Source organism: Aeromonas lacus, assembly GCF_000764665.1.
Lineage (GTDB): Bacteria > Pseudomonadota > Gammaproteobacteria > Enterobacterales > Aeromonadaceae > Aeromonas > Aeromonas lacus.
In genome coordinates, this window is the sequence record NZ_JRGM01000038.1 from 1 (window position 1) to 45,929 (window position 45,929).

Here is a 45,929-nt window from a genome sequence, read left to right on the forward strand (position 1 = left end):
CACTGCCAGGCACCCAATTAAACAGCGACGTGCAAAATCATGTCACTGGCTGCGAGGATGACACCTCAGAAGAAGCGGCAAACAATTTAGCGCAAGCTAACCGAATGCGGAGCGGTAGTTCAGTCGGTTAGAATACCGGCCTGTCACGCCGGGGGTCGCGGGTTCGAGTCCCGTCCGCTCCGCCACTAATTTGAAGGCCTTCCCGATTGGGAAGGCCTTTTTGCTATGGGCGATTTGCCTGTTGGCCACAGCGTTGCACACCAGAATAGACACCAAAGCCCGGTCTGATGACCGGGCTTTGGTATTTTCAGCATCGAGAAGCCACTGAACAGTGACTCTTGCCTAAGGGAAGGGCGCTGGCAGGCCCGCGATTCCCTCCTTTTGGTGTGTAATCTCGGTCATTTTTGGATGATTCACAACTATTTATGCTGGATTGCTCGTGGCCATCCCTTCCTGTCACCCTACTCCAGTCCCGCAGGGAAGGGCCATATTGACCACCCCCTCCTCCATCTGGACATCGATGGTGAAGCCGAGGCGCTTGGCGAGGCTCACCATGCTGCGATTGCTGGGCATGGTCATGCCGGATAGCTGGCCAATCCCCTGCTCTTTGGCGTAACGGATGATCTTCTCCATCATCAATTTGCCGAGCCCCACCCCTTTCAAGTCCGATCGCACCAGAATGGCAAACTCGGCATCACTCTGGTCCGGGGTCGAAATGGCGCGTACCACGCCGAGGATCTGATCCTGCAGCTCGCCATCTTGCCCCACCGCTACGAAGGCCATCTCCCGGTCGTAATCGATCTGGGTCATGCGAGCCAGCTCTTCATGGCCCAGCTCGCCCACATCGGCAAAGAAGCGTTTGTACCTGTCTTCATCGGAGACTTGCAGTACGAACTGTTTGTGAGCCGGTTCATCTTCCGGTCGGATCGGGCGTAGCAGGATATGGCGCTGATCTTTAAGCCAGGCTCCCTCTTCCAGCTCGGTCGGGTAGGGTCGGATCGCCAGCCGATTGGTGGGGGGAAGTGCAGGGTCGGCCAGCGTGACGCTGGCATCCAGCACCACCATTTCGGCGCCACAGGCTTGCAGCGGATGAAGATCCAGCTCCTGTATTTGCGGGAAGGCGAGCAGCAGCTCGGATAGCTGGCAGAGCACCTGACCGAGGGCATCGATATCCAGCCGATCCGGCGTGGCATGTTCACGGATCTTGCGACTCTTGAGCGCACCGATGATCTGGTAACGGGCCAGCGCCTGATTGAGCGGCGGTAGCGCTGCAACCATTTCCTGTGGCTCCGCGCCCGATTCCCCCAGCAGAATGACTGGGCCAAATATGGCGTCTTGCTGGATCCGCACCCGCAGCTCCAGACCACCACTGCGCCGCGCCATGCGTTGTACCAGCAACCCTTCAATACGGGCGCCGGGATCGTGTTGTTTCACCCTGTCCAGAATGGCATCGGCAGCCTGTGCCACCTCGGCCGAGGTACGCAGATTGAGCACCACACCGTGCACGGCAGATTTGTGGAGGATATCGGGCGAACGGAGTTTGACTGCCACCGGGTAGCCGATCTGCTCGGCAGTCAGGGTTGCCTCGATGGCATCGGTGACGATCCAGGTGGGCAGGGTGGCGAGCCCGGCTGCCTGCAAGATGGGGTGGGCGAGATGGGTATCCAGCCTCAGCTGTTTGCGCTCCTGCGCCTGACGGATCAGCTGCTGGCACAGCTCGATATTGAGCTGGTTGCCGTGCAGGGAGGCGGGGGTCTCCATCAGCTGCTTCTGGTTGCGGCGGTACTCCACCATATGCATGAAGGCGGCCATGGCGCTTTCGGGTGTACGGTAGGTCGGGATGCCCGCCTCGGTAAAGAGTTTGCGCCCCTCCTGCGCCGAGTACTCGCCCGCCCAGTTGGTGAGAATATTGAAACGGCGCGCTCTGGGGTGCTGTTTCAGGTGGGTGATAAGGTGGCTGGCCAGCGGCGCACTGGGGGCTGTAAGGGAGGGGGCGTGAATGATCAGGATGGCATCGATCCCCTCTTCCCCAAGCAGGTTGTCCAGCGTTTCCTGATAGGTGGTAATGGTGGCATCGCTGCCGATATCGAGCGGCGGGCGGGCCAGTTTGCCGCCCCGCTCCAGCAGCACATCCACCGCCATATTGGCCAGCCCGCGGCCATTGGAGATGATGGCTAGTCGCTCCCCCTTGAGGGTCATGGAGTGGCTCAGTGTTTCCACTGCGGCAAACAGCTCGTGGGTATCCCGCACCCGCAGCATGCCGGCGCGGCGGATGGCGGCGTCATAGACGTTGTCGAGGCCGTGAGCCGGATCGTGGCGTCCGCTTTTCAGCACCAGGATTGGCTTGTTGCGCGAGGCCGCTCGAGCTGCCGAGAGAAAATGGCGGGCATCGTGCAGCTTGTCCATGTAGAGCAGGATGGCGCGGGTCACGCTGTCGCGGGATAGTTGATCCAGCAGCTGGCCGAAGTCGATATCGCAGTGATCGCCAAGAGAGATAAAGGCGGAGAAGCCCAGCTCATGCTGCTTGGCCCAGTCGAGAATGGTGGTGCTGACCGCGGCAGACTGGGAGAGAAAGGCGACTTGCCCGGGCTTGGCGGCAATCGGTGAAAAGCTGGCATTGAGCCCCTGACCGGGCAGCAGCATCCCCATGCTGTTGGGGCCGAGTAGGCGGATGCCATATTGTCGGCAAAGCCGTTTCAGCTCCTGCCGCTCATCTTGTGAAAAATCGGCGGCGAGTATGATGGCGGCGCCCGTTCCCTTCTGGCCGAGCGCCTCCAGCAGGGGGGTGACCCGCTCCCGGCGAGTACAGATGATGGCGAGATCCGGAGCCAGCGGCAAGCTGGCGATATCGGGATAGGCCAGCACGCCAGCCACTGCCTTGCTGCGCGGGGTGACTGGCAGGATGGGCCCTTTGAAGTTGCCCGCCAGCAGGTGGCGAACGATCACGTGGCCCGCTTTGTGCGGATCGGTCGAGGCGCCGATGATGGCGATTGATTGGGGTTTGAACAGCCGATCCAGACCGCTTGCGTTCATGGGCACTCCCGTCGAAAGGGGGAAGATACCAGTCTAATACCTCTTTGTTGCAGGTTCTGTGACCGGCTCCCGATCACCGTTTGTTGAGGGCGTTGGCGCGCAGGTAAAAGCGCAGCTCCCCCTGTACCCGGCGGATGGCACCGAGGTGGCGCTCCTGCAGGTAGATCTCCTGCTCCCTGTCCAGCAAGGTGCTGGGCAGACCCATGCTCTGCAAATACTCCTCAAACAGGGTTGATCCCTTGATCTCGACCAGATGCTGTTTCATGGCGCTCCTCCCTGATGTGGTTCGATGATGGCGAATATTCAGTCTGCGATCCCTTGCCCGGTTTGCCTATTGTCACTTCTGACATGAGGCGGGACCGGAGAAGGTTCACACATCTGGCAGCAAGCGCCGCATCTGGCCCTTGGCTGGCGTTATAGTATGACCAGAAGCATGGCGCTTGGATGGTGCAGGAAATGAAGCGAGTCGGGTGGTGGTGCATGGTGTTGTGGCTGTGGGCGGCGGATGCGTCGGCTGCCGTGCAGTCGATCCGCACCTGGAATCTGCTGCTGGAGCATCCCAACCCGTCAGTGGTGCAGCTGCTGCGGCTCTCTCTCGATCTGACGGTGCCCGAATATGGTCCCTACCAGCTGGTCTCCAGCCCGCCGATGGAACAGGGGCGGACGGTGAAAGAGTTGCACAGCGGCGAGCTGGTTCAGGTCGGAGTGTTTGCCCCCGATGAGGAGCGGGAAAGGGATCTGCTAGCGGTGCATATTCCATTGGCCAAGGGGCTGCTCGGCTGGCGGGTTTGTCTGATTCGGCAGGGGGATGAGGGGCGCTTTGCCGCCATTCACTTCTTGGCCGACTGGCGCCGCTCCGGGCTCATCATCGGCCAGCACAGATCCTGGCCTGACACCCAGCTGCTGAGGGCCAACGGCCTCAATGTGATGGCTGGCAATCTCTATGAAGCGCTGTTCAACATGCTGCGCAAGCAGCGTTTCGACTGCTTTTTGCGATCCGTGATCGAGGTCGAGGATGAGCTCAGGCAACATCCGGATCTCGCTATCGAGCCTCGTCTGGTGTTTCGCTATCCGCTGGCACTGCTCTTCTTTGTCTCGCCAAAATATCCGGAGCTGGCGCAGCGCATCGAGCTCGGTCTGCAGCGGGCGCGGCAAACCGGGGATTTTGACCGGATCTTCGAGGAGGGGTTTGGCAGTACCATCCGCCGTTTGCAGCTCGACCAGCGGCAGCGCCTCGAGCTGAACAACCCTGATCTGCCGTTGTCGAGTCGCAAGATGATGGCCGACCCGACGCTCATCTACCAGCCCGTCTCAGCGCAGTGAGTTCTGGCTTTGCGCCGTATCCCAGAAGGCGCGGATCAGCGGCTCTTCCAGTCGCTTCTTGAGCACCCCGATCCCCACATCAAATGGTTTGAAGGCGGGTTTGAGGTCGATGATCCGCACCTTGTCGCCGAGCGGGCTGTGGTCGATCACCGCCGCCGGTACCAGCCCCACGCCACAACCGAGCGCCACCATGGCGACGATCCCCTCGTTGCCCGCCACCTCGGCGTAGATGTTGGGGGCTATCCCCTTGTTGCGAAACCACTGATCGCTGCGTTTGCGGGCCAGCCCCTGCTCGGAGAGGATAACCGGCAGTTGCTCCCAGTCCGGCTCCCCCTGGCGGAACCACTGGTTCAGCTGGGGGGCGTTGCGCGGCGCGATAAAGACCAGCGGCACCAGCTGCAGGCTGGCGAATTCGAGCTTGGCGGGCAGGGCATCGGGACGGGCGGCGATGGCGAGATCGGCTTCGTCGGCCAGGATCTTGTCCACCGCCAGTGCCGGGTCGCCGGTTTCCAGCTTGATCTCCAGCTGGGGGTAGCGGCGGCGAAAGCGCTCCAGCACTTCAGGCAGCAGAAAGTAGCTGGCGGTGACCGAGCAGAAGACCCGCAGCCGCCCTTGCAGCGGTTCGTCGCTGCGTTTGAGCTCCTGCTTGAGCTGACGCCACTCCTGCAACAGGCCGCCGCCAAACTCCCGCAGCTTCTCGCCGGCGGGGGTGAGCCGCACCGAGCGGTTGTCCCGCTCGAACAGGATGCAGCCGGTCTCCTGCTCCAGCCGCTGGATGGCGCGGCTCAGGGTGGAGGGGCTGACCGCCATGGCATCGGCGCTCTTGCCGAAGTGGAGGGAGTCGGCGAGGTGGAGAAACAGCTCGAGATTGCGAAGGTCCATTGATCACTTCCTGCTGCAGTCAGGGCATAGATTCATGCCGAACCTTTCGGCTCTGGCAACCGCCTCCCCGGATAATTCAGCGGCAATTTTGCTGAAATGGGGAGTCACATGGGGTGAAACTGCCAAGAATCATCTTTCAATTCTTGCAACATACTGTTTCGAATATATCAGTTCAGGCAATAAGTGTCCCGCGCTATAGTGGTTCAGACAACGCCGTTACCCGGCATGGAATCAATCGAACGGAGCAATCACCATGGCTAACTATTTCAACACCTTGAACCTGCGTCAGCAGTTGGCCCAGCTGGGCAAGTGTCGTTTCATGCAGCGCGAAGAGTTCGCGGACGGCTGCAACGTACTGAAGGGCAAGAAGGTGGTGATTGTGGGCTGTGGTGCCCAGGGTCTGAACCAGGGCCTGAACATGCGCGACTCCGGGCTGGATATCTCCTACGCCCTGCGCAAGGCCGCCATCACCGAGAAGCGTGCCTCCTGGCAGAAAGCTACCGACAACGGCTTTGCGGTCGGTACCTATGAAGAGCTGATCCCGACCGCCGATCTGGTGCTGAACCTGACTCCGGACAAGCAGCACTCTGACGTGGTGAAGACCGTGATGCCGCTGATGAAGCAGGGTGCTGCGCTGGGCTACTCCCACGGCTTCAACGTGGTGGAAGAGGGTCAGCAGATCCGCTCCGACATCACCGTCGTGATGGTGGCGCCCAAGTGCCCGGGCACCGAAGTGCGTGAGGAGTACAAGCGCGGTTTCGGCGTGCCGACCCTGATCGCCGTTCACCCGGAGAACGATCCCAAGGGCGAAGGCATGGCCATCGCCAAGGCGTGGGCCTCTGCCACCGGCGGCGACCGGGCCGGCGTGCTGGAATCCTCCTTCGTGGCGGAAGTGAAATCCGACCTGATGGGCGAGCAGACCATCCTCTGCGGCATGCTGCAGGCCGGTTCTCTGCTCTGCTACGACAAGCTGGTTGCCGAAGGCACAGACCCGGCCTACGCCGGCAAGCTGATCCAGTTCGGTTGGGAGACCATCACCGAAGCCCTGAAACAGGGTGGCATCAGCCTGATGATGGATCGCCTTTCCAACCCGGCCAAGCTGCGCGCCTTCGAGCTCTCCGAGCAGCTCAAGACTCTGATGCGCCCGCTGTTCGAGAAGCACATGGACGACATCATCGCCGGTGAGTTCTCCCGCGGCATGATGGCCGACTGGGCCGAAGATGACGTCAAACTGTTCACCTGGCGTGAAGAGACCGGTAAATCCGCCTTCGAAAACGCCCCGGCGTTCGCTGGCAAGATTGCCGAGCAGGAATACTTCGACAATGGCGTGGTGATGGTGGCCATGGTCAAGGCGGGTGTCGAGCTGGCGTTCGAGACCATGGTGGCTTCCGGTATCTACGAGGAGTCCGCCTACTACGAATCCCTGCACGAGTTGCCGCTGATCGCCAACACCGTTGCTCGCAAGCGTCTGTACGAGATGAACGTGGTCATCTCCGACACCGCCGAATACGGTAACTACCTGTTCGCCAACGCCGCCGTGCCCTTGCTGCGCGAGCACTTCATGCCGACCCTGAAAGCGGGCGATCTGGGTGCCAGCAAGGCGGAAGGGCAGAGCGTGGATAACCTGGCGCTGCTGGCGGCCAACGAAGCGACCCGCAACCACCCGATCGAAAAAATCGGCCAGGTACTGCGCGGTTACATGAAGGACATGAAACGCATCGCCGTTGGCGGTTAAGTCAGCATCGGGCTGGAGGATGAAGGGGCGGGGATGACGATCCCCGTCGCCGGTCGGACTGGACACCCGACCGGCCAGCCAGAAAAATCAGCCTGACAGTCATAAAAAAGCCCCGCTCATCGAGCGGGGCTTTTGCATTCAGAAAGGCTGGATAAATCAGGCTTTCCACGCTTTCCAGGTGTTGATCAGACCGTTGGTGGAGCAGTCGTGGCTGGTGACAGCCTCGGCGGTGTTGAGCTCCGGCAGGATCTTGTTGGCCAGCTGTTTGCCCAGCTCCACGCCCCACTGGTCGAAGGAGAAGATGTTCCAGATTGCACCCTGTACGAAGATCTTGTGCTCGTACATGGCGATCAGGGCACCCAGGGTTTTCGGAGTCAGGCTCTTGAACAGGATGGAGTTGGTCGGGCGGTTGCCTTCGAACACCTTGAACGGCACCAGATCCTTGACCTGCTCCAGGGTTTTGCCAGCAGCCAGGAACTCGGCTTCGACCTGTTCTTTGCTCTTGCCGAAGGCCAGCGCCTCGGTCTGGGCGAAGAAGTTGGCCAGCAGTTTCGGGTGGTGGTCACCGATCGGGTTGTGGCTGATGGCTGGCGCCAGGAAGTCACAGGGGATCAGCTTGGTGCCCTGGTGGATCAGCTGGTAGAAGGCGTGCTGGCCGTTGGTGCCCGGCTCACCCCAGATGATGGGGCCAGTCTGGTAGTCAACCGGCTTGCCGTTGCGATCCACGTACTTGCCGTTGGATTCCATGTTGCCCTGCTGGAAGTAGGCAGGGAAGCGGTGCATGTACTGGTCGTACGGCAGAATGGCTTCGGACTCGGCACCGTAGAAGTTGTTGTACCACAGGCCAATCAGCGCCAGCAGCACCGGCACGTTCTGCTCATAGGAGGCAGTGGCGAAGTGCATGTCCATCTCGAAGGCGCCTTGCAGCAGGGCTTCAAAGTTCTTGAAACCGACCGACAGGGCGATGGGCATGCCGATGGCAGACCAGGAGGAGTAGCGGCCGCCAACCCAGTCCCAGAACTCGAACATGTTGTTGGTGTCGATACCGAACTCGGCCACGGCCTTGCCGTTGGTGGAGAGCGCAGCGAAGTGCTTGGCAACGTGGGCCTTGTCACCGGCGCTGTTGATGAACCAGTCGCGGGCGGTCAGGGCGTTGGTCATGGTCTCCTGAGTGGTGAAGGTCTTGGAGGCCACCAGGAACAGGGTGGTTTCCGGATCGATCTTCTTCAGGGTCTCGGCGATGTGGGTGCCATCGACGTTGGAGACGAAGTGCATCTGCAGGTGGTTTTTGTAGGGGCGTAGTGCTTCGGTGATCATCACCGGGCCCAGATCAGAGCCACCGATCCCGATGTTGACCACGTGCTGGATCGCCTTGCCGGTGTAGCCTTTCCACTCGCCGGAGATGATCTTCTGGCAGAAGCCATTCATCTTGGCCAGTACGGCGTTCACTTCTGGCATCACATCCTTGCCGTCGCACTCGACGGGGCGGTCGGAGCGGTTGCGCAGGGCCACGTGCAGTACGGAGCGGCCTTCGGTCATGTTGATCTTCTCGCCATTGAACATGGCATCGATCGCGCTGCGAAGATCGGTCTCTTTGGCCAGATCAACCAGCAACTTGAGGGTATCTTCGGTGATCAGGTTCTTTGAGTAATCAACCAGAATGTCGCCGCCGAAGGTGAGGGAAAACTTGTCAAAGCGCTTCGGGTCCTGCGCGAACAGATCCTTGAGTTGTGTCTCTTTGTTTGCTGCAAAGTGGGCTGCCAGTGCCTGCCAGGCCTGGGTTTGGGTTGGATTGATATTTTTCATAGGATTCCTGAAATGCCAAGTTGTGTTTGAACCTTGCAGGCAAGGTCCCGCCAAACCTTATTATCCGAGCATTATAGCGAGCCGATCGGGCGGCCCGTGTAACAGATTTTTACCGATTGTCTTTTACCGCAATGGGCCACTGTCGGGAGCATACAACCAGAACATTGGGATTATGAGTCACGAAAGCAAGGCGGATCTTGCGCTTGCTCATGATTGGGGCCACCCCGATGGCCTGAAATTGTTTTCATCCGGTTGGCTTGGTTATGCATTGCAACGGCCATGGGCCGGGGCCAGAAACGACAATGCCAGCCCGAAGGCTGGCATTGTGTATTGCAGCAGATCCGCGATCACGCCTGCGGTTTTTGCATGTGCATGACCATCTGCGGGAAGGGGATCTCGACGCCTTCGGCATCAAAGGCCAGTTTCACCTTCTCGTGGAAGTCGAACCAGACACCCCAGTAATCAGCGGTTTTCACCCAGGGGCGTACCACGATATTGACCGAGGAGTCGGCCAGTGCGGCGACGGCGATGGTGGCAGCCGGATCTTTCAGGATGCGCGGCTCTTCATTCACCAGCCGCTCGAGGATCTGCTTGGCCTTGCGCAGGTCTGAGCCGTAGCCGATACCGAAGGTCATATCTACGCGGCGGGTATCCATCCGTGAGTAGTTGACGATGGTGCCGTTCAGAATGGCGGAGTTGGGCACTACCACCATCTTGTTGTCAGCGGAGGTGAGGGTAGTGGTAAAGAGCTGTACGGATTGCACGACCCCGTTGGTGCCCGCCACTTCGATAAACTCACCCGCCTTGATGGGGCGGAAGATGATCAACAGGAAGCCTGCGGCGAAGTTGGAGAGCGAGCCCTGCAGCGCCAGACCGATGGCCAGACCGGCGGCACCGATAATGGCGACGAAGGAGGCGGTCTGCACCCCGACCCGGCCCAGCGCGGCGATCACTACGAACACCAGGATGGCGTACTTGAGGATGCTGCCGACGAAGTGAGTGATGGTGATGTCGAGCTTGCGGGTTTGCATCACTTTGACCACGCCACCGCTGAGCAGGTTGGCGGCGATATAGCCGACCAGCAGGGTCAGCAGGGCGGCGGCGATATTGACGCCGTACTCGATCAGCAGTCCCTGATTATTGACCAGCCAGGTCTGCGCTTCGGTAATGATTTCGGGTTCCATAGGATGTCCTGTCAGGTTCTAAAAGGTTTATGGTGGATAAATCTAACACCGCAGCGCGACAGTCCGGGTCGCATCTGGTACTTCTTTTCTGCCATAAAAAGCTGACACAAAAAAGAAGGGAGACCAAGGCCTCCCTTCTTTTTTGCTGAATGACGCTAAAAAACCATCAGCTCTGCAGCAACTGGCTGCGGATAAATTGCCACTGATCCTCGAAACCGGCGGTCGGCTTGAGCTTGAACTCGGAGCGGACAAACTGACTGATGCGGCCTTCGGTGTAGGCCAGCAGCAGATTGGCCAGCATGGTCTCGTCGAGCTGGAAGCCCTGACCCTCGCGCAGCCGCTTCTCCCGCAGCACCTGTTTGAGCTGGGTTTCCAGCTTGTCGAACAGGATACTGATGCGATCCCGCAGCCGATCGTGCTCACCCAGCAGGGCGTCGCCGTTGAGGATGCGGGTGATGCCGGGATTGCGCTCGGCAAACACCAGCAGCAGCTGAAGGATGTGGTGGCAGCGCGCCATGGTGTCCTTCTCTTCCGCCATGATCAGATTGACCCGTGACAGCAGGGAATCCTCGATAAAGTCGATCAGCCCCTCGAACATCCGCGCCTTGCTGGGAAAATGCCGATAGAGGGCTGCTTCAGATACGCCGACCTCGGCCGCCAGACGGGCCGTGGTGATGCGCTGCCCCGGACTGGTTTCCAGCATATGGGCGAGCGCTTGCAGGATCTGATCGCGCCGACTCTGTTTCTGATTACTGCTTGCCATGGATTCCCCTAAAAAAACAATGGCTTGGTTCTATTATTAGACACCGCCAAAAGGGCTGGTGTGGTCTGTTATTGACGACCAGAAGAACCAAAACCGCCTTCACCCCGTTCGCTCTGATTGAACTCATCGACCAGTTGGAAGCTGGCCTGAACCACCGGCATTATCACCAGCTGGGCGATGCGCTCGCCGGGCTGCATGGTGAACTCATCTTTGCCACGGTTCCATACCGAGACCATCAGCTGGCCCTGATAGTCGGAATCGACCAGACCGACCAGGTTGCCCAGCACGATGCCGTGCTTATGGCCGAGGCCGGAGCGGGGCAGGATGGTGGCACACAGAGCCGGATCCTGAATATGAATGGCCAGACCGGTTGGCACCAGCGTGGTATCACCGGGGGCCAGAGTCAGCGGCGCATCGAGCAGGGCGCGCAGGTCCATACCGGCAGAGCCCGGTGTGGCGTAGGCGGGCAGCGGGTACTCGGTACCGATACGGGCATCCAGAATCTTCAGTTCAATTTGTGTTGTCATGAATCGCTTGTTCAGTTGGATCTTGTGTCGGCGCCCCTCTTGGCACGGCAAGGCGGGGCGTCATGAGTCTTGCGTTATCGGGACGCTCAGCGCTGGTAGTGGCGCGCAATCAGGGCGATCAGGTGACGGGCCAGCGTCAGCTTGTCGGCCAGCGGCAGCGGGGCCTGGCCCCCTTGCCAGAACACGGTCAGGGCGTTGTCATCGGCGTTGAAGCCCTGCCCCTCGCGGGACACATCGTTGGCGGCGATCATGTCCAGCCGCTTACGCTGCAACTTGTCGAGGGCGTATTGTTCCACATCCACGGTTTCGGCGGCAAATCCGACGGTGAAGGGTTTGTCTGCCAGGGCACCGACGGCCGCGATGATGTCGGGGTTCTTCACCAGCTTCACCACCATCTGGTCGTTGTCACCGGTCTTCTTGATCTTCTGACTGGCTACCTGCTCGGGGCGATAGTCGGCCACTGCGGCGCAGCCGATGAAAAGGTCGCACTCGCTGACCCGGCTCATCACCGCCTGATGCATCTGCTCGGCGCTCTCCACATCGACACGGGTAACGCCTGCAGGGGTTGCCAGCGCCACCGGCCCGCTCACCAGTGTCACGTCTGCACCCGCCTCACGGGCGGCACGGGCGATGGCATAGCCCATCTTGCCGGAGCTGTGGTTGCTGATGTAGCGCACCGGATCCAGCGCCTCGCGGGTTGGACCTGCGGTCAACAACAGCTTTACGCCTGCCAGCAACGGCTCGGCGGTCAGCTGCTGACAGCAGCGATCCACCAGATCGAGGGGATCCAGCATCCGGCCGGGGCCGACATCGCCACAGGCTTGGCTGCCGGCATCCGGCCCCCACAGCAGAATTCCGCGGCTGGCCAGGGTCTTGAGGTTGGCCTGGGTCGCGGCGTTGAGATACATCTGCTGGTTCATGGCGGGCGCCAGGGCGACCGGTGCCGGGGTGGCCAGACTGAGGGTGGTGAGCAGTTCGTCGGCCATGCCGGCAGCCATGCGCGCCATCAGGTTGGCGCTGGTGGGGGCGATCAATACCAGGTCGGCCCACTTGGCCAGCTCGATATGGCCCATGCCCGCTTCGGCGGCCGGATCCAGCAGGCTGTCCGCCACCGGATGGCCGGAGACCGCCTGCAGGGTCAGCGGCGTGATGAACTCCTTGGCGGAGCGGGTCATCACCACCCGCACCTCGGCACCCTGATCTTTCAGACGGCGTACCAGCTCGGCACTCTTGTAGGCGGCGATCCCGCCGCTGACACCCAACAGGATGCGTTTATCGGCCAATCTCATCTGCTGTTTCTCTATCCGGCTCACTTTGACTGGTCGGCTAAGATACCACAGGCAGGGGATGACGACAGGGGTTGGCATCAAGGGGTTGTGGCGGGGAACACGCAAATATTTGCTATGTTTTTCCTCAACAGGGAGAGAGGAGAGACAAATGAGCATCAAGGAGTGGCCGGAAGATGAACGCCCCAGAGAGAAGCTGCTGCGACAGGGGCCGACGGTGCTCAGTGATGCCGAGCTGCTAGCCATCTTCCTGCGCACCGGCGTCAATGGCCTGAGTGCGGTCGATCTCTCCCGTAACCTGTTGAATCAGTTCGGATCGCTGCGCAATCTGCTGGGCGCGGATCAGCGTGCTTTCTGCGAGGCCCACGGCCTTGGCCCGGCCAAATATGCCCAGTTGCAGGCGGTGCTGGAGATGGCCAAACGCCATCTGGCGCAGCAGTTGCAACGGGGTGATGCCCTCACCTCGCCCCAGCTGACCCGCGACTATCTGCAGGCCCAGCTGCGGGATCGGCCGCGCGAGGTGTTTGCCCTGCTGCTGCTCGACAATCAGCACAGAGTCATTCAATTTGTTGAGCTTTTTTACGGCACAATCGACTCGGCGAGCGTCTGGCCAAGAGAAATCGTGCAGATCGCGCTCAAACATAATGCAGCCGCGGTGATTCTGGCGCATAATCACCCGTCCGGCGTCGCCGAGCCCAGTAGGGCCGACCGCCAGATCACGGATCGGATCACGGCCGCTTTGGCCCTGATCGATATCAGAGTGCTGGATCACTTGGTGATCGGTGATGGCATCACGGTTTCTTTTGCCGAGCGCGGTTGGCTATAACTGTGCTCTGGCACCGTATTAGTTGATCTTTGATCACGGATGCTGTATAAAATGCCGCCTTCTGTTTGCCCCGCAATCGAAGGCCAGCGGGGCAGATATTTGCTCGAGCAATGAAGTAAGATTTGGAGAGACTGACATGTCTAGAGTATGCCAAGTAACCGGCAAGCGCCCGGCAGTTGGTAACAACCGTTCGCACGCTAACAACGCTACCAAGCGTCGTTTCCTGCCGAACCTGCACACTCACCGTTTCTGGGTTGAGAGTGAAAAACGCTTCGTAAGCCTGCGCGTATCCGCAAAAGGCATGCGTATCATCGACAAGCGTGGCGTTGAAGTGGTTCTGGCTGAACTGCGCGCCAGCGGTGTTAAGGTATAAGGAATTAGATCATGGCTAAAGGTATTCGCGAGAAAATTCGCCTGAACTCCAGCGCCGGTACTGGTCACTTCTATACCACTACCAAAAACAAGCGCACCATGCCCGAAAAAATGGAGATCAAAAAGTTTGATCCCGTTGTTCGTCAGCATGTGATCTACAAGGAAGGCAAAATCAAGTAATTACTTGATGCTGCATTCCCAAAAACCCGGCCTTGTGCCGGGTTTTTTTATGCGTCGAATTCAGTACACTGCCGGTTCAAAGGGAGGCTTGCCATGTTCAAACTGAGCCGCAAAGGCTGGAACAACGTGATCATCGTGGTGGTACTGATCGTGATCACCCTGCTGCACCGGCTGGAACTGGCCCAGCAGGAGAACAGCGCCAAACGCGCGCGTCCGCTGCTGCCGGAGGATGCGGTGGTGCTCACCTGGCAGGGGCCAAGCTGGCAGATTGAGCGGATCGGCCAGGGCTGGCGCAGCGGGCCGGATCTGGGGCTCGACAGCAATCAGCTGGCGGCCCATATCGAGCGCTGGCAGGGCTGGCTGCTGCCACCCGGCGAAGCGGTACGCGGTGCCCCCGTTACCCTCAGGGTGTGGATTGCCGGGCAAAATGACCCGCAGGCAATCGCCCTCTATCAGAACAGTGGCCAGTATGGTGCTCAGCTACCCTCCGGCCTCTGGCTCTCCCTCACTGCCGAGCAGTATCGCGACCTGATGCGTCCTGCCCCCTGATTGTTCACCAGTCGACTCTGTTTGCGAGGAACCAATGCCTGAATTGCCAGAAGTAGAAGTCAGCCGGCAGGGGATCTCTCCCTGGCTTACCGGCATCAAGGTCACCCGAGTGGTGGTGCGCGATGGCCGCCTGCGCTGGCCGGTGCCCGGCGAAATTCAGGAGCTGGTGGATCTGGTGATCCATCGGGTGCGCCGCCGCGCCAAGTATCTGCTGCTGGAGACCGATTTTGGCACCGCCATCCTCCATCTGGGGATGTCCGGCAGCCTGCGGGTGCTGGATATCGGTACCCCGGCCGAGAAGCATGACCACGTGGATATCGAGCTGGAGAATGGCAAGCTGCTGCGCCTCAACGATCCGCGCCGCTTCGGTGCCCTGCTCTGGACTCGCGATCCGGCCGAGGCGCATACCCTGCTGGCCAAGCTGGGGCCGGAGCCGCTCACCGATGCCTTCAATGGCGATTACCTGCGTGAGCGCGCCAAGGGGCGCAGCACTGCCATCAAGCAGTTCCTGATGGACAATCAGGTGGTAGTCGGGGTCGGCAACATCTACGCCAACGAGGCGCTCTTTGCGGCGGGTATCCACCCCAAGCGGGCGGCGGGCAATATCAGTGGCGAGCGGCTGGAGAAGCTGGTGGCCGAGATCAAGCGGGTGCTGGCCGAGGCCATCCGTCAGGGCGGTACCACCCTCAAGGATTTCACCAGTGCCGACGGCAAGCCGGGCTATTTCGTGCAGCAGTTGCAGGTTTACGGCCGTGGCGGCCAGCCCTGTTTCCACTGTCACACCCTGCTGAGTGAAGTGAAAATAGGCCAGAGAACCACGGTATTTTGCGCCCATTGTCAGCGTTAAGGGCACTTTTTCGCCGGATTTGCGGAAAGTTGTAACAGCGTATTTCCCGGCTGTTGAAGATTTGCACAGTTGTCTCTAGTATCTCGATCGTTCAGGCGGTTTGAGAAATAAAAATGACTGTTAAATCAATAGACTGGGAACATTTATCCCGGCTGGAGCGCTATTGCGCAAAATCCATGGCCTGTTACCTCTATCCGGAGGGAAGCGAGCGCCAGACCTTCAATCGCGGCAAGTTCGTGCTGCGCAGCCTGCTTTACCGCGAGCAGCTGACCCGTGTCTTTACTCTGTTTCAGGCCGAGCCGCTCAAGGCGTTGTCGGCCCGTTATCCCGAGCTGCTCGACAAGCCTATGCGTCCCTATCGCTTCGCCAGTGCCAGTGCCCGTGAGCGGGCCGAGATGCTGGAGAACCACTATCAGCTGCAGCTTAGTTGCTATCCAGAGCTGGTCGAGCCGCTCTATCTGGCGGGCGGGATCGAGTTGGGGCGTTATCCCCAGAGCGATTGCCGCATCGTGCTGCGCCATGATGGCACCTTCCGCCGCGAGGCCGAGCTGGCGCTCTCCATCATCGATAGCGAGGGGTTGCGTCTCTACAGCTGTGCATTCTCGCTGGCTGGCAGCGCCGAGCAGCTGCATCTGGTGATCGGCTCCATGCAGGGGCCGGAGCCCGGAGTGGCCAACGCGCAGGATAAGGTGCGCGAGCTGACCAAGGAGGGGCAGGGCCTGCGGCCCAAATCCCTGCTGGTGCAACTGGTACAGCAGCTGGCGCTGGCGATGGGCAGTGGCGAGGTGCTGGCGGTGCGCAAACGGGCTCACGTGTTTCAGGCCAAGCGTTACAGCAGCAAGCAGAAAGCCAACCTGCAAGCCGATTACGACGAGCTGTGGCAGGAATTCGGCGCGCAGGATGTGGACGCCAACTTTGTCGCCCTGCAGTTGCAGCCGCGCAAGCCGCTGGAGGAGATCGCCTCCAAGAAGCGGGCCATGTACCGGCGCCGTTACGAGTGGCTCGATCAGCTGGAGCTGACGATCCGCGAGCAGTTTGCTCGCCGCTAGGCATGCAGTGCGTTGATGCAACAAGGGCTACCCGTGGGTAGCCCTTGTTCGTTTCTGCCAATCAGGAGGGGATTAGCGCTGCTGCTGTTTGGCGGCGATGGCCTGCGCCACCACGGGGTCGACAAACTGGCGGATGTCGCCACCGTGCAGCGCCACCTCTTTCACCAGGGTAGAGGAGATAAAGGAGTTCTCCTCGGCCGGGGTGAGGAATACGCTCTCCAGCTCCGGCATCAGGCGGCGGTTCATGTTGGCCAGCTGGAACTCGTACTCGAAGTCGGAGACGGCGCGCAGGCCGCGGATCAGCACGTTGGCCTGATGCTCTTTGGCAAAATCGACCAGCAGCCCGGAGAAGCCGACCACCTTGACGTTGGGAAGCGTGCTGGTCACTTGCTGGACAAGCTGGACACGTTCCGCCAGATCGAACAGCGTGCGCTTGCTCGGGCTGTTGGCGACGCCGACGATCACCTCGTCAAACAGCTTGGCGGCGCGGCCGATCAGGTCGGCATGGCCATTGGTAACGGGATCAAATGTCCCGGGATAGATCACCCTGGTAGTCATCTTTGTGGTCCTGCAACCTGGAAATTTGGTCGCATTATAAGGTCGTCGCTTGAGAATAGCAGTGCATCAGGCAAGAATACGCCATCGCGCATCAAGCCTCCCTGCATTGGTGACAGGGAGCAAAGGGATTTTTTATGAAACGTATTCTGGTCGTTCGCAATGACAAGATTGGTGACTTCATGCTGGCGTGGCCGAGCTTCGCCATGCTCAAAGGCTCCATGGAGTGTCATGTGACTGCCCTGGTTCCGGCCTACACGGCCCCGCTGGCTCGGCTCTGCCCCTGGATTGACGAGGTGATCATCGATCCGGGCGTGCGTGCCGACAAGGAGCAACAGCGGGCACTGCTGGCCCGGATCAAGGCGGCGGCGTTCGACGCGTCCATCTGCCTCTTCTCCAACTCCCGCAACGCCATGCTGGTGTGGAAGGCTCACATCCCTTACCGGCTGGCGCCGGCGACCAAGCTGGCGCAGGTGCTCTACAACCAGCGTCTGGTGCAGCGCCGCTCCCGCTCCCAGAAGCCGGAGTCCGAGTACAATCTGGAGCTGATCCGTCGCTTCCTGACCGATCATCAGGCCGCCGTGGTGGAGCCCAAGACTCCCTTCCTCAGTTTCGATGAGGCGAGCCTGCAGCAGGTGCGCGAGCAGCTGGCGGCCAAACTCAAGCTCGATGCCAGCCGCCCCTGGCTGATGGTACACGCCGGCAGCGGTGGCTCGGCCAACAACCTCTCCATCGAGCAGTACGCCCGCATCATCATCAAGCTGAACCAAGCCTGCCCCGAGCTGCAGTGCGTGCTCACCGCCGGCCCGGGCGAGGAGAAGATGGCCGAACAGCTGGCGGCCGAGCTGCTGGCCCACGGCGGCAACGGCTGGATCTACCGCTCCAGCGACGGTCTGCCGATGTTCTGTCAGGTGCTGGCCAACGCCGCTTTGTTTATCGCCGGCAGCACCGGCCCGCTCCATATCGCCGGCGCGCTCGATGTGCCGACCATCGGCTTTTTCCCGATGCGCCGCTCCGCTACCCCGCTGCGCTGGAAGCCCCTCAACAGCGAAGGACGCCACCTCGCCTTCAGCCCGCCGGAAGACAGCGACCACCCGGAGGATATGAGCCAGCTCGATCCCAGGGCCATGGTGCCGGAGATGGCCCGCTGGGCGGCGCCCTTCTGGCGCAAGTAACCTATGCAGCAATGCAGACAGGGCCCCGCGGGGCCCTGTTTTGTATGGTGATGATCGCCGCTGACAGACCAGCAGATCGGACATTGCCTCAGCAGCCTTTTTGCGGCCCTGTCAGCACCCCGCTGGCGCGGTTCCTGCCGGTATAAGCTGGAGTTGGGTCATTTAACCAAAATCCATAAATTCAGCTTATAGCGATCGAGGTAACCCCTGCCGCCCCCCGTCATGGCCATTGCTTGCCCTGCAAGGGCTCCGCCCGATCTGCCGCCCCTTGTTCGAGCGGAACAAGGGGCTAATTAACGAACCTGCGGTGGGGTACGCGCTATTCCGGCTGCTGCGGTTGCTGGCGTACCCAGAGATCGGCGTATTTGACGAAGGTGGAGTGGGCGGAGAGGATCGCCAGCAGCAACCCCTGCTTGCCATCGAGGAAGCCTGCCTTGAGCAGGTACATCTTGAGGAAGCAGCCGACGGCGTGCACCAGCCCCTGACTGAGGGAGCCCTTCTTGCCGCGAGCGGTGCGCTGATCGGCCCAGGCGCGGGCATAACCGGCGGATTTGACCAGATAGTGCTCCAGATCCCGATAGGTGAAGTGGTGCAGGTCGCCGTAGAGGTTGACGATCTTCATGTTGGCGCGCACTTCCACCTTCTCGTGCACCAGCGCCTCGTTGTAGCTGGTGAGCGCCTTCGGATAGAGGCGCAGCACCCGATCCGGATACCAGCCGCTGTGGTGGATAAAGCGGCCAAACACCCAGGAGAGGCGCGGCAGCGAGTAGATGGTGTCGCTGGCCGGATTGGCCATCACGTTGGCGATGGCGGTTTTCAGCTCGGGGGTGAGCCGCTCGTCGGCATCCAGCCACAACACCCACTCGGACTGCACATGAGACTGGGCCAGTCGGCGCTGTTTGCCAAAGCCGGGCCACTTGGCGTTGACGAAGAAACAGGCCCCAAATTCGGCGGCGATGGCCGGGGTCTCGTCCTGACTGCCCGAGTCCAGAATGACGATCTCGTCCACCAGTCCGTCGAGGGAGGCGAGGCACTTGCGCAGGTTGTCGGCTTCATTCTTGACGATCAGAACGGCAGCCAGAGTCGGTTTTTTCACGAAATGGGGCTCTCGGTTGTTGCCCGTCTGGCGGGGCGAATGCGTATTGATGGGCCATTCTAACGGAAAAACGGGCCAAAGAGAGAGCCGCCATTGCCCGTTTCTGCCAGCTGTTTGCCTGCCTTGTCTCGTTCAGCAGGAAGATAGGCACCGCTTGAAAAATGAGGCTGCTCGGGCGATTGGCAGGGATCTTCTGTTATTTATCCGACCATTCTTGGGGCATAATCTCGCCCAGTGATGATTAACCGCCGGGCCAGACCCGAGAGAAGACGCGTAATGAAAATATTGGTGATCGGCCCCTCCTGGGTCGGCGACATGGTGATGTCCCAGAGTCTCTACAAGGCGATCAAGGCCAACCATCCGGAGTGCGAACTGCACGTGATGGCCCCCGCCTGGTGCTGTGCCCTGCTGGAGCGGATGCCGGAGGTGGACAAGGCGATCACCATGCCCCTCGGCCACGGTGACTTCAAGCTGGTGGCGCGCCGCCGCCTCGGCAAGCAGCTGGCGGCCGAGAAGTACGATCAGGCCATCGTCCAGCCCAACTCCATGAAGTCGGCGCTGATCCCCTGGTTTGCCCGCATTCCGGTGCGTACCGGCTGGAAGGGGGAGCACCGCTTCGGCCTGCTCAACGATATGCGCAGCAACAAGTCCGCCTTCCCGCTGATGGTGGAGGGCTATCTGGCGCTCGCTTATCCCAAGGAGCAGATGAAGAGCCGGGCCGATATTCCGACCATTCCCCACCCCTCTCTGCACGTCGATCTGGTCAACCAGAGCAAGGCGCTGGAGCGACTGGAGCTGGATCGCGCCCGCCCGGTGCTGGTGCTTTGCCCTGGTGCCGAGTTTGGCCCGGCCAAGCGCTGGCCGGAGGGGCACTACGCCGTGGTGGCACAGCAGCATCTGGACGAGGGGTGGCAGGTGTGGATCTTCGGCTCCAACAAGGATGTGCCGGTGGCCAATACCATCCGGGATCGGGTCAACCTGCTGACCCGCCCCAACTGCCATGTGCTGGCAGGCAAGACCAGCTTGCACGAGGCGATCGATCTGATGGCGCTGGCCAGCCGGGTCATCTCCAACGACTCCGGCCTGATGCACATCGCCGCCGCCCTCAACCGGCCACTGGTGGGCGTCTATGGCTCCACCTCGCCGCTCTACACCCCGCCGCTGGCGGATCGGGTCGAGATCGTTCACACCGACATCGAGTGCCGCCCCTGTTTCAAGCGCACCTGCAAGTTCGGCCATCTCAAGTGCCTGATCGATCTGGCGCCGGAGCAGGTAGTCGATGCCTGCAAGAAGCTGGAGCATAGTCAGTAAGATGCCCTACCGTCTGCTCTACAACCTGCTGATCCATCTGGGATTGCCGCTGGCGCTGCTGGCCCTCTACAAGCCGAAGCGGGGCAAGCCCGGTTTTGGCGAGCGCTGGGCCGAGCATCTCGGGCGGCTGCCCGCCACCGGACAGGATGCGCCACTGTGGATCCATGCGGTGAGCGTGGGGGAGACGCTGGCCATCACGCCGCTCATTCGCGCCCTCAAGGCGGAGCGGCCCGATCTGCCGATCCTGCTCACCACCACTACCCGCACCGGCGCCGATCAGGCGGCCAAGCTGGGGGAGCTGGTGGTGCATCGCTACGCGCCGCTTGATTACCCCTGGGCTATTGCCGCCTTTCTCAACACCTTCAAGCCGCGCGCACTCTGGGTGATGGAGACCGAGTTGTGGCCGAACTGGCTGGCCGCCTGCGAGGCGCGCCACCTGCCGGTGACCATTATCAACGCCCGCCTTTCCGAACGATCCTGCCAGCGTTATGCCCGCTTCCACGGCGCCTTCGACGCCCTGAGCCGGCCGCTGACCCATCTGCTCTGTCAGCATCAGGATGACGCCGACCGCTTCGCCCGCCTCGGCATCGATCGTTCGCGGCTGGCGGTGACCGGCTCCATCAAGTTCGATATCCAGTTTGGTGACGAAGTGCAGGCCAAAGGTCGCGCCCTGCGCCAGCAGCTGGGGGCGGATCGGCCGGTCTGGATCGCCGCCAGTACCCATCTGGGTGAGGACGAGCAGGTGCTGGCCGCCTTCGATCTGCTGCTCAAACGCCATCCCGACGCGCTGCTCATTCTGGTGCCGCGCCACCCCGAGCGGTTTGACCGGGTGGCCGAGCTGTGTGCCCCTTACGGCTGCGTGCGGCGCACTGATGGTGCTGCGGTGAGTGCGGAGGATAAGGTCTATCTCGGCGATACCATGGGCGAGCTGCCGCTGATGCTGGCGGCGGCCGATGTGGCCTTCGTCGGCGGCAGTCTGGTGAAGATCGGCGGTCACAACCTGCTGGAACCGGCGGCCCTCGGCAAGCCTTGCCTGACCGGCCCCGCCTACTTCAACTTCAGCGACATCACCCGCCAGCTGGTGGCTCAGGGGGGCGCCGCCATCGTGGCCGATGCTGCCGAGCTGGGCGAGCAGGTGAGCCAGCTGTTTGCCGACGTGACCGCCCGCCGCGAGATGGGCGAGCAGGCCCGTGCCGTGGTGTTGCGCAATCAGGGGGCGCAGGCCCGCACCCTCTCTCACTGCCTCGCTGCGCTGGAGAACGACTGAGTTTCAGCCTTTCATACAGCCCGGCTATAAAAAAACGGAGCGCGATGCGCTCCGTTTTGTTTTTGGCGGTGGCCGGAATTAGCGAACGACCAGCCCCAGCAGGATGCCGACCACGCCGAAGTCGGAGTCGCTGAAGGTGGTGTTGGCAAAGCCGAGGTTGCCCAGCACCGGCAGCAGGAACACCGGCAGAATGGTGAGCAGCAGCAGGCCGTTGGCGAAGGAGCCCAGAATGGCGCCGCGACGACCACCGGTGGCGTTGCCGAAGACCCCGGCAGCAGCGCCGACGAAGAAGTGCGGTACCACGCCCGGGATGATGACGGTCAGGCCCATGGCGTAGAGCAGCGCCATCCCCACTAGACCGGCGGCAAAGCTCGACAGGAAGCCGATCAGCACGGCGTTGGGGGCGTAGGGGAAGACGATGGGGCAGTCGAGTGCCGGTTTGGCGTTCGGCACCAGCTTGTCGGAGATCCCCTTGAAGGCCGGTACGATCTCGGCAATGACCATCCGCACACCCTGCAGGATGACGTAGACACCGGCGGCGAAGGTGATGGACTGCATCAGGGAGAACATGAACCAGTGCTTGCCCTTGGCGACGCTGGAGACAAACTCGGGGCCGGCGAAGGCGGAGGTCACCAGGAAGATGATGCCCATGGTGAAGGAGATGGCCACCGGGGTATCGCGCAGGAACAGCAGGCTCTTGGGCACCTGCACATCTTCGCAGCTGTGGGCCTTGTTGCCGAACTTGGCGCCGATCAGGGCGGAGAGCACGTAGGAGCAGGTGGAGAAGTGACCCAGCGCCACGTCATCGGAGCCGGTGATCTGCTTCATAAAGGGGTGGGCGATGGCCGGGAAGAAGACCATGGCGACGCCGACCACCAGACTGCCCACCGCGATCAGCGGCACGCCGCTCATGCCGCCGGCAGAGAGGATCACCGCCACCATCATCGACATGAACAGGGTGTGGTGACCGGTCAGGAAGATGAATTTCCACGGCGTCAGACGGGCGATCAGGATGTTCACCAGCATGGCGAAGAACATGATCATCGCCATCTCCTTGCCAAACGAGGTCTGGGCGATGGAGACGATGGCTTCGTTGTTGGGCACAACGCCCTTGATGCCGAAGGCGTGCTGGAAGATGACGGCAAAGTCACCCAGCGAGTTGATCACCAGAGTGGCACCGGCCCCCAGAATGACGAAACCCATGATGGTTTTGACCGTGCCCTTGATGCACTCGGTCACCGGTTTCTTCTGGGCAATCAGGCCAATTAGCGCGATCAGGCCGACCAGCACGGCGGGCTCGGACAGCACGTCAAACATCAGAAAGTTGAAAAATTCCATGGTCAGCTCCTGGCAATGGAAGATGCGGCCCGCAGGCCGCATGGAGGATCCTTAGAGGGCGCCCAGTTCGCGCAGGGCGGTGGCGAGCTTCTCTTTCATCGCGGCCTTGTCGACCATGTTGTCGAGAGCCACCAGACGGCCGTTGACGCCCATGGATTGCAGCTGCTCGGCGATGTCGCGGGTGGCGACAAAGATCTCGGCGGTTTCACTACCGGCGGAGGCCAGATCGCGGTGATCCACCTCGGCGGTGACTGCCAGCTCTTTCAGGATGCTCTTGATGCTCATCTCCATCATCAGGCTGGTGCCCAGACCGTGACCGCATACAACCAGAATTTTCATTGTCTCTTCCTCTGTCAGGTGCGCCGTGGCGCAGATCAGTAGCGCGCCAGAATGCGCAGGATGTCGTCTTTGGTGTCGGCCGTGATGATGGCCGCCACGTCCTCTTCATTCATAAACAGCTCGGCCAGCTGAGCGATGGTCTCCACGTGGGAGTTGCTGTCGCTGGCGGCCAGGGTGATCAGCAGCCGGATCGGGTCGTTGCCCTCGGAATCGAAGTTGACCCCCTGCTTGATGACGGTCAGCCCCAGACCCAGCCGGTTGACGCCGTCTTCAGGACGAGCGTGGGGCATCGCCAGACCGGGGCCCAGTACGTAGTAGGGGCCGAGCTCCTCATGAGAGCGAAACAGCGCCGCCACGTAGGAGGGTTCGATGGTGCCATTGGCCAGCAGGGGCGCCGTGGCCAGCTCGATAGCGTGGCGCCAGTCGCGGGCTGCGGGTTCGATGCGGATGACATCCTCGGTCAGCAGTTGAGTCAGCATGGTGGTGATCCGGCTAGTTAAGATGGCGCCAATCTATCGATCTTGCGGTGGTGAAACTGTGAGGGTGATCGCGAAAGTTAGCGCTATCAGATAGCGCTAACATGAAACTGTGATAGCGCTATCACTTCATCCATTAACGGGAGCCATCCTGCCCCTGCGGTAGGGGAAAGAGAGTAGAATCGGCCCTGAGCAAATAGTCAGTGGCGCTCTTTTGCCTTAAAGTGAGCAGCCGCAAGTCGAGGATGGGATGGATGTCAGAAGCAAAGAAGCGCCGTAGCACGGGTCGGGTGACCCTCAACGATGTGGCCCAGCTGGCTGGTGTGGGGGCCATGACGGTTTCCCGTGCCCTGCGCACGCCGGAGATGGTCTCCGACAGGATGCGTGAGCGCATCGAAGCTGCGGTGGAAGAGCTCGGCTATATCCCCAATCGGGCCGCCGGGGCGCTGGCGTCGGGTACTTCCCATGTGATTCTGGTGATAGTGCCGAGCCTGCTTGATCGCGCCAGTGCTGAACTGATGGCCGGGTTGCAACCCATCTTGATGAAGGCCGGTTATCAGCTGGTACTGGGCGACGCCCAGCATCTGCGTCAGCAGAGCGAACAGCTGGAGCATCTGCTGCAGTACAACCCCGCCGCCGTGATCGTGCTGGGCTGCCTTGAGTCGCCAGATGACAAGGCGCTGTTGCGTAACAGTCGTCTGCCGGTGGTGGAGGTGGGGGCTTTGGTGCCCCATCCCATGGATCTCTGTGTCGGCGGCTCCAATCAGGAGGCCGGTTATCGCCTAACCCGTCACCTCATCGAGCGAGGTTACCGCAATATCGGTTTTCTCTGTGCCCGTCAGGAGCAGTGGATGCTGCAGCAGCGCATGCGCGGTTGGCAGCAGGCGATGCTGGAGAACTATCTCTCACCCGATATGGTGATCAATACCTCGGAGGCGCCCAGCTTCAGCACCGGTGCTGCCATGCTGGGGGAGTTTCTGCTGCGTTGGCCAGAGCTCGATGCACTTATCTGCGTCAACGATGAGCTGGCGGCCGGCGTGCTGTTCGAGTGTCAACGACGGCACCTGAGCGTGCCCGGCAAGCTGGCTATCGCCGGTTTCGATGATTCCGATGTGGCGAAGAGTTGTTATCCTGCCCTCACATCGGTTCAGGTTCCCTATCGCAAAATGGGCAGCATGGCTGCCGAGATGATCCTGCACAAGCTGGCTGGCGACGAGGTGCAAGAGACGACCCGGATCCTCGAGTTCGAATTGCAAAAGCGCCAAAGCAGCTAACCGTTCCGTTTCAATCCCCATCAAAGAGGCAACCATGTTCAAGGCTCTGTTACTGGAAAACCAAGACGGCAAGACCATTCCGACCCTGACCCGACTAACCGAGAGCCAGTTGCCGGAGGGAGAGGTGCGGGTAGCGGTGAGCTACAGCTCCATCAACTACAAGGATGGGCTGGCCATCACCGGCAAGGGCAAGATAGTGCGTCAGTGGCCGCTGGTGCCCGGCATCGACTTCGCCGGTACCGTGCTCGAATCTGCCGACAGCCGCTATCAGCCGGGAGACAAGGTGGTGCTGACCGGTTGGGGCGTGGGCGAAGGGCACTGGGGCGGCATGGCCGAACAGGCGCGGATCAAGGGCGACTGGCTGGTGCCGCTGCCCGCCGGGCTCGATGAGCGGCAGGCCATGTGCATCGGCACCGCTGGCCTTACCGCCATGCTTTGCGTGCTGGCGCTCGAAGAGGCGGGCATTACCCCGGAAAGTGGCGAGGTGCTGGTAACTGGCGCTGCTGGTGGCGTGGGGTCGACGTCGGTCGCCCTGCTGGCTGCCCTTGGCTATCAGGTGGTGGCGCTGACCGGCCGCCCCGAAGAGCAGGGTGCCATGTTGACTGCGCTCGGTGCCAGCCGCATCGTGCCGCGCAGCGAGCTGCTGGAGCCGGCCAAACCGCTGGAGAAACAGCTGTGGGCCGGTGCCATAGATACCGTCGGCAGTCAGGTACTGGCCAAACTGCTGGCCCAGATGAACTACGGCGGCGCCGTGGCAGCCTGCGGGCTGGCAGGGGGCTTCGATCTGCCGACCAGCGTGATGCCTTTCATCCTGCGCAATGTGCGGCTGCAGGGAGTCGATTCGGTGATGTGCCCATTGGAACGTCGTCAACTAGCATGGCAGCGACTGGCATGGGATCTGCCTGCCAGCTTCTTTGCTCAGGCGGTCACCGAGATCGGGCTGGAGCAAGTGGTCGAGGCTGCCGAGGCCATCACGCTGGGTCAAATCGCGGGGCGCACTCTGGTCAAACTTTGAACTCTGACGACTGGCGAGCCCGACATTTCCGGATAGAATTGGATTGCGGGTGAACTATCCAAGGAGAGTGAAGATGGGTGGACACAAGCCGGATTACGACTCGTCAGACGATGATTGGGAGCCGGAATCCTGGGAAGAGGAGCTGGATCAATGGGAAGACGAAAGCTGGCAGGATGATGACCCTTTCGATGACCAGTGAACCACAGCATTGAATGAACAGGCGGGCATTGTGCCCGCCTGATTTTTTTTGCGGCGCTCACAGGGCTGGCGTGTGCCTCTTGTGGTCACTGGGTGGCTGGATAAGAATGAACTGCTCAAACGACACTCAAGGATGACTATGCGACTCACCATCATACTGCTGGCAGCCCTGCTGGGTGGCTGCGCTTCCAACAACGATCCCTGCGAGAAGGTGTGGAGCGATGTCGGGGAGGCCGATGGCAAGCTGGGGTTCACCGCCGATCGGGTCGAGTTCCATCAGGCCCAGTGTGGCAAGAAGGTGGATAGCGAACTGTGGGAGCAGGGACGCCAGAAAGGGCTGGCCTGGTATTGCCGTCCGGAGCACCTCTATCTGGCCGGTCGTTCCGGTGGCGAGTATCGCGGTGTCTGTCCGAACGACATGCAGGCCCGCCGGCTGTTCGAACAGGGACGACAGGGATGGACGGATCAATAACGTCCTGATGGGGAGGCGTTACTACTCCTCTTTCAGCCGCAGCGGCTGGCAGAGGTAGCCTTTCTCGTTAGCGCTGCGGGCACATTTGCCGCAGACGAATTTGGGTTTGCGGATTATCTTGCGCAGCGCTTTGAGATCAGTGGGGATTTCGTGGCGGCGCCACTCACACAGGGTCTTGCTGCCCATAACGATTACCTCTACGACTCGACGGGCGTATTGTAATCAATTTTCATTTCGAATAAACGACAAACCTGCCAGCCGGGGAGAATCCCTGCTGGCGGGTTTGCGAATGAAACGTTACTGGTAGAGGAATTTGGTGAAGATGAGCTCGCGCACCGCTTTCTTGCCGGTCTCTTTCACCAGCAGCTCGTTTGCCTTGGCTTCGCACTCCTTGCGCAGCTCTTCGCGGCTGACCAGGGACTTGATCTGGTCAGCACTCTTGCTGCCCATCAGGCGGATGATGGCGTCGCGGATCAGCGGATCATGCTGCTCCAGCAGCTTGAGGTCGCCCTCGTTGGCCGCCATCAACTCTACCGTCACCCGGACGTAGCCGAGGGTTTTGCCATCGCTCAGGTAGTTGGTGATGATGTCCGGATCGAGCAGGTGGTAGTAGAAGCCGGGTTTGGGGGCGGCGGCCGCTTCTCCCTCTGCGGGCGGCTCCTCTCCTCCGGAGGCATAGACCTGAAGTGCACCGCAGCTCAGCAACAACACCAGCAGAAATTTGAATAGCTTCATATGGATGGCTCATCAGCAAGAGATACCCCATTTTTGATGCTGCCATCGGGGGCGTCAAGCACGGATGTTCTTACATTTCGCGATTGATTTACGGATAATAAACCGGATTTTAACCTGAACACGGAAATCTCTGGATGGTGATGCTGTGAAGTCCGAGTTGACTGTTCCCCTCACGCTCTCGGGTAGCTGGCTGGCTCCGGAAAGCTGCGAATTGCCTGCCTCGCTGCGCCCCTGGTTGCTGGAGCCGGGCTCCATGACCCGGCGGCTGCGCCAGCACAACAGCCACTTCTCGGTCGAGTGGCTTGGCAATCATCAGGTCGCTCTCACTGCCGATGAGCAGTGGCTGGTGGATGCGCCCACCCCGGCCGGGATCTGCCGCGAGGTGATCCTGCACGGCGATCGGGGGCCGGCGGTTCTGGGTTGGACCCTGTTTGCCGATGTGGCGCTGGAGGGAAGCGGGCTGGCCGATCTTGGCGAGCAGCCGCTCGGCGAGCGGATATTCGGCCACAAGCCGGCACGGCGCGATCATCTGCAAGTGGCGCGCTTCGAGATTGCCGCCAACCCCCGCTGTCCGGCAGCCGTTGTCTGGGGGCGTCGCTCCCGCCTGTTTCTGGGGCCGTGGCCACTACTGGTGCATGAGCTGTTTCTGCCTTCTCTCGTTTGTAACAAGGAGCTGGAGTGAATCTGTTGACCAAGGAGCGAGGGCTGGCCTACATGCAGTTGGCTCGCATCGACAAACCCATCGGTACCCTGCTGCTGTTGTGGCCCACCCTCTGGGCGCTCTGGCTGGCGGCAGGTGGTGTCCCCAACCTCTGGAACCTTATCGTCTTTGCCGTGGGCGTCTTTCTGATGCGCTCGGCAGGCTGCGTCATCAACGACTATGCGGATCGTGACTTCGATGGCCACGTCAAACGCACCTCCGGGCGTCCGCTGCCGACCGGCAGGGTCGATCCGCGCGAGGCGCTGGCGCTCTTCTTCGTGCTGGCGCTCATCTCGTTTGCCCTGGTGCTGACCATGAACCCGCTCACCATCAGCCTGTCGTTTATCGCTCTGTTGCTGGCGGTCTGCTACCCCTTCATGAAGCGGCTCATTTCCAACCCGCAGTTTGTGCTCGGGCTGGCCTTCTCCTGGTCGATCCCCATGGCTTATGCGGCGCAGGCCAACGCTCTGCCTCTCGTTGCCTGGCTGCTCTTCCTGGCCAACCTGCTCTGGACCATCGCCTATGACACCCAGTACGCCATGGTGGATCGGGACGATGACCTCAAGCTCGGCCTCAAATCGAGCGCCATCCTGTTTGGCCGCAACGACAAGCGGATCATCGGGGCGCTGCAACTGGGTACCCTGCTGATCATGCTGGTGGTTGGCCAGCTGATGGCGCTGGGGGGCTGGTATTACTGGGGATTGCTGGGGGCTGGCGTGCTCTTCTTCTACCAGCAGCGGCTGATCCGCGAGCGCGAGCGCGAAGCCTGCTTCAAGGCATTTCTCAACAACAACTATGTAGGGGCGCTGATCTTCATCGGCGTGGTGCTCGATTACCTGCTGGCGTGACCTGTTCCCGCACAAATTCCGATAAAAAAGAAGGCCGCATCATGCGGCCTTCTTTGTTTGCGTTGCAGATCAGAGCTGGTTGCCCGCCTGAATGGTGCGGCGGATCTTGTTGCTAAGCAGCGGCACTATGTTGTCGGCAAGAGCCTGGAAGCGGCCGAGATCCGGCTTGCAGTCGGAGGAGAAGTAACCCTCTTTGCGCAGGGTGTGGATCAGGGTGCTGAACAGCTTCTGGTCGAAGAACTCGGGGGCGTTGATGCCGTGCAGGGTGCCGAGGCGCTCTGCCATCATCAGGCCGTCAGCTTCCAGCTGCTCCGCCTCGATATGGGGCTGGGCCAGCACTCGGGTCAGCACGATGGCGTAGCGCTGCAGGGTCTCCTGAATGCTCTCCGCCAGCAGCAGCAGGCGCATCTGGTTGGCCGGGTTGACCCAGTAGCCGCCATCGCGTGCCTCGATCAGTTGCTGACGCTGCAGCTCTGCCAGCAGGGCATCGACCAGCTCCGGCAGCTCTTCCTCTTCATAACGCAGGAACAGCTCGGTCTTGAGCAGCGGATAGATGTCGATGCAGCGGGCCATGATCTCGCTGCGGGAGATCCCCTCGCACCGCTCGATCAACGCCGCCACCAGAGAGGGCATGGCGAACAGGTGGAGGATGTTGTTGCGGTAGTAGGTCAGCAGGATCGCCTGATAGCGGTCCAGACTGATGATCTGCCCCAGCTTGTCCTCGCTTACCTCGAACTTGTTGAGCTCCATCGCCTGATCCAGCAGGGTCTTGGCATCCTCATCCGGAATAGTACTCTGCGGGCTGTAAGGCACAGCCTTGAGCAGATCCAGATAGGTGTTGAGCTGGGCATGCAACTCGTCGCGGGTCAGGGCGTGGCGCTCGGCGGCCAGCAGCGCCAGCGCGCTCAGGGTCAGGCCGTTGACTGCGGCAGCCCCGTTGATGCGGGTCATCAGCAGCTCGGCCAGATCGTTGACGGTGCCCGCCATCCACTCCGGACGCTCCTCTTCCCCGATGTGTTTTTTCCAGTCCGGAATATGTTCGCTCAGGTAGCTGTTGAGGGTCAGCGGTTCGCCGAAGTTGACGAAGCCGCGGCCGTAGTTGCGCAGCTTGCGCAGGATGCCAAGCACCTGCAGGAAGCTCTCCTTCTCCTTGCGGCTCCCCTTGAGCTCGTTGTGGTAGGTGTTCACCTCCATCACGTGCTCGTAACCCAGATAGACCGGCACCAGAGTCACCGGCCTGTCCAGTCCGCGCATCATCGCCTGCAGGGTCATCGCCAGCATGCCGGTCTTGGGTGGCAGCAGGCGGCCGGTACGGGAGCGGCCACCCTCGGTGAAGAACTCTACCGAGTAACCCTTGGCAAACAGCAGGTTGAGATATTCCCGGAATACCGTGCTATAGAGCGGATTGCCCTTGAAGGTGCGGCGAATGAAGAAGGCGCCACCGTGGCGGAAGATGGGGCCCGCCGGCCAGAAGTTGAGGTTGATGCCCGCCGCGATATGGGGCGGCACCATCCCCTGGTGGTAGATGACGTAGGAGAGCAGCAGGTAGTCCATGTGGCTGCGGTGGCAGGGGACGTAGACGATCTCGTGCCCTTCCTGCGCCAACTGGCGTACCTTCTCGGCGCCATTGACCGACAAACCGCGGTAGAGCTTGTTCCACAGCCAGCCGAGGAAGCTCTCGCCCAGGCGGATCAGCCGGTAAGAGAAGTTGGAGGCGATCTCGTCCATGTAACCATGGGCACGCTTTTGCGCCTTCTCGAGGCTGATCCCCTCGCGCTGGGCCTCCTCTTCAATCGCCTGCTGGATCACCGCGGAGTCGAGCAACTGCTTGAACAGCAGGTTGCGGTTCGGCAGTTTCGGGCCGGTGGCAGCGAGTTGCTGGCGGCTGAAATGGGTACGAGCCACCCGCGCCAGTTTGTGGGCGATGGCTTCGTCGGTGCCATGTTTGTCCGCCATATAGCGCAGGGAGAGCGGCGGTGAGAAGCGCACCAGATTCTCGCGACCCTTGAGGATCACGATGAGCGCTTTCTTCAGCCGGTTCGGCGCCAGACTGCTGATGATGTTCCAGCCGGATGCCTCTTCGCCTTCCCGACCCGGAGCGCGGCCCCAGAACAGGGTGACGGGCACCACCTGGATATCGAGTTCGGGATCCTGCTTGTGCAGATCCAGCAGCTGGTGGAACTCCTGCAGGAAGGGGAGCGGCTTGCTGCGTTTGCCAAACAGGGGAGGCGGACGATCCAGACAGACATAGCGCGGCAGCAGCTGGCCGTTAAGCTCCAGCGGGGTGAAGGGACCGGGCAGACCGAGATCCTCACAGCACTGCTGCAGGGTCATCAGGTCGGTGATCGAACTGGTCTTCAGGGCGTAGACGATGGGTCTGGCCGGATCCAGATTGAGTTCAGTGATGGGATTTTCCGGCAGGCTCTTGTGATTGACCAAGCCGCTGACCGGCCATTGCAAGATGGCTCTGGAAATCTTCTGTCCTAGGGACATGTGCGTCTGCTCTCCAAAAAAATGCGGCGTGAGCATAGCAAATCGGCGGCCCCTTGTCGCCGAGAGGTACGATGAGTCAGCTGCGCAGGATCAAAACAGCGATAAATGAGCGGTTTGTCGCGACAAATGTCAGCTCTGCCTTGCCTTGGTCACTGCACTGTATATACTGCCAGTGTGCTGTATAAAAAGACAGGTGCCCATTCTATGAAACCCCTTACTCCCCGCCAGGCCGAAGTGCTGGAGTTGATCAAGGCGAATATGAGCGAAACCGGCATGCCGCCGACTCGCGCCGAGATTGCCCAGAAGCTTGGTTTCAAGTCGGCCAATGCGGCCGAAGAACATCTGAAGGCCCTGGCCAAAAAAGGGGTCATCGAGATCATGCCGGGCACGTCCCGCGGCATCCGCCTGCTGCTCGAAGAGGAGGAAGAGGTGCTGGAAGAGAGCGGCCTGCCCCTGATTGGCAAGGTGGCTGCCGGCGAACCTATCTTGGCGCAGGAGCATATCGAGAGCCACTATCAGGTGGATCCCGCCCTGTTTCATCCGCGAGCAGACTTTCTGCTGCGGGTGCAGGGGATGAGCATGAAGAACATCGGCATTCTGGATGGCGACCTGTTGGCGGTGCACAAGACTCAGGAGGTGCGCAACGGTCAGGTGGTTGTAGCCCGTCTCGATGAGGATGTCACCGTCAAGCGCTTCCAGCGCAAGGGCAGCCAGGTGTGGCTGCTGCCGGAAAACGAAGAGCTCTCCCCCATCGAGGTGGATCTCTCCAGCCAGCACCTTACCATCGAGGGTTTGGCCGTCGGCGTGATCCGCAACGCCGACTGGATGTAATTTCCCCTTTGCCATGAGACGGCCTCCTGCGGGAGGCCGTTTTGTTTTTGCGCTTTTCCTGTTGCCCTTGCCGCTAGCCCATTACGAAGAGACTCGATAGGAGTTCGACGAAGGGAGTGGCTGCCAATCATTCATTTCGGATATATGCTCAAATCAGGGTCTCGCCAATAATAAAGAGACTTCGTGCCATGCGTTGCCGGCCTGTGGCGGGTAATAGGGGCAAAGTCAGAACAAGCATGGGCAACACACCTTCACGGGATATGAAGGGAGAGGGGGCGCCTCAGCCATGGGGCGTCACTCGTGGTATGGCAAGTCGCCGTGCTACCGGTAGTCGGCCGGGCAGGCGCAACAGCATAACTTGTCGGTCAGGGAGGACTGGTTATGGCATCGAGATCTTCATGGGATACAGAGGTGAGGGAACTTGCACCGGTATCCTCCATCACCCGTTTTTTCAGAGGTAGCCGGTTGACTTGGTTTTACGGGCTCTGGCTGCACCACAAGGGGTCGCACTGGACGCTCTGGCTGGGTTGTCCGAAAGAGAAGGTGGTACAGCTGGTGCTGTTGTTCAAGCGCGGCCATGGTGTTGCCAAGTTGCAGGAAAACTGGTTGGCACCAGTGATCCCTATCAGTGCCAGAGCGCTCGGCAAAATGCTGCAGCAGAGGCACATTAACCGCCCGTGAAGGGCATGGATGGCGCCAGAGACCCAGAAAACCGGCTCGCACACGAGCCGGTTTTTGTTTTTGCGGTTGCTGCTTAATTGAACCAAACGGTCTGTTCCTGACAGAGCCGTGTACAAGGGGTCTCCAGTTCATGTCCTGCTGGGGTACAATCCCCCACCTGTCTGGCTATCGATGCTGTGTGTACTGAACCGAAAGGGTCTCTTGTTATGATGAAGCTTCGCTATCCCCTGCTGTTTCTGCTGCTGACAGGCTGCCTGATCCTTGCCTTCTACCTCACCCAGCCAAAACGACCTGAGCATGCTGATTACTATCCAGTCGGGCGGGACATCAACAACTTCGAGCTGATCGATGCCGACAACAAGCCATTCACCCCGGCCAACTTGCTGGGCCACTGGACCTTTCTCTTCGTCGGTTACACCTTTTGTCCCGATATCTGCCCCACCACGCTGGCCGATATACGCTCCGTCTACGATCAGCTGAAGAAGCTGGCTCCGACTACTCAGGTGGTCTTTGTTTCGGCGGATCCCCAGCGCGATGATCCGGCCCGTCTCAAGACCTATACCGCCTTCTTCAACCCCGAGTTCAAGGCTGCGACGGCGCCCCACGACAAGCTGTTCCCGTTCGTGCGCAATCTGGGGCTGGTCTACTCCATCGCCAAGGAGGGGGAGAAGGATTACCTGATCGATCACTCCGCTTCCATCGTCCTCATCAATCCCAAGGGCAAGTTGCAGGGGGTATTCCGGCCCAAGGTGGAACGCGGCCAGGTACCGCTGGTGCAGATGGATAGCATGCTCTCCGACTTCTCCCGCATCCTGAAGCTGACAGGCCACTGAGAGTGACGCACTCTGTTGCTCTCTGGTGGCGAGATCCCTCTCGCCACCGCGCCGTCTTTGCCCTCGCCCTGCCGATGGTATTCTCCAATATCACCACCCCCCTGCTGGGGCTGGTGGATACCTGGGTGATCGGTCATCTCGGGCAGGCCTGGTTTCTCGGGGGCGTCTCGGTCGGTGCGACCCTCATCAATCTCATCTTCTGGCTGCTCGGCTTTCTGCGAATGTCGACCACCGGGCTGACGGCACAGGCTCACGGTGCTGCTGACGGGCGGGCCCAGCTCGATACCCTGCTGCGCGGGTTGGGGCTGGCCGTTGCCCTCGGGCTGGCTCTGCTTCTGCTGCTATTTCCCCTATTGCCCCGGCTGATTGCCCTGAGCGGCGGCTCGCCCGAGGTGCAGCTCTATGCTGGCCAGTACGTGGCGGCGCGGATCTGGAGCGCCCCGGCGGCGCTCTGCAATCTGGTGATCATGGGCTGGCTGCTGGGGATGCAGGATGCCCGCAGCCCCATGGTGATGCTGATCCTCACCAATCTGGTCAACATGGCGCTCGACGCCCTGTTTGTGCTCGGGCTCGGCTGGCAGGTGCGCGGCGTGGCGGCGGCCTCGGTGCTGGCCGATTACTGCGCGCTGGGGGTCGGCATCTGGCTGGTATCTCGTCAGCTGCGGCAATTGGCGCCGACGGTGTGGCAGGATGGCTGGCAGCGCTGGCGCCAGCTTGCTCCCATGGTGCGGTTGCTCGGCCTCAACCGCGATATCTTCCTGCGCTCCCTCTCGCTACAGCTCTGCTTTGCCTTTATGACTTTGCAAGGTGCCCGGCTGGGCGACGTGGCGGTGGCAGCCAATGCAGTGTTGCTCAACTTCCTGATGCTCATCTCCTACGGGCTCGATGGCTTCGCCTATGCCGTCGAGGCGATGGTCGGGCGGGCTATCGGCTTGCGGGATCGGCTCCGGTTGCGGGAGGCCATCCTGCTCAATCTGGGCTGGGCGGCCCTCATTGCCAGCGGTTTTACCCTGGTGTTTGCCCTCTTCGGTAGCCACCTTGTCGGCTATATCACCGATATTCCGGCGGTTGTTGCGGAGGCAACCCGCCACCTGCCCTGGCTGGTGGTGATGCCGCTGCTGGCGGTCTGGTGTTTCCTGCTGGATGGTGTCTTTATCGGGGCGACTCGGGCGAAGGAGATGCGCAACAGCATGCTGCTGGCGGCGTTTGGCGGTTTCTTCCCGATCTGGTGGCTCTGTCAGTCGTGGGGTGTTGCGGCACTGTGGGCTGCGATGGCGGCGCTGATGGTTGGCCGGGGATTGTCGCTCGGGATTAGCTGCTGGCGACTGGAGCGAAGCGGGCGCCTGCTCGACGCCCGCCACTGATCATCGGTGGCGCTTACATGGCGCCGCGATAGCCGAGCTGGCGCCAGCTCTCGTAGACAAAGACCGAGACCGCGTTGGAGAGGTTCATGCTGCGGCTCTGGGGCAGCATGGGGATGCGCACCCGCTGCTCGAATGGCAGGCTCTCGATGATCTCGATGGGCAAGCCGCGGCTCTCCGGCCCGAACAGCAGGGCGTCGCCGAGGGCAAACTGCACGGCCGAGTGCGCGGTGCGTCCCTTGGTGGTGCAGGCAAATATCCGCTTGGGCGCCACGGCTGCCAGAAAGGTTTCATAGCTCGGCCAGCGCTTCACCTCGGCAAACTCGTGATAGTCGAGTCCCGCCCGCTTCACCCGCTTGTCATCCCACTCAAATCCCAGCGGCTCGATCAGATGGAGCCGGTATCCGGTGTTGGCGCAAAGCCGGATGATATTGCCGGTATTGGGCGGAATTTCCGGCTGGTAGAGGACGATATCGAGCATGACGAGCTCCTGCAAAGAGATGTAAAGGCAAGAAGGGGCGCCAGCATACCCAGCGCCCGTGCCGATGAAAAGGGTCAGGCGATCGGTAGTTTGATGGTGACGGTAAGGCCGGTCGGGTGGTTGTTGCTGGCGGCAATGGTGCCGCCGTGGCGCTGGATCGCCTCCGCCGCGATGGCCAGCCCCAGCCCGGTTCCGCCGGTCTTGGCATTGCGGGCATCATCGACCCGGAAGAAGGGCTGGAACAGCAGCGGCTGCTGCTCGTCAGGTACGCCGGGCCCGTCATCCCGAATGGTCATCACCCACTCCTTGCCATCCCGATACCACTCCACCTTGATGAACTCGCGGGCATATTTGAGGGCGTTGCGCAGTGGGTTCTCGATGGCTCGCGAGAGCAGCTCCGGCCACATCTGGATCGACTCGGTCGGCAGTTGCGGTAGCCTGAGCTGTTTGCCGCTCTGGTTCGCTTCAAACATTGCATCTTCGAGCATGGGCTCCAGCAGATCAGCCAGCGGCTGCACGACGGGCGCCTCCACATGCTGCTGTACCCGCGACAGGTCGAGCAGGTCACCGATCAGCTTGTCCAGTCGCCCAATTTCCGATTCGATCCGGGCGAGCTCGGCACTGTCGCCCTGCTTGCGGCGGATCAGCGCCTGTGCCAGCTGCATCCGGGTTAAGGGGCTGCGCAGCTCGTGAGAGATGTCTGATAGCAGCTGTTTCTGCTTCTGGATCATGCTCTTGAGCGTTTCCACCATGCGGCTGACATGGTCGGCCAGCTGGCCGATCTCGTCGCGGCGGCCAAGGTTGGGGATCTGCACCTCAAGGTTGCCGGCTGCCAGCTGGGAGACCGATTTCTGCAATTGCAGGATCGGGCGGGTCAACCGCCAGGCGAGCAGCAGGCAGAGCGGCGTGCTGATCAGCATGGCTACCCCGAGAATGCGGATAGGGTGATCCAGCACCTGAATAAACAGGAACAGGTAGGGGTTTTCGGCATTGAGCCCGAAATAGACGTGGTAGCTGTGGCCGTGATGCTGCATCAGAAAGGGGCCGGCGATCGCCTTGCGGTGCTCGTTGCGCAGCATGGGCTTGCCCGGGTCATCGGCATCCACCATGAAGCGCACCACGAACTTGCGGGGATGGGTGGTGGACTGGATCTGCCCCTTCTCGTCGCGGATATAGACATTGTCCACCGGCAGCATGGCGATGTTGTCCATCGCCTTGGCCAGATCGAAATCCTGATCCGGGTCGGCGGCATTGAGCAGGGCCTGCACATTGTTCTGCATCCGCGCCACCTCGTGGGTGGGCAGCGGGATCTGGTTGCGGGGATCGAGCGTCGGCAGGCTGATCACTGCCGCGAGGATCACCAGCAACATAAACCAGAACCAGAGGAAGATGTGGGTCGAGATCCCGTTGAGGGAGGTGCCCCCCTTTATTCTTGCTCTAGCCACAGATAGCCGCGCCCCCGTACGGTTTTGAAACGGGGCTGGCCATCGGTGCGCTCCGGCAACTTCTTGCGCAGGTTGCTCAGGTGCATGTCGATGGCGCGATCGAAGGGTTCCAGCTTCTTGCCTAGCACCTGCTCGGAGAGGTGGCTCTTGCTGACAATCTGGCCGGGGTTGCGCAGCAGACACTCCAGCAGGCCGAACTCGGTGGCGGTCAGCTCCAGCAGCTGCTCGCCGCAGCGGGCCTGCTGCAGGCCGGGTTGCAGCACTATGTCCATAAAGCTGACTTCGTCGGAGGAGTTGCCGCGCTGGGGCGGGGCGCTCTGGGTGCGGCGCAGGATGGCACGCACCCTGGCCAGCAGCTCCCGATCATCGAAAGGCTTGGCCAGATAGTCGTCGGCCCCCGCCTCAAGACCGTTGACCCGATCCTGGCTGTCGCCACGGGCGGTCAGCATCAGTACCGGTGTTTCATGGGTTTTGCGCAGCTTGGCCAGCATGGCGAAGCCGTTGAGTTTGGGCATCATCACATCGAGCAGCACCAGATTGAAGCTCTGTTCTGCCAGTCGTTGCAGCCCCTCTTCACCATCCTCGGCGACCGTGACCTGAAATCCCTCCAGGGTCAGAATTTCGGTGAGCAACTGGGTCAATTCAAGATCGTCGTCGACCAGGAGTATTCTGTTCATCGGGTGTTATTCCGCAGATTTTCGCGCCAAACTGACGCCGGGGTCAGGGTATAATAAGTTTTTCATCGCCAGAGGAAAGCCGGTTTTGAGCCATCAACAATATTCCCGTTGGGTTACCTTTGCCAGCATGGCGGCCGTTACGACCGCCACCCTGCTCATCATCGGCAAACTGATCGCCTGGCTGATGACAGATTCATCAACCTTGCTGGCATCCCTGACTGACTCCTTCATGGATGTGAGCGCCTCCATCATCAACCTGCTGGCCATCCGTTATGCGCTGGCCCCTGCCGATGACGAGCACCGTTTTGGCCATGGCAAGGCGGAGTCGCTGGCCGGACTCATCCAGTCGGCTTTTATCTCGGGTTCGGCGCTGCTGCTGGTGATGCATGGTATCTCCTCCCTGCTCAATCAGGCGCCTATCCAGCGGCTGGAGGCGGGCCTCTGGGTCAGTGGTGGCTCCATCGTGCTGACCTTGCTGCTGGTCAGTTTCCAGAGCGTTGTCATTCGCAAGACCAACAGCGTCGCCATCAAGGCCGACATGCTGCACTACCGCTCTGATCTGTTGCTCAACGCCGGGGTGTTGCTGGCGCTGGTGCTGGCAGGACAGGGGTGGTACTGGGCCGACGGCCTGTTTGCCATCCTGATCGGTCTGTTCCTGCTGTGGGGGGCGTTGCATATTGGTTACGAATCGGTGCAGGCGCTGCTCGATCGTCAGTTGCCAGCCGAAGAACAAGCGAGAATAATGGCCCTCTGCTGCGCCGTCGAAGGGGTTCATGGCGTCCACGATCTGCGCACCCGCCAGTCGGGGCCGACCCGCTTTGTGCAGCTGCACCTGGAGCTGGATGACCAGATCCCTCTGGTCAAGGCCCACCAAATCGCTGATGAAGCCGAGTTGGCCGTGCGCCAGGCTTTCGAGCGAATGGATGTCATTATCCACATGGACCCCATCTCGGTGCTGACAAAAGAACAACAAAGCCCTCACCCTGAACAACAGTAGGCTGCAACATGGATGATCTGGTTGCCAAAACCTGGCAGAAAATTCAGCAAGAAGCACAGTGCATGGCGGCCCAGGAGCCGATGCTGGCCAGCTTCTTCCACTCCACCATTCTCAATCACAAGAATTTGCGCTCGGCCCTCAGCTTCCAGCTGGCCAACAAGCTCGACAGCGCCACCATGCCCGCCATCGCCCTGCGCGAGGTGATTGAGCTGGCCCTGCGCAGCGAGCCGGAGCTGCTGACCGTGGTCGCCGCCGACATCTGTGCCGTACAGGATCGCGATCCGGCGGTTGACCTCTTCTCCACTCCGCTGCTCTACCTCAAGGGATTCCATGCTCTGCAGGGCTATCGGGTCGCCAACTGGCTGTGGCGTCAGGGGCGCCGCTCGCTGGCACTCTACCTGCAGAACCAGATCTCGGTGGTATTCGGGGTCGATGTGCATCCGGCAGCCCGCATCGGCAAGGGGATTATGTTCGACCACGCCACCGGCATAGTGGTGGGTGAGACGGCGGTGATTGAAGATGACGTCTCGATCCTGCAGAGCGTGACGCTGGGCGGTACCGGCAAGGAGAGCGGCGATCGCCATCCCAAGATCCGCGAAGGGGTGATGATAGGGGCGGGCGCCAAGGTGCTCGGCAATATCGAAGTGGGCATGGGCGCCAAAATTGGTGCCGGCAGCGTGGTGATCAACCCGGTGCCGCCCCATACCACAGTCGCTGGCGTACCCGCCAAGATCGTCGGCCGTCCGGAGTGCGACAAACCGTCGCTGGATATGGATCAGTGCCTCTGATCTCCCGGCCGGAGTAGTCGATGGTCAAACGCTGGTCGGGTTATCTGATCCTGGGGATGTGGCTGCTCAACCTGCTGCATCTCTACCTGGGGTTCTCTCCCTGGCCGGCGGCCATTGCTGCCGGGGGCGCTTCCCTGCTCACCTGGCCCTGGCTGGCCGGTGCCGCCAGACGGCAGGCGCTGGCACTTTACGGCGCCGCGTTTTTGCTGTTGCTCTTCTCCTGGTGGCGGGGGGCCAGCTTCAGTGCCGATGCCTGGCTGCTGCCCAACATCAATATGCTCACTATGTTTGCTGCGGTGAGCACCCTCAATCTCGTTACCTCGGGTCTCTTGACCGGTACCACTTCGTGGCAAGGGCGCAAGGGGCTGTGGAGCACCATGGCCAGCCTCAATCTGCTGGGGGCCGTCATCAACCTCTCGGTGCTTTTTATCATCGGCGATCGGCTGGAACGTAACGGCACCCTTGAGCGACGTCAGGTGCTGGTGCTGAGCCGCATCTTCTGCGTCGCCGCCTTCTGGTCCCCCTTCTTTGTCGCCATGGCGGTGGCACTCACTTACGCACCGGGCCTCAAGCTGTCGAACATCTTGCCGTTTGGCGTGGTGGCGACCCTGCTGGCAATGACGATAACGGCCTGGCAGGTGGAGCGGATCGGGGTGACGGATTTTTCCGGCTATCCGCTGCGGCTGCAGACCCTGGGGCTGCCGATCACCCTGGCCGGGCTGGTGCTGCTCATCAAGCAGATCTGGCCAGATCTCGGCATCATGGCGGTTATTGCGCTGGTGGCACCGCTGCTGGCACTGCTCTTTATGCCGCATACCGGCCGTAAGGCCGCGCTGAAACGACAGGTGGTGGAGCGCTTTCCTGCCATCGGTGGTCAACTGGTGCTGTTTCTGGGGGCCGGTCTGCTGGCTGCTGGCATCAACAGCGCCGTGTCGGTCATCGATCTTGGCGGTGGTCATGGTTTGCCACTGTTCAACCACTTCGGCTGGCTGGAGGCATCCCTCGCACTCTTGCTGATCCTGCTGGTAGCCATCGTCGGGGTACACCCACTCATCAGTATCTCCGGACTGGCACCGTTGCTCTGGCCTCTGTCACCGGATCCCAGCCTGCTCGGCATGTGTTTTCTGCTGGGGTGGGGGATTGCCACGGGTACCAGCCCGCTCTCCGGATCCAATCTGGCGCTGGCCTCCCGCTACAACCTGAGTGCTGCCGCCATCTTGCGTGGCAACCTGCTCTACGGCCTGCTGATGTACGGGGTTGGCTGTCTGCTGATGGGGGGCTATATCGCTCTTCACCGGTGAGCTGCGCAGGATGCGAGAAAAATAGACGCATATTTAGACAATACCTCTGTGGAAGAGGCATTTTGCAGCGCACTGGCTTGTTTGTGCCGATAGGCTCGGGGTATGCTGGCTCCACGCGCTTGAATCGCCCTCTGTGGGGCATCGCAATTGAACAAACAGGTATGCATATGTCACTAGAAGTCCTTGAGCAACTCGAATCCAAAGTACAATCCGCCGTCGACAACATCTCCCTGCTGAAGATGGAACTGGACGATCTGAAAGAGCAGAACACCAAGCTGCAAGACGAGAACCATCAGCTTCGCAACGAGCACGCTGCATGGCAGGAGCGTCTGCGTGCCCTGCTGGGCAAGATGGATCAGATGGGCGAAAGCATCTGATCGGTCGCTATCCGCGAGAATTGAAAACGGGCCGCTCCATGAGCGGCCCGTTTGTTTTGGTAGGCCGGGAAATCAGAGTGCCAGCAGCTGTTTGACGGTTTTCTCGATACCGTCTGCCGCTTCTACGATATTGCTGGCCAGCATGTAGGCAGGACTGGAGATCACCTTGCGCTCCTGATCCACCACGAACTCGTTGACCGGACAGTTGAGGTGGCTGCCGCCCATCGCTTCGATGGCGTTGGCGGTGCCTTCGTCATGACCTATGGTGGCCAGGGTGCCAGCGCCGTAGATGAGCGGGATCATGGCCGGAGCGATGCAGATATAGGCGGCCGGTTTGTTGGCATTGGCAAAGCTTTGGCACGCCTTCAGCACGTCAGGCTGGATTTGGCACTCCGCTCCCTTGATGGCGAAGTCGCACAGGTTCTTGGCTGCGCCAAAGCCGCCGGGTACCAGCAGGGCGTCATAATCGGCCGCATCCAGCTCGGCCACATCCTTTATCTGGCCGCGGCAGATACGCGCCGCTTCGACCAGCACGTTGCGACTCTCCCCCTCGCTCACTTCACCGGTCAGGTGGTTGATCACATGGAGCTGCGTGACGTTCGGAGCGAAGCACTGCACGGTAGCACCCTGACGTGCCAGTGCCAGCAAGCTGATGACGGCTTCATGAATTTCTGCCCCGTCAAAGACGCCGCAGCCACTCAAAATCACGGCCACTTTTTTCATGGCAAACTCCTTGTTGTTGAAAATGTGAGCCAAGATGGATTGTTGTACTTTTGTATGGTTATCGCTCGCCATCTGCTGGTCAAGTCATCTTGCTGTGCTAGGATTGTTTCGTTTCGGATCCTGCCGTACCCACTCCCTTAAATTTTTTTCCACATTGATCGAGATCATTCTCATGGTCTGGTGATCAGTTTTTATGATCTCAATATATTGTTATATATGTATTTTTTGTTTTTTATCCACAGCGTTGTCACTGTGGTTTTTCCGTGCATCCATTTTTGAACACAGAGTTATCCACATATTTGAGGCTTGTGTGGCTCTTTCTGCCGGGTCTCTGCCCCCCTTGGTGTGAGGGGGCCCCTGTGGCATCCTAGCGGCTGTTTATCTCTGGCAGGACGATTTCATGGCCCCTAGCAATCCCCTTATTCTGGTCGACGGCTCCTCTTATCTTTACCGCGCCTTCTTTGCCTCCCAGCAGGCCGATCTGCGCACCTCGACCGGTTTGCCGAGCGGCGCCGTCCGTGTCATGGCCAACATGATGCGCAGCCTGCGCAAGCAGTATCCCGACTGCCATGTGGCCGTGGTGTTCGATGCCAAAGGCAAGACCTTCCGCGACGACATCTATCCCGAATACAAGGCCAACCGGGCCAGCATGCCGGACGATCTGCGCAGCCAGGTTGCCCCCATCCACCAGATGATCAAGGCGATGGGTTTCCCCTTCCTGATGGTGGAAGGGGTAGAAGCGGACGATGTGATCGGCACCCTGGCCCGTCAGGCGACCGAGAAGCAGTTACCGGTGCTGATCAGTACCGGTGACAAGGACATGGCGCAGCTGGTCTCCGACCACGTCACCCTGATTGACACCATGAAAGATGTGAAGACCGATCGGGAAGGGGTGATCGAGAAGTTCGGCGTACCGCCCGAGCTCATCATCGACTACCTGGCCCTGATGGGGGACAAGGTGGACAACATCCCCGGCATGACCGGCGTTGGCGAGAAGACCGCACTGGCCCTGCTGCAGGGGATCGGCAGCATCGACGAGATCGCCGCGAACCTCGACAAGGTGGCTGCGCTCGGTTTCCGTGGCTCCAAGGCGTTCGCCGACAAGTTCCGCGAGCAGGAAGAGCAGGTGCGCCTCTCCTATGTGCTGGCCACCATCAAAACCGACGTGGCGCTGGAGCAGAGTCTGGAAGAGCTGCAGCTCGGCCCTATCGACAAGGAGGCTCTGCTGGCGGTCTATCGCGAGTACGAGCTGCGCAACCTGATCAAAGAGCTGGAGTCTGGCAGTGAAGAGAGCGGAGCCGAAGGTGATGATGAAGTCGCCGCCCCTGCTGCTGCCATCGAAACCGACTACCGCTGCATTCTGGATGAGGCCGAGTTCGACGGCTGGCTGGCCCAGCTGCAGGCCGCGCCGCTGTTTGCCTTCGACACCGAGACCACCAGTCTCGACTATATGGAAGCTCGCGTCGTTGGCGTATCTTTCGCCATCGAGCCGGGCAAGGCAGCCTACGTCCCCTTCGGCCACGACTATCTGGGGGCGCCGGTGCAGCTGACCGAGGCCGTGGTACTCGGCAAGCTCAAGCCGCTGCTGGAAGATCCGGCCCGCCTCAAGGTGGGGCAGAACCTCAAGTACGACCGCAACGTGCTGCTCAATCACGGCATCGAGCTGCAGGGTATCGCCTACGACACCATGCTCGAGTCCTATGTGCTCAACTCCACTGCCAGCCGTCACGACATGGATTCACTGGCTCGCAAGTATCTGAACGCCGAGACCATCTCGTTCGAGGACATCGCCGGCAAGGGGGTCAAGCAGCTCACCTTCAACCAGATCGAGCTGGAGCAGGCGGCCCCCTATGCGGCGGAAGATGCTGACATTACCTTGCGTCTGCATCAGGCGCTGTGGGGCAAGCTCTCTACCGAGCCGGGCCTCGCCAAAGTATTCAGCGAGATCGAATTGCCCCTGTTGCCGGTTCTGGCGCGAATGGAGCGACTCGGTACCACTATCGAACCCAAGCTGCTGCATCAGCAGAGTCAGGAGATCGAAGTGCGTCTGGCGGAACTGGAGAAACAGGCCCACGAGCTGGCCGGGCAGGAGTTCAACCTCTCCTCGCCCAAGCAGCTGGGGGAGATCCTCTTCACCAAGCTGGGGCTGCCGATCATCAAAAAGACCCCCAAGGGTGCGCCATCCACTGCGGAAGAGGTGCTGGCCGAGCTGGCTGAGACCTATGAGCTGCCGCGCCTCCTGATGGAGCACCGTGGGTTGGCCAAGCTCAAGTCCACCTACACCGACAAGCTGCCGCTGATGATCAAGCCGCAGACCGGACGGGTACACACCTCCTATCATCAGGCAGTGGCGGCAACCGGTCGACTCTCCTCCACCGATCCCAACCTGCAGAACATCCCGGTACGCAACGAACAGGGGCGCCGGATCCGTCAGGCCTTTATCCCGTGCGCCGGTTACAAGCTGGTGGCGGCAGACTACTCCCAGATCGAGTTGCGCATCATGGCGCACCTTTCCGGTGACAAGGGGCTGCTGACCGCCTTTGCCGAGGGCAAGGACATCCACAAGGCGACTGCCGCCGAGGTGTTTGGTGTAGCGCTTGATGCGGTGACCAGTGACATGCGCCGCAGTGCCAAGGCGATCAACTTCGGCCTTATCTACGGCATGAGTGCCTTTGGTCTGGCCAAGCAGTTGGGTATCGGCCGTGCCGAGGCGCAGAAGTACATGGATCTCTACTTCGAGCGCTATCCGGGCGTACTGGAGTATATGGAGCGCACCCGTCAGCAGGCGGAAGCCCAGGGTTATGTCGAGACCCTGTTTGGCCGTCGTTTATATCTGCCGGATATCAAGTCCCGCAACGCCGGTCTGCGCAAGGCAGCTGAACGGGCCGCCATCAACGCGCCCATGCAGGGTACGGCTGCCGACATCATCAAGCGCGCCATGATCAACGTGGATGGCTGGATCCGCGGGATTGAAGATGAGTCGATCCGCATGCTGATGCAGGTACACGATGAACTGGTGTTCGAGATCCGCGAAGAGAAGCTGGAGGAGTACATCGCCATCATCAAGGAGAAGATGTCTGCCGCAGCTGAACTGGATGTGCCGCTGGTGGTGGAGGCGGGCACCGGCGACAACTGGGATCAGGCCCACTGACCTCCGGTCAGCCGTTTTGCACTGCTATATAGCTATATAAGAAGCGAAGCCCGGCATCATGCCGGGCTTCCTGTTTATGGTTGCAGCGCTTCAGACTTCTTGCAGGTATTCGTCCTTGAGCTGCACATAATTGTCGGCCGAGGTTTTGAGGAAGGCGACCTCGGCAGGTTTAAGTGGGCGAGCCTGTTTGACGGGATTACCTATATATAGAAAGCCTGACTCGAGTCGCTTGCCCGGCGGCACCAGACTGCCAGCTCCGATCATCACATCATCTTCGACCACGACGCCATCAAGCAGAATGGCACCCATACCGACTAATACCCGGTTGCCGATGGTGCAGCCGTGCAGCATCGCCTTATGGCCGACCGTGACATCTTCACCGATCAGCAGTGGATAGCCGGTCGGATTACTGGCGCTCTTGCGAGTCAGGTGCAGCACAGTGCCATCCTGAATATTGCTGCGGGCGCCGATGCGGATATGGTTTACGTCCCCCCGTGCCGCCACCATGGGCCATATGCTGGCATCGTCGGCCAGCTCGATATCGCCCACCAGGGTGGCGCAGGGATCTACATAAACCCGCTTGCCCAGTTGCGGGCGTTTTCCCCTGTAAGGTCTCAGTCGCAAGTCCA

Annotated in this window: 47 protein-coding genes and 1 tRNA gene; 27 read left to right on the top strand and 21 right to left on the bottom strand. The window is 60.7% G+C overall.

Features of this window, described 5'->3' with window-relative positions; genetic code table 11:
- The first annotated feature begins 108 nt into the window (after positions 1-108).
- Positions 109-185 (top strand) — tRNA-Asp (locus LG31_RS0105995).
- Positions 186-456: 271 nt separating this feature from the next.
- Here the strand turns inward: LG31_RS0105995 and LG31_RS0106000 are convergent.
- Both LG31_RS0106000 and LG31_RS0106005 read right to left on the bottom strand, forming a co-directional pair.
- Entirely contained in the window at positions 457-3,033 is a 2,577-nt protein-coding gene (locus LG31_RS0106000; protein WP_033113589.1) for a bifunctional acetate--CoA ligase family protein/GNAT family N-acetyltransferase, read from the bottom strand.
- Positions 3,034-3,106: 73 nt separating this feature from the next.
- Positions 3,107-3,298, bottom strand: a complete 192-nt coding sequence (locus LG31_RS0106005) for a hypothetical protein (RefSeq protein WP_019446537.1) — start codon at positions 3,296-3,298, stop codon at positions 3,107-3,109.
- 191 nt (positions 3,299-3,489) lie between these two features.
- Between LG31_RS0106005 and LG31_RS0106010 the strand changes: the two genes are divergently transcribed.
- Positions 3,490-4,356: a type 2 periplasmic-binding domain-containing protein gene (locus LG31_RS0106010; RefSeq protein WP_033113625.1), complete on the top strand. Its 867-nt coding sequence runs from the start codon at positions 3,490-3,492 to the stop codon at positions 4,354-4,356.
- Here LG31_RS0106010 and ilvY read toward each other — a convergent pair.
- Entirely contained in the window at positions 4,345-5,238 is an 894-nt protein-coding gene (ilvY, locus tag LG31_RS0106015) for an HTH-type transcriptional activator IlvY (protein ID WP_033113590.1), read from the bottom strand. The two genes, LG31_RS0106010 and ilvY, sit on opposite strands and share 12 nt — an antisense overlap.
- A 253-nt stretch (positions 5,239-5,491) precedes the next feature.
- Between ilvY and ilvC the strand changes: the two genes are divergently transcribed.
- Entirely contained in the window at positions 5,492-6,973 is a 1,482-nt protein-coding gene (gene ilvC / locus LG31_RS0106020; protein WP_005355979.1) for a ketol-acid reductoisomerase, read from the top strand.
- 156 nt (positions 6,974-7,129) lie between these two features.
- Here the strand turns inward: ilvC and pgi are convergent, their stop codons facing one another.
- From pgi to coaBC, 5 genes are all read right to left on the bottom strand, one after another.
- Positions 7,130-8,779: a glucose-6-phosphate isomerase gene (gene pgi, locus LG31_RS0106025; protein ID WP_033113591.1), complete on the bottom strand. Its 1,650-nt coding sequence runs from the start codon at positions 8,777-8,779 to the stop codon at positions 7,130-7,132.
- 347 nt (positions 8,780-9,126) lie between these two features.
- Entirely contained in the window at positions 9,127-9,963 is an 837-nt protein-coding gene (locus LG31_RS0106030; RefSeq protein ID WP_033113592.1) for a mechanosensitive ion channel domain-containing protein, read from the bottom strand.
- Positions 9,964-10,129: 166 nt separating this feature from the next.
- Positions 10,130-10,726, bottom strand: a complete 597-nt coding sequence (gene slmA / locus LG31_RS0106035; protein WP_033113593.1) for a nucleoid occlusion factor SlmA — start codon at positions 10,724-10,726, stop codon at positions 10,130-10,132.
- Positions 10,727-10,794: 68 nt separating this feature from the next.
- The gene (gene dut / locus LG31_RS0106040; protein WP_033113594.1) at positions 10,795-11,253 is read right to left on the bottom strand and encodes a dUTP diphosphatase; all 459 of its coding nucleotides are present in this window, start codon (positions 11,251-11,253) and stop codon (positions 10,795-10,797) included.
- A gap of 86 nt (positions 11,254-11,339) precedes the next feature.
- Positions 11,340-12,542: a bifunctional phosphopantothenoylcysteine decarboxylase/phosphopantothenate--cysteine ligase CoaBC gene (coaBC, locus tag LG31_RS0106045; protein ID WP_033113595.1), complete on the bottom strand. Its 1,203-nt coding sequence runs from the start codon at positions 12,540-12,542 to the stop codon at positions 11,340-11,342.
- A 148-nt stretch (positions 12,543-12,690) separates the two neighbouring features.
- On the opposite strand from coaBC, the gene radC reads away from it, so the two are divergent.
- The 6 genes from radC (at position 12,691) to LG31_RS0106075 (ending at position 16,362) form a co-directional block, all read left to right on the top strand.
- Positions 12,691-13,365: a RadC family protein gene (gene radC / locus LG31_RS0106050; RefSeq protein ID WP_033113596.1), complete on the top strand. Its 675-nt coding sequence runs from the start codon at positions 12,691-12,693 to the stop codon at positions 13,363-13,365.
- A 136-nt stretch (positions 13,366-13,501) separates the two neighbouring features.
- A complete protein-coding gene (gene rpmB / locus LG31_RS0106055; RefSeq protein WP_005307492.1) occupies positions 13,502-13,738 on the top strand; it encodes a 50S ribosomal protein L28 in 237 nt (78 codons plus the stop codon).
- 11 nt (positions 13,739-13,749) lie between these two features.
- Positions 13,750-13,917 (top strand): 50S ribosomal protein L33, encoded by a 168-nt coding sequence (gene rpmG, locus LG31_RS0106060; RefSeq protein WP_005307500.1) that lies wholly within the window; start codon positions 13,750-13,752, stop codon positions 13,915-13,917.
- A gap of 93 nt (positions 13,918-14,010) precedes the next feature.
- Complete coding sequence (locus LG31_RS0106065) at positions 14,011-14,466, top strand: hypothetical protein (RefSeq protein WP_033113597.1); 456 nt, start codon at positions 14,011-14,013, stop codon at positions 14,464-14,466.
- A 34-nt stretch (positions 14,467-14,500) separates the two neighbouring features.
- The gene (gene mutM, locus LG31_RS0106070) at positions 14,501-15,313 is read left to right on the top strand and encodes a bifunctional DNA-formamidopyrimidine glycosylase/DNA-(apurinic or apyrimidinic site) lyase (RefSeq protein WP_033113598.1); all 813 of its coding nucleotides are present in this window, start codon (positions 14,501-14,503) and stop codon (positions 15,311-15,313) included.
- Between the two features lie 176 nt (positions 15,314-15,489).
- Complete coding sequence (locus LG31_RS0106075; protein ID WP_033113599.1) at positions 15,490-16,362, top strand: VirK/YbjX family protein; 873 nt, start codon at positions 15,490-15,492, stop codon at positions 16,360-16,362.
- Between the two features lie 72 nt (positions 16,363-16,434).
- Here LG31_RS0106075 and coaD read toward each other — a convergent pair whose 3' ends face one another.
- The gene (gene coaD / locus LG31_RS0106080; protein ID WP_033113600.1) at positions 16,435-16,920 is read right to left on the bottom strand and encodes a pantetheine-phosphate adenylyltransferase; all 486 of its coding nucleotides are present in this window, start codon (positions 16,918-16,920) and stop codon (positions 16,435-16,437) included.
- Positions 16,921-17,054: 134 nt separating this feature from the next.
- Between coaD and LG31_RS0106085 the strand changes: the two genes are divergently transcribed.
- Positions 17,055-18,092, top strand: a complete 1,038-nt coding sequence (locus tag LG31_RS0106085; RefSeq protein ID WP_033113601.1) for a glycosyltransferase family 9 protein — start codon at positions 17,055-17,057, stop codon at positions 18,090-18,092.
- A gap of 319 nt (positions 18,093-18,411) precedes the next feature.
- Here the strand turns inward: LG31_RS0106085 and LG31_RS0106090 are convergent, their stop codons facing one another.
- Positions 18,412-19,188 (bottom strand): glycosyltransferase family 2 protein, encoded by a 777-nt coding sequence (locus LG31_RS0106090; RefSeq protein ID WP_033113602.1) that lies wholly within the window; start codon positions 19,186-19,188, stop codon positions 18,412-18,414.
- Between the two features lie 276 nt (positions 19,189-19,464).
- Here LG31_RS0106090 and waaF point away from each other — a divergent pair, with 276 nt between their 5' ends.
- A complete protein-coding gene (gene waaF, locus LG31_RS0106095; protein WP_033113603.1) occupies positions 19,465-20,499 on the top strand; it encodes a lipopolysaccharide heptosyltransferase II in 1,035 nt (344 codons plus the stop codon).
- Position 20,500: 1 nt separating this feature from the next.
- Positions 20,501-21,766: a lipid IV(A) 3-deoxy-D-manno-octulosonic acid transferase gene (waaA, locus tag LG31_RS0106100; protein ID WP_033113604.1), complete on the top strand. Its 1,266-nt coding sequence runs from the start codon at positions 20,501-20,503 to the stop codon at positions 21,764-21,766.
- Positions 21,767-21,844: 78 nt separating this feature from the next.
- Here waaA and LG31_RS0106105 read toward each other — a convergent pair whose 3' ends face one another.
- Genes LG31_RS0106105 through LG31_RS0106115 form a run of 3 tightly spaced genes read right to left on the bottom strand, consistent with a single transcriptional unit; the run spans position 21,845 to position 23,922 of the window.
- Complete coding sequence (locus LG31_RS0106105; RefSeq protein ID WP_033113626.1) at positions 21,845-23,104, bottom strand: PTS ascorbate transporter subunit IIC; 1,260 nt, start codon at positions 23,102-23,104, stop codon at positions 21,845-21,847.
- 51 nt (positions 23,105-23,155) lie between these two features.
- Entirely contained in the window at positions 23,156-23,443 is a 288-nt protein-coding gene (locus LG31_RS0106110; protein WP_005356014.1) for a PTS sugar transporter subunit IIB, read from the bottom strand.
- Positions 23,444-23,478: 35 nt separating this feature from the next.
- The gene (locus LG31_RS0106115) at positions 23,479-23,922 is read right to left on the bottom strand and encodes a PTS sugar transporter subunit IIA (RefSeq protein WP_033113605.1); all 444 of its coding nucleotides are present in this window, start codon (positions 23,920-23,922) and stop codon (positions 23,479-23,481) included.
- 251 nt (positions 23,923-24,173) lie between these two features.
- On the opposite strand from LG31_RS0106115, the gene LG31_RS0106120 reads away from it, so the two are divergent.
- From LG31_RS0106120 to LG31_RS0106130, 4 genes are all read left to right on the top strand, one after another.
- Entirely contained in the window at positions 24,174-25,193 is a 1,020-nt protein-coding gene (locus LG31_RS0106120; protein ID WP_033113606.1) for a LacI family DNA-binding transcriptional regulator, read from the top strand.
- 34 nt (positions 25,194-25,227) lie between these two features.
- The gene (gene acuI / locus LG31_RS0106125) at positions 25,228-26,208 is read left to right on the top strand and encodes an acrylyl-CoA reductase (NADPH) (protein WP_033113607.1); all 981 of its coding nucleotides are present in this window, start codon (positions 25,228-25,230) and stop codon (positions 26,206-26,208) included.
- 73 nt (positions 26,209-26,281) lie between these two features.
- Positions 26,282-26,407 carry a hypothetical protein gene (locus LG31_RS21755; RefSeq protein WP_255940094.1) on the top strand — a complete coding sequence of 42 codons (126 nt, stop codon included), beginning with the start codon at positions 26,282-26,284 and terminating at the stop codon, positions 26,405-26,407.
- A 138-nt stretch (positions 26,408-26,545) separates the two neighbouring features.
- Positions 26,546-26,878 (top strand): DUF2799 domain-containing protein, encoded by a 333-nt coding sequence (locus LG31_RS0106130; protein ID WP_033113608.1) that lies wholly within the window; start codon positions 26,546-26,548, stop codon positions 26,876-26,878.
- A gap of 21 nt (positions 26,879-26,899) precedes the next feature.
- On the opposite strand, the gene LG31_RS21410 is transcribed toward LG31_RS0106130, so the two are convergent.
- On the bottom strand, positions 26,900-27,064 hold the full coding sequence (locus LG31_RS21410) for a hypothetical protein (protein ID WP_104016832.1): 165 nt from the start codon (positions 27,062-27,064) through the stop codon (positions 26,900-26,902).
- Between the two features lie 111 nt (positions 27,065-27,175).
- Positions 27,176-27,613: a flagellar basal body-associated FliL family protein gene (locus LG31_RS0106135; RefSeq protein ID WP_033113609.1), complete on the bottom strand. Its 438-nt coding sequence runs from the start codon at positions 27,611-27,613 to the stop codon at positions 27,176-27,178.
- 145 nt (positions 27,614-27,758) lie between these two features.
- On the opposite strand from LG31_RS0106135, the gene LG31_RS0106140 reads away from it, so the two are divergent.
- Positions 27,759-28,295, top strand: a complete 537-nt coding sequence (locus LG31_RS0106140; RefSeq protein WP_033113610.1) for a chorismate--pyruvate lyase family protein — start codon at positions 27,759-27,761, stop codon at positions 28,293-28,295.
- Positions 28,292-29,161: a 4-hydroxybenzoate octaprenyltransferase gene (ubiA, locus tag LG31_RS0106145; protein ID WP_033113611.1), complete on the top strand. Its 870-nt coding sequence runs from the start codon at positions 28,292-28,294 to the stop codon at positions 29,159-29,161. Before LG31_RS0106140 ends, ubiA begins: the two co-directional genes overlap by 4 nt.
- A gap of 69 nt (positions 29,162-29,230) precedes the next feature.
- Here the strand turns inward: ubiA and plsB are convergent, their stop codons facing one another.
- Entirely contained in the window at positions 29,231-31,654 is a 2,424-nt protein-coding gene (gene plsB, locus LG31_RS0106150) for a glycerol-3-phosphate 1-O-acyltransferase PlsB (protein WP_033113612.1), read from the bottom strand.
- Between the two features lie 204 nt (positions 31,655-31,858).
- On the opposite strand from plsB, the gene lexA reads away from it, so the two are divergent.
- The 4 genes from lexA (at position 31,859) to LG31_RS0106170 (ending at position 35,363) form a co-directional block, all read left to right on the top strand.
- Positions 31,859-32,485, top strand: a complete 627-nt coding sequence (gene lexA / locus LG31_RS0106155) for a transcriptional repressor LexA (RefSeq protein WP_033113613.1) — start codon at positions 31,859-31,861, stop codon at positions 32,483-32,485.
- Between the two features lie 465 nt (positions 32,486-32,950).
- Positions 32,951-33,166, top strand: a complete 216-nt coding sequence (locus tag LG31_RS0106160; RefSeq protein WP_084059553.1) for a hypothetical protein — start codon at positions 32,951-32,953, stop codon at positions 33,164-33,166.
- A 206-nt stretch (positions 33,167-33,372) separates the two neighbouring features.
- Positions 33,373-33,999 (top strand): SCO family protein, encoded by a 627-nt coding sequence (locus LG31_RS0106165; protein ID WP_033113615.1) that lies wholly within the window; start codon positions 33,373-33,375, stop codon positions 33,997-33,999.
- Positions 34,000-34,073: 74 nt separating this feature from the next.
- Entirely contained in the window at positions 34,074-35,363 is a 1,290-nt protein-coding gene (locus tag LG31_RS0106170; RefSeq protein ID WP_084059554.1) for an MATE family efflux transporter, read from the top strand.
- A 13-nt stretch (positions 35,364-35,376) separates the two neighbouring features.
- Here LG31_RS0106170 and trmL read toward each other — a convergent pair whose 3' ends face one another.
- From trmL to LG31_RS0106185, 3 genes are all read right to left on the bottom strand, one after another.
- A complete protein-coding gene (trmL, locus tag LG31_RS0106175; RefSeq protein WP_033113617.1) occupies positions 35,377-35,841 on the bottom strand; it encodes a tRNA (uridine(34)/cytosine(34)/5-carboxymethylaminomethyluridine(34)-2'-O)-methyltransferase TrmL in 465 nt (154 codons plus the stop codon).
- A 74-nt stretch (positions 35,842-35,915) separates the two neighbouring features.
- Entirely contained in the window at positions 35,916-37,286 is a 1,371-nt protein-coding gene (locus LG31_RS0106180; protein WP_161785969.1) for an ATP-binding protein, read from the bottom strand.
- Positions 37,268-37,963: a response regulator gene (locus LG31_RS0106185; protein WP_033113618.1), complete on the bottom strand. Its 696-nt coding sequence runs from the start codon at positions 37,961-37,963 to the stop codon at positions 37,268-37,270. The genes LG31_RS0106180 and LG31_RS0106185 overlap by 19 nt, the downstream gene beginning before the upstream one ends.
- 85 nt (positions 37,964-38,048) lie before the next feature.
- Here LG31_RS0106185 and fieF point away from each other — a divergent pair, with 85 nt between their 5' ends.
- The 4 genes from fieF to LG31_RS21155 all read left to right on the top strand — a co-directional run bounded on the left by fieF (position 38,049) and on the right by LG31_RS21155 (position 41,426).
- The gene (gene fieF, locus LG31_RS0106190) at positions 38,049-38,960 is read left to right on the top strand and encodes a cation efflux pump FieF (protein WP_033113619.1); all 912 of its coding nucleotides are present in this window, start codon (positions 38,049-38,051) and stop codon (positions 38,958-38,960) included.
- Positions 38,961-38,968: 8 nt separating this feature from the next.
- Positions 38,969-39,748, top strand: coding sequence for a serine O-acetyltransferase (gene cysE, locus LG31_RS0106195; RefSeq protein ID WP_033113620.1), 780 nt, complete (start codon positions 38,969-38,971; stop codon positions 39,746-39,748).
- 20 nt (positions 39,749-39,768) lie between these two features.
- A complete protein-coding gene (locus LG31_RS0106200; protein WP_033113621.1) occupies positions 39,769-41,049 on the top strand; it encodes a hypothetical protein in 1,281 nt (426 codons plus the stop codon).
- A gap of 167 nt (positions 41,050-41,216) precedes the next feature.
- Positions 41,217-41,426 carry a cell division protein ZapB gene (locus LG31_RS21155; RefSeq protein ID WP_033113622.1) on the top strand — a complete coding sequence of 70 codons (210 nt, stop codon included), beginning with the start codon at positions 41,217-41,219 and terminating at the stop codon, positions 41,424-41,426.
- A gap of 72 nt (positions 41,427-41,498) precedes the next feature.
- On the opposite strand, the gene elbB is transcribed toward LG31_RS21155, so the two are convergent.
- Positions 41,499-42,149 carry an isoprenoid biosynthesis glyoxalase ElbB gene (elbB, locus tag LG31_RS0106210; protein ID WP_033113628.1) on the bottom strand — a complete coding sequence of 217 codons (651 nt, stop codon included), beginning with the start codon at positions 42,147-42,149 and terminating at the stop codon, positions 41,499-41,501.
- Between the two features lie 400 nt (positions 42,150-42,549).
- On the opposite strand from elbB, the gene polA reads away from it, so the two are divergent.
- Positions 42,550-45,300 (top strand): DNA polymerase I, encoded by a 2,751-nt coding sequence (polA, locus tag LG31_RS0106215; RefSeq protein ID WP_033113623.1) that lies wholly within the window; start codon positions 42,550-42,552, stop codon positions 45,298-45,300.
- 90 nt (positions 45,301-45,390) lie between these two features.
- Here the strand turns inward: polA and LG31_RS0106220 are convergent.
- Positions 45,391-45,929, bottom strand: a 539-nt coding sequence (locus LG31_RS0106220; RefSeq protein WP_152598315.1) for a gamma carbonic anhydrase family protein, incomplete at its 5' end; no start/stop codon positions are given.

What these genes read in the sequence shown, in the direction of transcription:
- LG31_RS0106000 (WP_033113589.1), bottom strand. Translation starts at nt 3,033, where the DNA reads ATGAACGCAAGCGGTCTGGATCGGCTGTTCAAACCCCAATCAATCGCC.
- LG31_RS0106005 (WP_019446537.1), bottom strand. Translation starts at nt 3,298, where the DNA reads ATGAAACAGCATCTGGTCGAGATCAAGGGATCAACCCTGTTTGAGGAG.
- LG31_RS0106010 (WP_033113625.1), top strand. Translation starts at nt 3,490, where the DNA reads ATGAAGCGAGTCGGGTGGTGGTGCATGGTGTTGTGGCTGTGGGCGGCG.
- ilvY (WP_033113590.1), bottom strand. Translation starts at nt 5,238, where the DNA reads ATGGACCTTCGCAATCTCGAGCTGTTTCTCCACCTCGCCGACTCCCTC.
- ilvC (WP_005355979.1), top strand. Translation starts at nt 5,492, where the DNA reads ATGGCTAACTATTTCAACACCTTGAACCTGCGTCAGCAGTTGGCCCAG.
- pgi (WP_033113591.1), bottom strand. Translation starts at nt 8,779, where the DNA reads ATGAAAAATATCAATCCAACCCAAACCCAGGCCTGGCAGGCACTGGCA.
- LG31_RS0106030 (WP_033113592.1), bottom strand. Translation starts at nt 9,963, where the DNA reads ATGGAACCCGAAATCATTACCGAAGCGCAGACCTGGCTGGTCAATAAT.
- slmA (WP_033113593.1), bottom strand. Translation starts at nt 10,726, where the DNA reads ATGGCAAGCAGTAATCAGAAACAGAGTCGGCGCGATCAGATCCTGCAA.
- dut (WP_033113594.1), bottom strand. Translation starts at nt 11,253, where the DNA reads ATGACAACACAAATTGAACTGAAGATTCTGGATGCCCGTATCGGTACC.
- coaBC (WP_033113595.1), bottom strand. Translation starts at nt 12,542, where the DNA reads ATGAGATTGGCCGATAAACGCATCCTGTTGGGTGTCAGCGGCGGGATC.
- radC (WP_033113596.1), top strand. Translation starts at nt 12,691, where the DNA reads ATGAGCATCAAGGAGTGGCCGGAAGATGAACGCCCCAGAGAGAAGCTG.
- rpmB (WP_005307492.1), top strand. Translation starts at nt 13,502, where the DNA reads ATGTCTAGAGTATGCCAAGTAACCGGCAAGCGCCCGGCAGTTGGTAAC.
- rpmG (WP_005307500.1), top strand. Translation starts at nt 13,750, where the DNA reads ATGGCTAAAGGTATTCGCGAGAAAATTCGCCTGAACTCCAGCGCCGGT.
- LG31_RS0106065 (WP_033113597.1), top strand. Translation starts at nt 14,011, where the DNA reads ATGTTCAAACTGAGCCGCAAAGGCTGGAACAACGTGATCATCGTGGTG.
- mutM (WP_033113598.1), top strand. Translation starts at nt 14,501, where the DNA reads ATGCCTGAATTGCCAGAAGTAGAAGTCAGCCGGCAGGGGATCTCTCCC.
- LG31_RS0106075 (WP_033113599.1), top strand. Translation starts at nt 15,490, where the DNA reads ATGGCCTGTTACCTCTATCCGGAGGGAAGCGAGCGCCAGACCTTCAAT.
- coaD (WP_033113600.1), bottom strand. Translation starts at nt 16,920, where the DNA reads ATGACTACCAGGGTGATCTATCCCGGGACATTTGATCCCGTTACCAAT.
- LG31_RS0106085 (WP_033113601.1), top strand. Translation starts at nt 17,055, where the DNA reads ATGAAACGTATTCTGGTCGTTCGCAATGACAAGATTGGTGACTTCATG.
- waaF (WP_033113603.1), top strand. Translation starts at nt 19,465, where the DNA reads ATGAAAATATTGGTGATCGGCCCCTCCTGGGTCGGCGACATGGTGATG.
- waaA (WP_033113604.1), top strand. Translation starts at nt 20,501, where the DNA reads ATGCCCTACCGTCTGCTCTACAACCTGCTGATCCATCTGGGATTGCCG.
- LG31_RS0106105 (WP_033113626.1), bottom strand. Translation starts at nt 23,104, where the DNA reads ATGGAATTTTTCAACTTTCTGATGTTTGACGTGCTGTCCGAGCCCGCC.
- LG31_RS0106110 (WP_005356014.1), bottom strand. Translation starts at nt 23,443, where the DNA reads ATGAAAATTCTGGTTGTATGCGGTCACGGTCTGGGCACCAGCCTGATG.
- LG31_RS0106115 (WP_033113605.1), bottom strand. Translation starts at nt 23,922, where the DNA reads ATGCTGACTCAACTGCTGACCGAGGATGTCATCCGCATCGAACCCGCA.
- LG31_RS0106120 (WP_033113606.1), top strand. Translation starts at nt 24,174, where the DNA reads ATGTCAGAAGCAAAGAAGCGCCGTAGCACGGGTCGGGTGACCCTCAAC.
- acuI (WP_033113607.1), top strand. Translation starts at nt 25,228, where the DNA reads ATGTTCAAGGCTCTGTTACTGGAAAACCAAGACGGCAAGACCATTCCG.
- LG31_RS21755 (WP_255940094.1), top strand. Translation starts at nt 26,282, where the DNA reads ATGGGTGGACACAAGCCGGATTACGACTCGTCAGACGATGATTGGGAG.
- LG31_RS0106130 (WP_033113608.1), top strand. Translation starts at nt 26,546, where the DNA reads ATGCGACTCACCATCATACTGCTGGCAGCCCTGCTGGGTGGCTGCGCT.
- LG31_RS21410 (WP_104016832.1), bottom strand. Translation starts at nt 27,064, where the DNA reads ATGGGCAGCAAGACCCTGTGTGAGTGGCGCCGCCACGAAATCCCCACT.
- LG31_RS0106135 (WP_033113609.1), bottom strand. Translation starts at nt 27,613, where the DNA reads ATGAAGCTATTCAAATTTCTGCTGGTGTTGTTGCTGAGCTGCGGTGCA.
- plsB (WP_033113612.1), bottom strand. Translation starts at nt 31,654, where the DNA reads ATGTCCCTAGGACAGAAGATTTCCAGAGCCATCTTGCAATGGCCGGTC.
- lexA (WP_033113613.1), top strand. Translation starts at nt 31,859, where the DNA reads ATGAAACCCCTTACTCCCCGCCAGGCCGAAGTGCTGGAGTTGATCAAG.
- LG31_RS0106165 (WP_033113615.1), top strand. Translation starts at nt 33,373, where the DNA reads ATGATGAAGCTTCGCTATCCCCTGCTGTTTCTGCTGCTGACAGGCTGC.
- LG31_RS0106170 (WP_084059554.1), top strand. Translation starts at nt 34,074, where the DNA reads ATGGTATTCTCCAATATCACCACCCCCCTGCTGGGGCTGGTGGATACC.
- trmL (WP_033113617.1), bottom strand. Translation starts at nt 35,841, where the DNA reads ATGCTCGATATCGTCCTCTACCAGCCGGAAATTCCGCCCAATACCGGC.
- LG31_RS0106185 (WP_033113618.1), bottom strand. Translation starts at nt 37,963, where the DNA reads ATGAACAGAATACTCCTGGTCGACGACGATCTTGAATTGACCCAGTTG.
- cysE (WP_033113620.1), top strand. Translation starts at nt 38,969, where the DNA reads ATGGATGATCTGGTTGCCAAAACCTGGCAGAAAATTCAGCAAGAAGCA.
- LG31_RS0106200 (WP_033113621.1), top strand. Translation starts at nt 39,769, where the DNA reads ATGGTCAAACGCTGGTCGGGTTATCTGATCCTGGGGATGTGGCTGCTC.
- LG31_RS21155 (WP_033113622.1), top strand. Translation starts at nt 41,217, where the DNA reads ATGTCACTAGAAGTCCTTGAGCAACTCGAATCCAAAGTACAATCCGCC.
- elbB (WP_033113628.1), bottom strand. Translation starts at nt 42,149, where the DNA reads ATGAAAAAAGTGGCCGTGATTTTGAGTGGCTGCGGCGTCTTTGACGGG.
- polA (WP_033113623.1), top strand. Translation starts at nt 42,550, where the DNA reads ATGGCCCCTAGCAATCCCCTTATTCTGGTCGACGGCTCCTCTTATCTT.